The 55875-nt window shown below is 62.7% G+C and carries 58 protein-coding genes and 1 tRNA gene (1 of these 59 running past the window's edge); 23 read left to right on the top strand and 36 right to left on the bottom strand.

From position 1 onward, the window contains the following. From RX328_RS23410 to RX328_RS23385, 6 genes are all read right to left on the bottom strand, one after another. Positions 1-168: the beginning of a hypothetical protein gene (locus RX328_RS23410; protein WP_213251964.1), read on the bottom strand. Its footprint begins 321 nt before the window's first position; 168 of the gene's 489 nt are visible here — the first part of the coding sequence; the start codon lies at positions 166-168; its stop codon lies off the left edge, out of view. A gap of 7 nt (positions 169-175) precedes the next feature. Next, positions 176-532: a DUF6152 family protein gene (locus tag RX328_RS23405; RefSeq protein ID WP_213251965.1), complete on the bottom strand. Its 357-nt coding sequence runs from the start codon at positions 530-532 to the stop codon at positions 176-178. Between the two features lie 118 nt (positions 533-650). Continuing rightward, positions 651-872 (bottom strand): hypothetical protein, encoded by a 222-nt coding sequence (locus RX328_RS23400; protein WP_065729053.1) that lies wholly within the window; start codon positions 870-872, stop codon positions 651-653. Between the two features lie 34 nt (positions 873-906). Then, positions 907-1131 (bottom strand): hypothetical protein, encoded by a 225-nt coding sequence (locus RX328_RS23395; protein ID WP_213252067.1) that lies wholly within the window; start codon positions 1129-1131, stop codon positions 907-909. A gap of 349 nt (positions 1132-1480) precedes the next feature. After that, positions 1481-1996 carry a transcriptional regulator LdtR gene (gene ldtR / locus RX328_RS23390; RefSeq protein WP_028345688.1) on the bottom strand — a complete coding sequence of 172 codons (516 nt, stop codon included), beginning with the start codon at positions 1994-1996 and terminating at the stop codon, positions 1481-1483. A gap of 586 nt (positions 1997-2582) precedes the next feature. Then, on the bottom strand, positions 2583-3068 hold the full coding sequence (locus RX328_RS23385; protein ID WP_213251966.1) for a DUF6163 family protein: 486 nt from the start codon (positions 3066-3068) through the stop codon (positions 2583-2585). 211 nt (positions 3069-3279) lie between these two features. Between RX328_RS23385 and hemB the strand changes: the two genes are divergently transcribed. The 3 genes from hemB (at position 3280) to RX328_RS23370 (ending at position 6128) form a co-directional block, all read left to right on the top strand. Further along, on the top strand, positions 3280-4341 hold the full coding sequence (gene hemB, locus RX328_RS23380) for a porphobilinogen synthase (RefSeq protein WP_213251967.1): 1062 nt from the start codon (positions 3280-3282) through the stop codon (positions 4339-4341). Between the two features lie 217 nt (positions 4342-4558). Further along, positions 4559-5167, top strand: coding sequence for an RDD family protein (locus tag RX328_RS23375; RefSeq protein ID WP_213251968.1), 609 nt, complete (start codon positions 4559-4561; stop codon positions 5165-5167). A 184-nt stretch (positions 5168-5351) separates the two neighbouring features. Beyond that, positions 5352-6128 (top strand): arginyltransferase, encoded by a 777-nt coding sequence (locus RX328_RS23370; protein ID WP_213251969.1) that lies wholly within the window; start codon positions 5352-5354, stop codon positions 6126-6128. A 171-nt stretch (positions 6129-6299) separates the two neighbouring features. Here the strand turns inward: RX328_RS23370 and RX328_RS23365 are convergent, their stop codons facing one another. Then, positions 6300-7688 (bottom strand): Nramp family divalent metal transporter, encoded by a 1389-nt coding sequence (locus RX328_RS23365; protein ID WP_213251970.1) that lies wholly within the window; start codon positions 7686-7688, stop codon positions 6300-6302. 121 nt (positions 7689-7809) lie between these two features. Here RX328_RS23365 and RX328_RS23360 point away from each other — a divergent pair, with 121 nt between their 5' ends. The 6 genes from RX328_RS23360 to RX328_RS23335 all read left to right on the top strand — a co-directional run bounded on the left by RX328_RS23360 (position 7810) and on the right by RX328_RS23335 (position 16510). Beyond that, positions 7810-8940, top strand: a complete 1131-nt coding sequence (locus RX328_RS23360) for a PspA/IM30 family protein (RefSeq protein WP_213251971.1) — start codon at positions 7810-7812, stop codon at positions 8938-8940. Continuing rightward, the gene (locus RX328_RS23355; protein WP_213251972.1) at positions 8937-9596 is read left to right on the top strand and encodes an OB-fold-containig protein; all 660 of its coding nucleotides are present in this window, start codon (positions 8937-8939) and stop codon (positions 9594-9596) included. The genes RX328_RS23360 and RX328_RS23355 overlap by 4 nt, the downstream gene beginning before the upstream one ends. Positions 9597-9598: 2 nt before the next feature. Then, entirely contained in the window at positions 9599-11368 is a 1770-nt protein-coding gene (locus RX328_RS23350) for a flotillin family protein (RefSeq protein WP_213251973.1), read from the top strand. 195 nt (positions 11369-11563) lie between these two features. Beyond that, positions 11564-13585, top strand: a complete 2022-nt coding sequence (locus RX328_RS23345) for a peroxidase family protein (protein WP_213251974.1) — start codon at positions 11564-11566, stop codon at positions 13583-13585. A 171-nt stretch (positions 13586-13756) separates the two neighbouring features. Next, positions 13757-14998 carry an MFS transporter gene (locus RX328_RS23340; protein WP_213251975.1) on the top strand — a complete coding sequence of 414 codons (1242 nt, stop codon included), beginning with the start codon at positions 13757-13759 and terminating at the stop codon, positions 14996-14998. A 279-nt stretch (positions 14999-15277) separates the two neighbouring features. After that, the gene (locus tag RX328_RS23335) at positions 15278-16510 is read left to right on the top strand and encodes a multidrug effflux MFS transporter (RefSeq protein WP_213251976.1); all 1233 of its coding nucleotides are present in this window, start codon (positions 15278-15280) and stop codon (positions 16508-16510) included. Here RX328_RS23335 and RX328_RS23330 read toward each other — a convergent pair. From RX328_RS23330 to RX328_RS23300, 7 genes are all read right to left on the bottom strand, one after another. Beyond that, a complete protein-coding gene (locus RX328_RS23330; protein WP_249726445.1) occupies positions 16507-17610 on the bottom strand; it encodes a serine hydrolase domain-containing protein in 1104 nt (367 codons plus the stop codon). The two genes, RX328_RS23335 and RX328_RS23330, sit on opposite strands and share 4 nt — an antisense overlap. A gap of 20 nt (positions 17611-17630) precedes the next feature. Then, a complete protein-coding gene (locus tag RX328_RS23325; RefSeq protein WP_249726446.1) occupies positions 17631-18059 on the bottom strand; it encodes a beta-lactamase family protein in 429 nt (142 codons plus the stop codon). Positions 18060-18082: 23 nt separating this feature from the next. Beyond that, on the bottom strand, positions 18083-19342 hold the full coding sequence (locus RX328_RS23320; RefSeq protein ID WP_213251977.1) for an adenylate/guanylate cyclase domain-containing protein: 1260 nt from the start codon (positions 19340-19342) through the stop codon (positions 18083-18085). Positions 19343-19550: 208 nt separating this feature from the next. Beyond that, positions 19551-19958 carry an arsenate reductase (glutaredoxin) gene (arsC, locus tag RX328_RS23315; RefSeq protein WP_213251978.1) on the bottom strand — a complete coding sequence of 136 codons (408 nt, stop codon included), beginning with the start codon at positions 19956-19958 and terminating at the stop codon, positions 19551-19553. Continuing rightward, positions 19955-20653, bottom strand: coding sequence for an aquaporin (locus tag RX328_RS23310; protein ID WP_213251979.1), 699 nt, complete (start codon positions 20651-20653; stop codon positions 19955-19957). Before RX328_RS23310 ends, arsC begins: the two co-directional genes overlap by 4 nt. Continuing rightward, complete coding sequence (locus RX328_RS23305; RefSeq protein ID WP_213251980.1) at positions 20653-21180, bottom strand: arsenate reductase ArsC; 528 nt, start codon at positions 21178-21180, stop codon at positions 20653-20655. The genes RX328_RS23310 and RX328_RS23305 overlap by 1 nt, the downstream gene beginning before the upstream one ends. Beyond that, positions 21173-21535, bottom strand: a complete 363-nt coding sequence (locus RX328_RS23300; RefSeq protein WP_213251981.1) for an ArsR/SmtB family transcription factor — start codon at positions 21533-21535, stop codon at positions 21173-21175. The genes RX328_RS23305 and RX328_RS23300 overlap by 8 nt, the downstream gene beginning before the upstream one ends. A gap of 124 nt (positions 21536-21659) precedes the next feature. On the opposite strand from RX328_RS23300, the gene RX328_RS23295 reads away from it, so the two are divergent. The 3 genes from RX328_RS23295 to RX328_RS23285 all read left to right on the top strand — a co-directional run bounded on the left by RX328_RS23295 (position 21660) and on the right by RX328_RS23285 (position 24679). After that, positions 21660-21977 (top strand): ArsR/SmtB family transcription factor, encoded by a 318-nt coding sequence (locus tag RX328_RS23295; RefSeq protein WP_065754777.1) that lies wholly within the window; start codon positions 21660-21662, stop codon positions 21975-21977. Between the two features lie 53 nt (positions 21978-22030). Next, positions 22031-23395 carry an FAD-dependent oxidoreductase gene (locus RX328_RS23290; RefSeq protein ID WP_213251982.1) on the top strand — a complete coding sequence of 455 codons (1365 nt, stop codon included), beginning with the start codon at positions 22031-22033 and terminating at the stop codon, positions 23393-23395. 120 nt (positions 23396-23515) lie between these two features. After that, positions 23516-24679, top strand: a complete 1164-nt coding sequence (locus tag RX328_RS23285) for an MFS transporter (protein ID WP_213251983.1) — start codon at positions 23516-23518, stop codon at positions 24677-24679. Between the two features lie 2 nt (positions 24680-24681). Here RX328_RS23285 and RX328_RS23280 read toward each other — a convergent pair whose 3' ends face one another. Further along, positions 24682-25560, bottom strand: a complete 879-nt coding sequence (locus tag RX328_RS23280) for a DMT family transporter (protein ID WP_213251984.1) — start codon at positions 25558-25560, stop codon at positions 24682-24684. 263 nt (positions 25561-25823) lie between these two features. Here RX328_RS23280 and RX328_RS23275 point away from each other — a divergent pair, with 263 nt between their 5' ends. Together RX328_RS23275 and RX328_RS23270 are read left to right on the top strand one after the other, a co-directional pair. After that, positions 25824-26555, top strand: coding sequence for a sulfite exporter TauE/SafE family protein (locus RX328_RS23275; protein WP_213251985.1), 732 nt, complete (start codon positions 25824-25826; stop codon positions 26553-26555). 164 nt (positions 26556-26719) lie between these two features. Further along, entirely contained in the window at positions 26720-26974 is a 255-nt protein-coding gene (locus RX328_RS23270) for a hypothetical protein (RefSeq protein WP_213251986.1), read from the top strand. A 48-nt stretch (positions 26975-27022) separates the two neighbouring features. Here the strand turns inward: RX328_RS23270 and RX328_RS23265 are convergent, their stop codons facing one another. Further along, positions 27023-28252 (bottom strand): MFS transporter, encoded by a 1230-nt coding sequence (locus RX328_RS23265; RefSeq protein WP_213251987.1) that lies wholly within the window; start codon positions 28250-28252, stop codon positions 27023-27025. A 10-nt stretch (positions 28253-28262) separates the two neighbouring features. Beyond that, the gene (locus tag RX328_RS23260) at positions 28263-28817 is read right to left on the bottom strand and encodes a hypothetical protein (RefSeq protein ID WP_213251988.1); all 555 of its coding nucleotides are present in this window, start codon (positions 28815-28817) and stop codon (positions 28263-28265) included. A gap of 381 nt (positions 28818-29198) precedes the next feature. Between RX328_RS23260 and RX328_RS23255 the strand changes: the two genes are divergently transcribed. Both RX328_RS23255 and chrA read left to right on the top strand, forming a co-directional pair. After that, complete coding sequence (locus tag RX328_RS23255; RefSeq protein WP_213251989.1) at positions 29199-30017, top strand: chromate resistance protein ChrB domain-containing protein; 819 nt, start codon at positions 29199-29201, stop codon at positions 30015-30017. Continuing rightward, the gene (gene chrA, locus RX328_RS23250; protein WP_409410807.1) at positions 30017-31420 is read left to right on the top strand and encodes a chromate efflux transporter; all 1404 of its coding nucleotides are present in this window, start codon (positions 30017-30019) and stop codon (positions 31418-31420) included. The genes RX328_RS23255 and chrA overlap by 1 nt, the downstream gene beginning before the upstream one ends. 100 nt (positions 31421-31520) lie before the next feature. On the opposite strand, the gene RX328_RS23245 is transcribed toward chrA, so the two are convergent. The 12 genes from RX328_RS23245 to rpoZ all read right to left on the bottom strand — a co-directional run bounded on the left by RX328_RS23245 (position 31521) and on the right by rpoZ (position 43821). Continuing rightward, positions 31521-32468, bottom strand: coding sequence for a cation diffusion facilitator family transporter (locus RX328_RS23245; protein ID WP_213251990.1), 948 nt, complete (start codon positions 32466-32468; stop codon positions 31521-31523). A gap of 198 nt (positions 32469-32666) precedes the next feature. Continuing rightward, the gene (gene parC / locus RX328_RS23240) at positions 32667-34922 is read right to left on the bottom strand and encodes a DNA topoisomerase IV subunit A (RefSeq protein WP_213251991.1); all 2256 of its coding nucleotides are present in this window, start codon (positions 34920-34922) and stop codon (positions 32667-32669) included. A gap of 67 nt (positions 34923-34989) precedes the next feature. Continuing rightward, positions 34990-35139, bottom strand: a complete 150-nt coding sequence (locus RX328_RS23235; protein WP_213251992.1) for a hypothetical protein — start codon at positions 35137-35139, stop codon at positions 34990-34992. Positions 35140-35220: 81 nt separating this feature from the next. After that, entirely contained in the window at positions 35221-35970 is a 750-nt protein-coding gene (recO, locus tag RX328_RS23230; protein WP_213251993.1) for a DNA repair protein RecO, read from the bottom strand. 207 nt (positions 35971-36177) lie between these two features. Further along, positions 36178-36558 (bottom strand): hypothetical protein, encoded by a 381-nt coding sequence (locus tag RX328_RS23225; RefSeq protein ID WP_213251994.1) that lies wholly within the window; start codon positions 36556-36558, stop codon positions 36178-36180. Positions 36559-36707: 149 nt separating this feature from the next. Further along, positions 36708-37634, bottom strand: coding sequence for a GTPase Era (gene era / locus RX328_RS23220; protein WP_213251995.1), 927 nt, complete (start codon positions 37632-37634; stop codon positions 36708-36710). Beyond that, positions 37624-38436, bottom strand: coding sequence for a ribonuclease III (gene rnc, locus RX328_RS23215; RefSeq protein WP_213251996.1), 813 nt, complete (start codon positions 38434-38436; stop codon positions 37624-37626). Before rnc ends, era begins: the two co-directional genes overlap by 11 nt. Continuing rightward, entirely contained in the window at positions 38433-39191 is a 759-nt protein-coding gene (gene lepB / locus RX328_RS23210; RefSeq protein WP_171582013.1) for a signal peptidase I, read from the bottom strand. Before lepB ends, rnc begins: the two co-directional genes overlap by 4 nt. Positions 39192-39473: 282 nt before the next feature. Continuing rightward, positions 39474-39893: a holo-ACP synthase gene (acpS, locus tag RX328_RS23205; protein ID WP_213251997.1), complete on the bottom strand. Its 420-nt coding sequence runs from the start codon at positions 39891-39893 to the stop codon at positions 39474-39476. After that, positions 39890-40654 carry a pyridoxine 5'-phosphate synthase gene (locus tag RX328_RS23200; RefSeq protein ID WP_213251998.1) on the bottom strand — a complete coding sequence of 255 codons (765 nt, stop codon included), beginning with the start codon at positions 40652-40654 and terminating at the stop codon, positions 39890-39892. Before RX328_RS23200 ends, acpS begins: the two co-directional genes overlap by 4 nt. A gap of 190 nt (positions 40655-40844) precedes the next feature. Then, positions 40845-43136, bottom strand: coding sequence for a RelA/SpoT family protein (locus RX328_RS23195; protein WP_213251999.1), 2292 nt, complete (start codon positions 43134-43136; stop codon positions 40845-40847). Between the two features lie 292 nt (positions 43137-43428). Next, positions 43429-43821, bottom strand: coding sequence for a DNA-directed RNA polymerase subunit omega (rpoZ, locus tag RX328_RS23190; protein WP_024512695.1), 393 nt, complete (start codon positions 43819-43821; stop codon positions 43429-43431). A gap of 354 nt (positions 43822-44175) precedes the next feature. Here rpoZ and RX328_RS23185 point away from each other — a divergent pair, with 354 nt between their 5' ends. Beyond that, positions 44176-44805 carry an NYN domain-containing protein gene (locus tag RX328_RS23185; protein WP_028345653.1) on the top strand — a complete coding sequence of 210 codons (630 nt, stop codon included), beginning with the start codon at positions 44176-44178 and terminating at the stop codon, positions 44803-44805. A gap of 145 nt (positions 44806-44950) precedes the next feature. Further along, on the top strand, positions 44951-45604 hold the full coding sequence (locus RX328_RS23180; protein WP_213252000.1) for a uracil-DNA glycosylase: 654 nt from the start codon (positions 44951-44953) through the stop codon (positions 45602-45604). A 277-nt stretch (positions 45605-45881) separates the two neighbouring features. Here the strand turns inward: RX328_RS23180 and RX328_RS23175 are convergent, their stop codons facing one another. The 4 genes from RX328_RS23175 to dapA all read right to left on the bottom strand — a co-directional run bounded on the left by RX328_RS23175 (position 45882) and on the right by dapA (position 48403). Further along, positions 45882-46457 carry a peroxiredoxin gene (locus tag RX328_RS23175; protein ID WP_213252001.1) on the bottom strand — a complete coding sequence of 192 codons (576 nt, stop codon included), beginning with the start codon at positions 46455-46457 and terminating at the stop codon, positions 45882-45884. A 124-nt stretch (positions 46458-46581) separates the two neighbouring features. Beyond that, positions 46582-47055, bottom strand: a complete 474-nt coding sequence (smpB, locus tag RX328_RS23170; protein ID WP_057845702.1) for an SsrA-binding protein SmpB — start codon at positions 47053-47055, stop codon at positions 46582-46584. Between the two features lies 1 nt (position 47056). Next, positions 47057-47470: a large conductance mechanosensitive channel protein MscL gene (mscL, locus tag RX328_RS23165; RefSeq protein ID WP_213252002.1), complete on the bottom strand. Its 414-nt coding sequence runs from the start codon at positions 47468-47470 to the stop codon at positions 47057-47059. Between the two features lie 42 nt (positions 47471-47512). Then, positions 47513-48403, bottom strand: coding sequence for a 4-hydroxy-tetrahydrodipicolinate synthase (gene dapA / locus RX328_RS23160; RefSeq protein ID WP_213252003.1), 891 nt, complete (start codon positions 48401-48403; stop codon positions 47513-47515). Positions 48404-48693: 290 nt separating this feature from the next. Here dapA and RX328_RS23155 point away from each other — a divergent pair, with 290 nt between their 5' ends. Continuing rightward, positions 48694-50922 (top strand): lytic transglycosylase domain-containing protein, encoded by a 2229-nt coding sequence (locus RX328_RS23155; protein WP_409410804.1) that lies wholly within the window; start codon positions 48694-48696, stop codon positions 50920-50922. 193 nt (positions 50923-51115) lie between these two features. Here RX328_RS23155 and RX328_RS23150 read toward each other — a convergent pair whose 3' ends face one another. Then, complete coding sequence (locus RX328_RS23150) at positions 51116-52645, bottom strand: porin (RefSeq protein WP_213252004.1); 1530 nt, start codon at positions 52643-52645, stop codon at positions 51116-51118. Between the two features lie 643 nt (positions 52646-53288). Next, positions 53289-53522 carry a hypothetical protein gene (locus tag RX328_RS23145; RefSeq protein WP_213252005.1) on the bottom strand — a complete coding sequence of 78 codons (234 nt, stop codon included), beginning with the start codon at positions 53520-53522 and terminating at the stop codon, positions 53289-53291. Between the two features lie 12 nt (positions 53523-53534). Here RX328_RS23145 and RX328_RS23140 point away from each other — a divergent pair. From RX328_RS23140 to RX328_RS23125, 4 genes are all read left to right on the top strand, one after another. Beyond that, positions 53535-53628, top strand: a tRNA-Ser gene (locus tag RX328_RS23140). Between the two features lie 343 nt (positions 53629-53971). Further along, complete coding sequence (locus RX328_RS23135; protein WP_213252006.1) at positions 53972-54184, top strand: hypothetical protein; 213 nt, start codon at positions 53972-53974, stop codon at positions 54182-54184. Next, positions 54132-54845, top strand: a complete 714-nt coding sequence (locus RX328_RS23130; protein WP_213252007.1) for a DUF1186 domain-containing protein — start codon at positions 54132-54134, stop codon at positions 54843-54845. The genes RX328_RS23135 and RX328_RS23130 overlap by 53 nt, the downstream gene beginning before the upstream one ends. Next, positions 54826-54930 carry an SEC-C metal-binding domain-containing protein gene (locus RX328_RS23125; RefSeq protein ID WP_312018026.1) on the top strand — a complete coding sequence of 35 codons (105 nt, stop codon included), beginning with the start codon at positions 54826-54828 and terminating at the stop codon, positions 54928-54930. The genes RX328_RS23130 and RX328_RS23125 overlap by 20 nt, the downstream gene beginning before the upstream one ends. Positions 54931-54948: 18 nt before the next feature. On the opposite strand, the gene RX328_RS23120 is transcribed toward RX328_RS23125, so the two are convergent. Beyond that, positions 54949-55215: a hypothetical protein gene (locus RX328_RS23120; protein ID WP_213252008.1), complete on the bottom strand. Its 267-nt coding sequence runs from the start codon at positions 55213-55215 to the stop codon at positions 54949-54951. Between the last annotated feature and the right edge of the window lie 660 nt (positions 55216-55875).

The following is a 55875-nucleotide window of genomic DNA, read 5'->3' as shown; positions in this document are numbered from 1 at the left end:
CCCCAGCAGCCTCAAATCGAGCGCCAGGATCGATCCGACCAGGATGACGAAGCCGATAATGTGCAGAATCTCGACCGCGGGATAGAGCGCAGGCGAAGAGCGCATCGCATGGCCCAGCGCGCTTTCCTGTAAGCCCAGGAATATCGATGCGGCCGGCTGGTGTTCCACTTGCGGCTTACCGCAATTCGATGCGCTTGCCGTCGAGCACGATGTATTCGATCCGCGCCTCGTCCGGCTTGCTGGTGTGCGGATAGCCGAACACGGTGCAGGTCTTGCCGGCTGCGATCAGCTCACGCGTCGCGCCGCGCGCCAGCATGCGCGACGGCGGCGCCAGGATGAAGTGCCAATGCTTGCCGTCGACCACCATCTCGATCTCGCAATGCGGATTCTCGAAGGTCGATTTCAGGATCTTGCCGGTGACGGTGAACGATTTTGAGGTGTCGTAGCCGCCCCAGCCGTGATGAGCGATGGCGGAAGCCGGCACAAGGCTGGCTGCCAGCGACAGAAACAAACGACGCGTGAGTGAGGTCATGGCGAGCCTCCGTCGATTGGAGCAGCAAATCTATGACGGCGCGCGCGAGGCAGCAAGACTTCCTTCGGCGGCGCTGGTCTGCGCTCGTGTCAAGCCGCGGCAGCAAGGCGTCCTTTCGTTACAATCCCGTATACCCCGCCTTCACCGGATCGTTGCTGCCATCGAGCTGGCGTAGGTAGGTGAGCCCGCACACCGTTAGCCGATGCGGATCCTTCTCACCCGCCTCAACGAGCGTGGTGAGATAGGCCGTTACCTTGGCCCGCGCCTCGTCGCTGGCAGCCGCGCTGCAGTTCAGAAGCAGGTCATAGGTCTGCATGATCCGTTCGATCGCGGCTTCCATGGATTTCTCCTGAGTTGCGTGATGCGGGTGATCGTCAGGCCAATACGCCTGCTTCGAATCTGGCGATCGCCTTATTGGCGAGCCTGAGCCTGTTGAATTCGCCCTGCTGGAACAGCTTCAGGATGATTTCAAACAACCGCTCATCGGTGACGAGGGTGTCGGCAATGGCGCCGCTCTTGCGAAGGTAGTTTGAGGCGATTGCGTAGGCATCGCCCACCACCTCAAAATTCAGGACCTGAATTCCGCGCTCGACCAGCATGCCCTCACCTGTTTCGTGGCCGGGGCGATAATTCGCAGGTGCGAAGATGGTTCCAACGCCAGAAATCGCAATTTCTGTCGGAAATAGCGTCGGTTGGCGGAAAACGGAGGATTTCCCTTCAGAAACAAAACGCACCGGAACCGGAAGACCGGCGCCGATGCGCTTTGAGCAGGGCCTTACTGCCTTGCCAGTTCATTTGTCCGCTTGTTGGCTGCCGGTCTTCTAGGTGGCCGGCTTGGCCGTAAGGCAGATGAGACTCATGTGTTCTGACGCGTTTTCGCGGCGAGAACGTCTCCACCCCGGGACCGAAGTCCGAAGACATGCTTCGCGCGAAAACGCTTACGAATTCTCAGAGCCGATACAGGATCTGGTCGGTCCAGAACCGCTCGAGCCGGTGCAGCGACTTGTTCAGCGTCGCGAACTCCTCGTTCGAGATGCCACCGACCTGCTCCACGGTCTTGACGTGCTTCTGGTAAAGCGCATCGACGATCTTGCGGATCTCCTGGCCCTGCGCGGTGAGGCGAATGCGGACCGAGCGACGATCGACGCGCGAGCGCTGATGATCGAGGAAGCCGAGCTCGACGAGCTTCTTCAGGTTATAGGAGACGTTGGAGCCGAGATAGTAACCGCGCGTGCGCAGCTCGCCCGCGGTCAGTTCCTTGTCGCCGATGTTATAGAGCAGCAGAGCCTGCACCGAATTGATGTCGGCGCGGCCGCGGCGATCGAATTCGTCCTTGATGACGTCGAGCAGCCGACGGTGCAGCCGCTCCACCAAAGTCAACGCTTCCAGATAGAGCGGCTGCACCGGAGTTTGACCGGCAGAGCGTTCAGCGGTTTCCACCGCCGTTGCAACGGCTTTGATCATGACACTTCCCCTGTCGTCGTTTTTCGACTTATTTCGACGAAACTTCTGTCCCGCCTGATAGCTTCAACTTAAGGGGGCGGTTTGAAGATCCGCTTAAATAAGACAATAAAGAGATCATGAATTTAACAGAGTGAATTGTGGATTAAGCCCCATGGATCAAGGCTTTTTGCAACATTTCATTGACGCTGCGAGCGCCCTGTTCACGCTTCGTCTGCAAGCCCTGTCGCATTCGGAAACAGGTGCGTCTGAAATCGAAACGCTCGCGTAAGATGTGTGGTGGAACCCTTTACGGCCTTTAACGGTGACCAAATCGTTACGAAAAAACTTTTTTGAAAATTGTACGGGATCCCGTCGCGGATTCTGCACGCGGATGGACTATGGCGGAAAACTGACAGAGTTGAAGGATGCTGCTGCGCTGCTCCCTCGCCCCGCTCTTCGCGGGGAGAGGGTTGGGGTGAGGGGCTGCATCCACGAACTGAACTCGTGGATGCAGCCCCTCACCCGGATTGCACCGGACGATGCTTCGCATCGCCGAGGCAATCCGACCTCTCCCCGCGAAGAGCGGGGCGAGGTTGAGACAGACGTCCTACGGCGGACGCTCACGCGCGGCCATCCAGGCGAGCGCGAGATAGGCGGCCAGCATCACCGCCTCAAACCCCACGACCGTCAGGCTGCCGCCGTAGATGCCTGGAAACATCAGCTCGATCACCGCCATCGACACCACCGTGGTGAGCCACACCACCGCGCCCCAAGGCGTCGCGAGCCACAAGCCGACGGCGCCGACGAGTTCGATGACGGCGAAATAGACGGTCGCGGTCTGCCAGGCCATCGACTGGTTTTCGAACGCCTCTTCCTCGCCGCCGATGAAACCCGTGACCTGCGCCCAGTGGTACAGGCCCTTCATGATCGACACGACCGCCATGATGCGCAGGAACAGCACCAGCCGACGCGTCCACACATTGTCGTCGGGCTCGATCCGCTCCGACGACATCGCCGCCATGGACATCGCACCGTCCCTGGCATTGTCCCTCGCCTTGTCCCGGCCCTGATCGCGCGCCGAAACGTCAGACATGGAAGCCGACCCGGAAGCTGATCTGGGGGCTGGCTTCGCAACCGGGGCGCAACGCGTGCTGGAATCTGCTCATGGCCTGATGTCTTGGCCCGGCGGGACGGCAAAATCAATTGCTGATGAGATAGATCAAGGCTCGGTGACGCGGCAGCGGCAAGGTGCTAGAATTGGAACAAATCAAAACCTTCCCTCCGCCTCAAGGAGTACCGTTCACATGGCGATCAAGTTCGGGCGTCCGATCGAAATGCGCGACGCGCCGCGGCGGCAGACCGCCCTCGCCTCCACCCCGCTCGACCTGACCATCCGCCCCCGCCGCAACCGCAAGGCGGAATGGGCGCGGCGGCTGGTGCGCGAAAACGTGCTGACCACGGACGATCTGATCTGGCCGATGTTCGTGGTCGACGGCCACAACACGCGCACGCCGGTGGCCTCGATGCCCGGCGTCGACCGCCTCACCGTCGATCAGGCGGTGCGCGACGCCGAGCGCGCGGCAAAGCTGAGCATCCCCTGCATCGCGCTGTTTCCCTATACCGAGCCGTCGCTCCGCGACGAGCACGGCTCCGAGGCGCTGAACCCGAACAATCTGGTCTGCCAGTCAGTGCGCGCGATCAAGAAGGAATTCCCCGAGATCGGCGTGCTGTGCGACGTCGCGCTCGATCCCTTCACCAGCCACGGCCATGACGGGCTGATCGAGGACGGCAAAATCCTCAACGACGAGACGGTGGCGGTGCTGGTGAAACAGGCGCTCGTGCAGGCGGAGGCCGGCTGCGACGTGATTGCGCCATCGGACATGATGGACGGCCGCGTCGGCGCGATCCGGGAGGCGCTGGACGCGGCAGGTTTTCTCGACGTGCAGATCATGTCCTACGCGGCGAAATACGCCTCCGCCTTCTACGGCCCGTTCCGCGACGCCATCGGCTCCGCCAAAACGCTGACCGGCGACAAGCGCACCTACCAGATGGACAGCGCCAATTCCGACGAAGCGCTGCGCGAGGTCGAGCTCGACATCGTCGAAGGCGCCGACATGGTTATGGTGAAGCCCGGCATGCCCTATCTCGATATTGTCCGGCGGGTGAAGGACACCTTTGCGATGCCGACCTTCGTCTACCAGGTGTCCGGCGAATACGCGATGATCGCGGGAGCCGCGGCCAATGGCTGGATCGACGGCGACCGTGCAATGATGGAAAGCCTGCTCGGCTTCAAGCGCGCCGGTGCGGATGGCATTTTGACGTACTTTGCACCAAAGGCGGCGGAGAAATTGAAGGCCGAAGGCTGATTCCCGCGCTCTCTCCACGTCATTGCAAGCGAAGCAATCCATAGCGCCGCAGACCGCATAGATGGATTGCTTCGTCGCTTTGCTCCTCGCAATGACGGGGTAAGAGCGGACGTCCCTCCCGCCGAATATTGCGCGCTGTTAATGGTCGCAGCCCCCTTGGCGCAGGCCCCGCCGGTTCCCATGTCATGGTCTGGAATATCGGCCTGGAGGACGGACCATGTCTTATAGCGGTTCTGGCAACACCGGCGGCGGCCCTTCAAATGCCGGCGGCTATTCAAACGCTGGCGGCCCTTCAAATGCTGGCGGCGCCTGGCGGAACGATGGCGGGGTGCCGCCGCATGCGTTCGATCCCTATTCGCAGCCGGAACTGTTTCGCGGCGTGCTGACGCGGCGGGTATTTGCGTTCCTGATCGACCTCGTGGTGCTGTCGGTGCCCGTCATCCTCGGCTACATCTTCATCTTCCTGTTCGGCATCGTTACGCTGACATTGGGCTGGATGCTGTTCTGGCTGGCGTGGCCCGCCACCATCGTGTGGGCGATCGTCTATTACGGTACCTCGATCGGCGGCCCGCATTCGGCGACGCTCGGCATGCGCGCGATGGATCTGGAGCTGCGCACCTGGTACGGCGCGCCGGGCTATTTCGTGCTCGGTGCCTGCCATGCCGTGCTGTACTGGCTCTCGATCTCGTTCCTGACGCCGCTGGTGCTACTGGTCGGCCTGTTCAACAGCCGCCGCCGGTTGCTGCACGACATGACCCTGGGAACCGTGGTCATCAACAGCTCGGTTCGTACCCAGGTAGTTCCCTCGGCACGCAGCAGCTATTGAGCGAGCAGCAAACTATTTGACCGCCCGCCTTCCGGGCGCGATGTTAGAGCCGGTCGGGCCCCACGATGAAATCGGGGCCGGGCCGGCGCTTTTTTCGTTCTGACGCGTTTTCTTAACGGGAACTGGTGTCTACTTCGTTCGAAAGCGCTATGGTTGATTTGTTTCGGAGGCGTGACGACCCGACGTGACCCAACACTCGCGTGATACCCCGCAATTCTACCTGACGGCGCCCTCGCCCTGCCCCTATCTGCCGGGCCGGCACGAGCGCAAGGTGTTCACGCATCTGGTTGGCGACAAGGCCGGCGACCTCAACGACCTCCTGACCCATGGCGGTTTCCGCCGCAGCCAATCGATCGCCTACCGTCCGGCCTGCGACCAGTGCCGGGCCTGCGTCTCCGTGCGCGTTATCGCCAACGAATTCCGCCCCTCGCGCAACTTCAAGAAAGTTTTGGCGCGCAACGCCGACATCGTCGGCGAGCAGCGCAGCGCAGTGCCGACGTCGGAGCAATACTCGGTGTTCCGCGCCTACCTCGACAAGCGCCACCGCCATGGCGGCATGGCCGACATGACCGTGCTCGACTACGCGATGATGGTGGAAGACAGCCATGTCGAGACCCGCATCATCGAATACCGCAAGCGCGGCGTCGATACCGGCATCACCGGGCGCGGCGAGGAGCTGGTCGCGGTGGCGCTGACCGATGTGCTCAGCGACGGGCTGTCGATGGTGTACTCGTTCTTCGAGCCGTCGCAGCACAGCCGCTCGCTTGGCACCTTCATGATCCTCGACCACATCACCCGCGCCCGCCGGCTCGGCCTGCCTTACGTCTATCTCGGCTACTGGATCGAGGGCTCCAAGAAGATGGACTACAAGGGCCGCTTCCTGCCGCAGCAGCGGCTGGCGCCGTCAGGCTGGCTGCGGGTAGATGCGACGGGCGAAATGCTGTCCGAGCCGCAGGATTAGCGCAAGGCCCGCGACTACCCAACCACTTGTCGTCACCCGCCACTTGTCCGCCGTAGCTCAAAGAGCGAAGGCGGAAGGCGGGTGACCCAGTATTCCAGAGACAGCAGCGATAAACTCGAGAGGCCGCGGCGTACTGGATCGCCCGATCAAGTCGGGCGATGAGGGCGGCGGTTACCCGAAGAACGTCTCGAACAGCAGCTTCACATTCAGCGCCACGATGATTCCGGCGACGATCCACGCCACGGCAGCTACTGTGCGCGGAATGACGAACTGGCCCATCTTGCGGCGGTCGGAAACGAACTTCACCAGCGGGATCACCGCGAACGGCAATTGCATCGACAGCACCACCTGGCTGAACACCAACAATTGGCCGGTGCCGCGCTCGCCATAGAGCGCGGTGACGATCACGACCGGAACGATGGCGACGCCGCGGGTGAGTAGCCGCCGGGCCCAACTCGGCAGCCGCAGGTGCAGAAAGCCTTCCATCACGATCTGGCCGGCCAGCGTCGCGGTGACGGTCGAGTTCAGACCAGAGGCAAGCAGCGCCACTGCGAACAGGGTCGAGGCAATGCCGAGGCCGAGCAGCGGCGATAGCAGTTCATATGCCTGGCCGATTTCGGCGACTTCCGTGCGGCCGGTCGCATGGAAGGTGGAGGCGGCGACGATCAGGATCGCGGCGTTGATGAACAGCGCGAGCATCAGGGCGATGGTCGAGTCCGTCGTCGCCCATTTGATCGCCTCGCGGCGGCCCTTGTCGTTCCGCTCATAGGCGCGGGTCTGCACGATCGAGGAGTGCAGGTAAAGATTATGCGGCATCACGGTGGCACCGATGATGCCGATGGCGATGTAGAGCATCTCCGGATTGGTGATGATCTCGGGCGACGGCACAAACCCCTTCAGGACGGCAGCCACCGGCGGCGCCGCAGCCACGATCTGAATCGAAAAGCAGATCGCGATCACAATCAGCAGCGAAATGACGAAGGCTTCGAGGAAGCGAAAACCCTTGTTCATCAGGAGGAGCAGCAGGAAGGCATCGAGCGCAGTTATCAGCGCGCCCCAGATCAGGGGAATGCCGAACAACAGGTTGAGCGCGATCGCGGTGCCGATCACCTCGGCAAGATCGCAGGCGATGATGGCCGCTTCGCAGACCACCCAGAGCAGGAAGTTCACGGGCCGCGAGAAGCTAGCGCGGCAGGCCTGCGCCAGATCGCGGTCGGTGACGATGCCAAGCCGCGCGGCGAGCGCCTGCAACAGGATCGCCATCAGGTTCGACAGCAGGATGACCGCGAGCAGCGTGTAGCCGAACTTCGACCCGCCAGCGAGATCGGTGGCCCAGTTGCCGGGGTCCATGTAACCGACCGAAACCAGATAGCCGGGACCAAGGAAGGCCAGCAGCCGGCGCGACCAATGCCCGCCAAAGGGCACCGAGATCGTGGAATTGACCTCGGGCAGGCTCCGCCGGGCGCCGGCGGCGGCATCAGCGCGCCAACCGGCGGCGGTCGTATCGGCCATCAGCAGACCCTTGGCTTCGGGGGCCAAATCGGGCGTTCGCGCATCCATTTTAGCAAGATGGCTGAACTTCGCCCTTATTGCAACTCATTTGCAACTGCATCTGCCGATCACGAAAATGATATCCGCCCACCAACTTGTAAAGCACTGAGGAAGTACTTTATGCTACCGCATGATAAAGGTTCCGATCGAAACCCCGACGGCGACGCTGCGATACGCCCTCGCCCCCGACGAAGCCGGCATCGCCGCCATCGAAGCAACCTTTGCCGCCTATGACCGGATGATGGCGATTCTCGCCGAGGTTGCCCCGGTCGGCGCCAACCTAGTCGCCCTCCACGCCCAGGCCTATGAGCGGATCCGCACCGAGACAGGATTGCCGGCGCGCCTGGTGACGCTCGGCCTGCGCGACCGCGCCAGTTACGTAGCCGGCTCGGCAACGCGCAAAATCCCGCTCGACGACAAGTTGTTTGCGATCAAGGGACCAACTTCACTGACCATTAGCACTGTCTACGGACGTGTCTTGGTGCCGTTTGAAATCCCCGGCTATCTTGCCGGCTGGGATAGTCCTTTCCCGGCTCATTTGGTTTCGGACGGCCGCGCTTACGAAATCCACATCGCCGTGAAATCGAAATCACCACAGCCGGAGGAGAAGACCATGGTTCACGAGGGTATTCTTGCACGTATGGGTAGACTTCTTGCCGCCATTGCCAGCGAGACGATCGACAATGCCGAGAACAGCAACAAGGTCGCGCTGGTCAAGCAGGCGATCCGCGAAATCGACGCTGGCGCCGATGAAGCGCGCCACGCGCTTGGCAAGTCGCGCGCCGAGGAGTTTCGCCTCAAGCGCCGGCGCGAGGAGCTCGACGCCGAGATTGCCGCGCTGACGGACAAGATTCGTCTTGCGGTTGCAGAAAACCGCGAAGACCTCGCGCGCGCCGGGGTTGCACGGCAAATTGATCTGGAATCGCAGGGTACCGCGCTGGAGCGCGCGATGGATTTCATCGAACTCGAAATCGACGAGCAGACCAAGGCCTTACAGGCGATGCTTGGCGCACGGCGTGAAGCCGAGACCCGCCTCGCCGATCTCGAGGCGAGCCTCGAGAAGCACGCGCCGCACGAAACCGGACGTGTCGCTGGTGCGACTAAAACAGTGAGTCCCGATCGGGCGATGGCGGCCATCGCACGCGTCACCGGCGTGCCGGCTGCAAGCGTGCCCGGCGACAAGGAGCTCGACGAACTCGACCGGTTGCATCGCGAAAAGGAAATCGCGGCGCGGCTTGAAAGGATCAAATCGCAGCAATGAGTGCCGTGTCCGACCTCCTGCTGGCGCCCGACGTCCGTCCCTTCGCAATTGCCGCCGCAATCATGCTGGCGCTCGCCGGCATCGAACTGCTGGCGACGCTGGTCGGCTTCTCGATCAGCGAACTGCTCGGCAAGGAAGTCACCGTCGAGGCCGATCACGCCAATGGCCTCGGCGGCCTGTTCCTCTGGATCAATGCGGGGCGTCTACCGCTTTTGATCCTGATCATTCTCGCGCTCGGCATGTTCTCGATCGCGGGATTCTTCCTGCAAGCGTTGGCGCACGGCGTGGGGATCTCGGTCCCCGTCTCGATCGCGGCGCTCGCCGCGGCGGCCTGCAGCATTCCGGCCGTCCGCGTCACCAGCCGCGGCATCGCCAAGATCATCCCGCGCGACGAAACCTATGCGGTGGACGAGGCCGATTTCATCGGCCATGTCGCCGAGGTTTCGATCGGGCCGCTCGACCAGGGACTACCCGGCCGCGTCCGTCTCAAGGATGTCTTCGGCAACTGGCACTCTCTGGTGGCGCGCGCCAGTCCCGAATCCGTACCCCTCCCGGTCGGCGCCAGCGTGCTGCTGGTCGACCGTGATGCCAAGAGCTTTATCGCCATTTCCGCACCAGCCGACCTCATTGCGCAACAACGTTCAGACAGGGCTTAAATATGTGGGAACTTGCAATACCCGTCACGATTGGTGTTATCGTCGTTCTTGTTATTGGTTTACTGCTTGCCAAACTGTACCGCCGCTCGACCCGCGATGAAGCCTATGTCCGTACCGGACTGGGCGGCCAGAAGGTCGTGCTCGACGGCGGCTCGATCGTCCTTCCGGTTTTCCACTCGGTCGCTGCGGTCAATCTGAAGACGCTGCGGCTGGAGGTCGCCCGCGGCGGCCCGGACTCGCTGATCACCAAGGACCGCATGCGCGTCGATATCGGCGCCGAGTTCTATCTGCGCGTCAAACCCGACACTTCCTCGATCGCGCTTGCCGCGCAGACGCTCGGCAGCCGCACCCAGAATGCAGGCGAGTTGCGCGAACTGATCGAGGCCAAATTCGTCGACGGCCTGCGTTCGGTCGCCGCCACCATGAACCTAGAAGAGCTGCAGGAGCAGCGCGCGACGTTCGTGAAATCGGTGCAGGACGCCGTCGGCGCCGACATCCAGAACAACGGCCTTGAGCTCGAATCGGTGTCGTTGACCCGTCTCGACCAGAGCGACATCAAGCATTTCAACCCGAGCAACTTCTTCGACGCCCACGGTTTGACGACGCTGACAAAGATCACGCGCGAGCGCGAACAGGAGCGCAACCAGATTGTCCGCACCACCGAGGTCAATATCGCGCAGCAGGACCTCGTCGCCCGCCAGACCACGCTGACGATCGAGGCCACCAAGCGCGAGGCGGAACTGGCGCAGCAGCGCGACATCGCCAACAAGACCGCTGCGATGCGCGCGCAGACTGCGCAGGTCGAGCAGACCGCGCTGCAGAACGAGGCCGAGTACCGCATCCAGCAGGAGCTGGCGGTCGCCAACAAGCAGACCGAAGCCAACCAGCTCCGCGACACCAGAAAGATCGAGGCCGATCTGGCGGTGAAGCGCCGCAACACTGAAATGGAGCGCGACCTGCAGATCGTGGCGCAGGAAAGCGCGATCGCGATCGCCGCCAAGAGCAAGGAACAGTCTGAGGCGCAGACCATCGCCGAGACCGCGCGTGCGCTCGCAATTGCGGCCGAGGAAAAGGTCACCACCGCCAAAGCCGTCGAAATCGCCGAACGCGACAAGATCATCAACGTGATCGCAGCGCGCAAGGCCGCCGAGACCGAGGCGATGCCGATCACCGTGATGGCGGAAGCCGAGAACCAGGCCGCGAACAACAAGGCGGAAGCCATCACCATGCTGGCCAGGGCCGACGCCGAGGCGGCGACAACCCGCGCGGCCGGCGTCAAATCGCTCGGCCAGGCCGAGGCCGAGGTGGCGGCGTTGAAGGCGGAAGCGCGAAACAAGCTCTCGCAGGAGATGGTCGACTACGATCTCACCATGGCGCGCATCAACATCATCCCGAACGCGCTGGCCGAAGCGGTCAAGCCGATCGAGAAGATCTCGGACATCCGGATCTTCGACACCGGCGGCATGCTTGGCCGCGGCGGCGGCAATGGCGCGATGAACGGCCACAGCAACTGGCTTGGTCTGGGTGATGGCCTTGCTGCGCAGTTGCTGTCGGTCTCCGCGTTCAAGCCGATCATCGATAAGATCCTCGCCGAGGGCGGCTTCGCCGCCGGTCCGGACGCGCTGACCACTTTGACCAACGCGCTGGCCGCGCAGCAGCTCGCCAGTCCGGCCGAATTGCCGGCCGTGATTGATACAGATGACCATGCAGTCGCCACACCGCCCGCGACCATCTCCGGGCCGGGCAAGGCGACGCTCGGGCCGAAAACGTAACCAAGCGGCCGAAACGGCCATTCAACTCAATTCAAACGATGCCCGCCGCGGTAACGCGGCGGGCCTTTTTCCTGCGCCGATCCTTGCCGGGGAACAGATGGTGACCTGCTGGGTGGACAATTCCCTTGTTGCAAATGCCTCTCATTAGTGATCAATTGCAAATAATTCGCAATTGCAACTGAGGAGACGGCAGAAATGCGTCAGTTCAAGCGAAGTTGGGACGGAGACCACGACTTTCACCTCGGCGATTTTCCCGGCCACTTGCCGCACCGCCCGCATGGCTCTCATGGCCCGCATGAGTCTCACGGCTCACATGGGCCTCACGGCCCCCACGGCCCGCCCTGCTATCCGGACCCCAAGCCGGCAAAAATCGAATACCGCAGTTTCGACGGTTCGCAGAACAACCAATCCGATTCCACCCTCAACGCCGCCGGTACCGAATTCGCACGGATCGGCGAGCCACATTTTGCCGATGGCATTTCCGTCCCGCTCGGCGGCAACAATCCGCGCACCATCAGCAATCTTGTCGTGGGCGCCGGCGACCCGGACGTGGCAAACCCGGAAGGCGTCTCCGCGTTCATGTACGCCTGGGGTCAATTCATCGATCATGACATGACGCTGACCCGGACCGACGGCGTCAACGACATCAGCGTTGTCGTTCCCGCTGATGATCCCGTGCTTCCCGACGGCACCATCATCCCGATCACCCGCGCAGTCATCGATCCCACGACGGGTGCGGGCACGTCCAATCCCGCGATGGCGCTCAACTCCAATACCGCCTGGCTGGATGCCTCGATGGTCTATGGATCCAATGCCGCCACCGCCGCCAGCCTGCGCACCGCCGACGGTCACATGTTGACGTCGGCCGGCAACAACCTGCCGATCGTTGACGGCATGGTCGTCGCCGGCGATGTCCGCGCCGCAGAAAATCCGGCGCTGACCGCCCTGCACACGCTGTTCGTGCGCGAACACAATTATTGGGTCGACAGACTGCACCTTGAGCACCCGAAATGGAGTGGCGACCAACTCTACAATCACGCCCGCGCCATCGTGACGGCGGAAATCGCCAACATCACCTACTCGGAGTTCCTGCCCAACCTCCTCGGCAAGAATGCGCTGACGCTCTACGACGGCTATGACCCCAGTGTCGATCCCCACCTGACGCTGGAATTCGTCGCCGCGGCGTTCCGCTTCGGACATTCGATCGTGTCGGGCGAAACCGAAGGCCTTGACGAAAGCGGAGAAGTCATCGCCGGCTCCGAGGAAGACCTGAAGGACGTATTCTTCCAGCCGGCGGCAAACTTCATTGACGATGGCGGCGCCGACGGACAATTGCGCCACCTGGCCGCCGATCCATCACAAGCACTCGACGCGCGCATCGTCGACGACTTGCGTAATTTTCTTTTCGATCCGCCGGTATCTCTCGATCTCGCCGCGATCAACATCCAGCGCGCGCGCGATCTTGGCCTCGGCACGCTCAACCAGACCCGTGAAGCACTCGGCCTCGAGCCCTACACGGATTTCAGCCAGATCACGAGCGACCCGGAAACGCTGGCCGGACTGAAAGCAGCATACGGCAATGTCAACAATGTCGGCCTGTGGACTGGTGGCCTGTCGGAAAATCATGTGCCTGGCGCGCTCGTCGGCGAAACGTTCCAGGCCATCATCGCGAGGCAGTTCGAGGCCTTGCGCGATGGCGACAGGTTCTGGTTCGAGAATCAGGGGTTTGATTCCAAGACCTTGTCCGAAATCAGAGGCACGACGCTGGCAGATATCATTCTGCGCAACACCGACACCGAGCATATCCAGGACGATGTCTTCGTCACCTATGCGCGGCACACCGGCCTTGCCGGCGGCGTGGAGTCCGAAGATCCCGAAGCGCGCCAGATCGTCATCGGCTCCAATGGCAACGACACGTTGATCGGCGGTCCACAGGGCGACTATCTGTTCGCCGGAACCGGCAAGCAGACCATGACGGGGGACGGCGGCGCCGATCGCTTCGTTTTCGATTTCGGATCCACCAAAGCTGAGATCACCGACTTCGATCCTGGTATCGACATGTTGGCGTTTGAGAATGCCGGTCGGCTGGATTTTCGCGATGTGACAATCTGGGGCGACCACGGGAACACGGTGGTCCAGGTCGGCGACGACCGGATCGAACTGACCAGCGTGCGGCCCCATGAACTCACAAAGCACGATTTCCTGTTCGACGTTTGATCCCTCTGCTTGCCGGGCATTCACGCTCTGCCAGCACGCCCGACGGAAGTTGAAACCTCCACACGTTCGCGTGTGGAGGTTTTTGTTGCAGGGACTTGTCGGGAAACGGGTGGGTTCGACCGTCCTTGGGCCGGACAATGCGGTCAGATCGAGTCATCAGGGAATTTCGTCATGTCCACCGCTACGCCCCCTAACCTGCCCACGACCTTCAACCGTCTGGCCTGGTCGAACCTCGCCGCCCAGTCAGCCGAGCAGATCGCGCTGGCCGCAGCGCCCATCGTCGCGGTGCTCATGCTCGGCGTCGGCGAAGGCCAGACCGGATTGTTGCAGACCGCGTTGACATTGCCCTTCATCCTGTTCGCGATCCCCGCCGGTCTCCTTGCCGACCGCATCTCGCGGCGCTGGGTCATGGCGGCCTCTGAAGCGCTGCGAGCGGCCGCGCTTGCGGCGACGCTGCTGCTGATCTGGCTCGGCACAATAACCCTGCCGATGCTCTCGCTGCTCGGCTTCATCGCAGTATGCGGCACCGTCGCCTACAGCGTCGCTGCGCCCGCGTTGGTGCCATCGCTGGTCAATTCGGCGCAATTGCCCGCGGCGAACGCACGGATCGAACTGGCGCGCACAGTCGCGTTTGCCAGCGGTCCGGCGCTCGGCGGCGTGCTGGTCGGATGGGTCGGGGCCGCGCCTGCCTTCGGCTTTGCCGCTGCCTTGTCCGTGATCGCCGTCGTGCTGCTGTCGGGCATCCATGAACCGGCGCACGCCCCTGCCCCGCGCCGCCATCCGCTGCAGGAGATCAAGGAGGGTGCCGCGTTCGTGTTGCATCACGCGCTGCTGCGGCCCGTGTTCATCACGCAGTTCATCTTCAACACGGCGTCGTTCCTGCTGCTGGCCGTGTTCGTGCCCTACGCCGTTCGCCATCTCGGGCTATCGGCCACCGGCGTCGGCCTGACGCTTGGCATGTACGGCGTCGGCATGGTGGTCGGCGCACTCGCGGCCACGCGGGTGATGCAGCGGCTCGCCTTCGGCACCGTGATCGGACTCGGACCCGTCACCGGTTTTGTCGCCGCCGCCGTGATGGCGCTGACCACGGTCGTGCCGACGCCGTGGCTCGCGGGGCTGAGCTTCTTCCTGCTCGGCGCCGGCCCTATCCTCTGGGTGATCTCGACCACCACGCTGCGCCAATCGGTGACCCCGCCGTCGCTGCTCGGGCGCGTCTCCGCCATCAACATCATGAGCTATGGCGCTCGCCCCCTCGGCTCGGCGTTGGGCGCCATCGTCGGCGGGCTCTATGGCGCGGAAGCCTGCCTCTATCTGGCAGCCGCGATCTTCGCGGCGCAGGCGCTGGTGATCCTGCTATCGCCCGCAGTCTCGCTGACGCGACAGCCGGAAATGGTTGGCGAGCCGGCATGTTAGCCGGCTGATTCATGTGCGAACCGAGGGCGTCATTGCGAGGAGCGAAAGCGACGAAGCAATCCATTCTCTCCGCGGAGCGATGGATTGCTTCCGCCTTCGCGCTAAAGCGCTTCGGCGGACTGAAGCCCTGCGAAGCTGCGCAGCAAGCGTAGAAGGGTCGTTTCGTTCGCAATGATGGTCTTTGCGAGCATGTTCTTCTAATTCCACCTGAGGCCCATTGCCGCTTCCCAATTTTTCTTTATATGATATACATAATTTCATATCAAAGCGGGAACCCTCATGGCCGATCAAACCGTCATAGTCGACGCCAGCTCCCGCCCCAAAGCCTCATCCACCGTCCTGCAGATCGCGGTGCTCGCGGGCCTTGCAGCCACAGGCACGCTCGCCACCAACATCCTGCTGCCGTCGCTGCCGCAGATGGCTATTTCGCTGAAGGTTTCGAGCGCGGCGGTCACCGCAGCGATCACGGTCTTCCTCGCGGTGTTCGCAGTCGGGCAGCTCGTGGTCGGCCCGATCTCGGACCGCTATGGCCGTCGTTGGCCGGTTTTGACCGGATTTGCAATCTTCTTCGCCGGCAGCATCTGGTGCGGCCTCGCCAGTGATTTGCCGAGCCTGCTGATTGGCCGTGTCATCCAGGCGGCCGGCGCCTGCGCCACCTCGGTGCTGTCCCGCGCCATTGCCCGCGACCTGTTCTCTGGCGCGGCCCTCGCCCGGGCGATGGCGCTGATCATGATCGCGATGGCGGCAGCGCCGGGCTTTTCGCCGCTGCTCGGCGGTGGGCTCGATCACATTTTCGGCTGGCGCTCCGAATTCGCATTCCTCGCAGCTTTCGCCGGGCTCGGCGCCCTCGCCTACGCCGTGGTGTTCGGCGAGACCCACCTCGCGACACGCACCCCGCTCGATCCGTGGGCCATCGCAAAGACGTACCTCGCCCTGCTCCGCGACCGCCGCTTCGTGGTGCCGGCAGCAACCGTCAGCCTGATCCTGGGCGCGCTGTTCTCGATTTTCTCGGCCGCGCCCCGCGTACTGATCGAAGCGATGCATTTTACGCCGATTCAACTCGGCCTGTTCTTTGCGGGCACGGTGCTGATCGTGTTCGCCGCCGGTATGCTCGCGACCCGGTTGGCGCCACGCTATGGGCTCGATCGTTCGATCCGGGGCGGACTGTTCACCGCCGCCGCCGGCAGCCTCGCGATGCTGCTGGTCTCGCTATACAACCCCTCCTTCCTGCCCTTTCTTGCGGCCATGAGCGTATTCCTGCTCGGCATGGGCATCGTCAGCCCGTTAGGCACGGCGCAGGCGCTGTCCCCGTTCGGCGACAAAGCGGGCGCGGCATCGGCGCTCATCGGCTTCTCGCAGATGATGACGGCCGCAATCGGCGTCTGGCTCGCGGCGACGATCTCCCATGACGCGCTGTTCGCGCTCGGCGCGGTACTGACGGTGTTTTCACTGCTGGCCGTTGGGCTCTACACGATGCGAGCGAAGGCCGGCCAGGACATCTTGCGCGCCTAATCGCCCGACTCTCCGACGATCGAAACTTCAAGGCCGCCCCTGTCATTGCCACGAAGATTGACCGTCTCGCCGTCGAACCTCAGGGTCCATTTTTGTAACGGGGCGTCCGCACCCAACATCCGGCGTTCGATCACGAATGTTTGGCCATCCAGCCACCTTCCCTTGGTCGCAGCGACTCCGAAGGCCGTCGGGTCGCTTTTACGAAACAGCCCGTCTAACCCGATCGGGCCAGTAAACTTGAGTGATGGCCTTGCTGGATCCCGGTTATTTAGCTCCAGTTCATAGTGCGGATTCGGACCGGTAAGGGTCAACGAAAGCGACCGCACATTCAGAGCGTTGCCAAGGAACTTGTATGTCTTTCCGGAGATGAAAGACGCGATCTCCGGCGTTGCGCCGACCTCGGTCGGTTTCTCGGTTGATATCTCGTGGATCACGCCGGCAAGCAGATTTGTGCCGGCCGGGTCCGGCGGCAGCGCCGTCTCGGATTTCACGGCGCCGGAAATATCATCAGCCATTTTGCTGAACGGACAAAAGTCTCTGGCCGTCGTCACCGCAACGATATCCAGCTTGGGAAACACCATGATGACCTGGCAATGGTATCCGACCGCCATGTAAACCTGCTTCTTGGGTAGCGCCCAGAAGAAGTTGGAATATCTTAGCTCCGGCTCCCGCTTCGAATTCATGTTTACCGTGGCGTCGCCTGTCCTTTCGACCCAGCCTTGTGGAATAAGCAGTTTACCTTCCCATTCGCCATGCCGCAGATATAGATAGCCAATCTTCGCCATGTCGCGAGGCAGCAAGGCCAGACCGTATCCTCCGGTTGAGATACCCTGCGGGTCGCGCCGCCAATTCCACGTGCTGATTCCAAGCGGACCGAAAAGCCTGGCCTTGGCGTAATCCGACGCACTCAACCCTGTCAGCTTGGTAATGATAGCGGAAAGCAAATGCGAATTGCCGCTATTGTAGTTGAAGATGTCTCCAGGTGCGCTCGACATCTGACGATCGAGAATGAACTTGATCCAGTCCGGGCTACGCTCCATCGCGATCATCGAAACCGGCCGCCCGCTCAACGGCTCTTCCCAGTCTATTCCGGACGTCATGTCCAGCAGGCTCTGAACCGTTATTGCTTTTTTCTTTCATCCACATTCGCAACGCTTCGGTCTGCAAAAAAGTCCAGCAGCCGATGGTCCGCGCTATCCAGCAGCCCGTCTTTGGAAGCGATCCCCATCAAACTGCCGATGACAGCTTTGGTGGCAGAGTTGGTGATGTGGGGAATATCCGCCGTATACGGCGCGTAATAGGCATCGAGAACAATTTTGCCATGCCGGACGATCAGCAAACTGTCGAAGCTGCGGCTTGTTCCGAACTCGACCAGTTTGGCAAGCGCCGCCGGGTCCATGCCCTGCTCTTCCGGCGTGGATGTTGGCCATTGCCTGGTCGGCCAGACAGACTCCGCTGCGCCTTGGGCGTATCCGGCAGCGCTGCAGATCGAAACCAGCATGATCGCACCGAGAAAAATCCCGGAGACGGCAAACCTTTGATTTTGCATCAGCGCCCCGTTTCGTTTGCGAGCTAACCCGCCAGATATCGCTCGTACTTCCCCGCGACCACCTCGTCCGCGGCAATATCCGGATCGAGCGTATAAAGATCCTGCGCGCGGCCGATGCCGCGCAGCGCGTAGCGGCCGGTGGAAACCAGATAGTTTCGCCCCGCGGCATCGAGACCGCCCCGGAACGCCGAGGACATCAGCAGTTCGCGGTCGACCGAGCGGCACATTGAGGCGATGCGGCTGACCTCGTTGACGGCAGGTCCCACCACCGTGAAGTCGAGCCGGTCATCGCTGCCGATATTGCCGTAAAACACCTCGCCGACATGCAGGCCGACATGGGCTGATGTGACCGGGCGGTTCTCGGCTGTGCGGCGGGCGTTGAGCGTCCTCATGTTGCGGCGGAAGCGATGTTCGGCGCGCAGCGCCGCGCGATTTGCTTTCGCCATGTTCTCGTGGGTGAACATCGCCAGCACACCGTCGCCGATCAGCTTCAGCACCTCGCCGCCGGCATCATGGATGGCGTCGATCGAGGCCTGCGCATAATCGTTGAGGAACGGGATGATCTCGCCGGGATCGATGTTTTCGCTGATCGCGGTCGAGCCGCGCAGGTCGGAGAACCACAGCACCGTATTGATGCGCTCGGTGACGCCGCGCGTGATGCGGCCGCGCAGCACCTGCTCGGCGGTGTCGCGACCGAGATAGACCCGGCCCAGCGTCTTCGTGATGTCAGCCTGCGCCGCAGATTTGATCGCTAATCCCAGCGTCGGCACGAGCTCGCGGAGCGCCGCGAGCCCCTGCGCGCCAAATCCCTCGTCGCGCCGTGTCACCCAATAGGAATAGACGCAGTCCATCTGCCCCATGGTGCCGGCCTCGCCGAACTGGTGCACATAGGCGACCAGATGCTTGTGACCTTTCTCGGCGAGCTCGCCCATGAATTTGAAGTTGTGGGAGGTGCGATTGGCAAGGTCGAGCGGCAGCTCTTCATGGCCGTTTTGGAGCATGTAGTAGAAGATCGAACTCCGCCACGCCTCCGCGGCTTCGCCCTCGTTGGTCGATCCGTATTCGAACACGTCGCTTTCGTTGGTCTCGGCGTCGTTCCAGCGAAAGCCGCGGCCCTCGAAAATCGGGTGCAGCGTATCGATGAAAACCATGCCACGCGACAAGCCAAGTCCCTCGGCACAGCAGCGTTCGCAGAAACCGCGGATCAGGTCGTTTTGAGGCAAGCCGGTGAGGCCTTGGCCGACCAGCCAGTTCATCAGGCGCAGACGGGGTGTGAGTTCCATGCATGCTATTATGGCGTGCAATGGTGACAGACGGAAGGTGCGTGCCTCCTGCGTTCCCCGAATGCTGAGCAGCGCGCTGCGCATGCGGCGTGGTGCGCTGCTGATCCGGGGTCCACGCTCTGCGGCTTGGGTCCCGGCTCTGCGGAGCAGCGTTACCGGACGATGCTTCGCATCGCCTAGGCTGCGCCGCGTCCGGGACACGCGTGCCTTACTGTTTCGCGCGCGTCACCGCTTCGCCGTCTTCCTTCACGAAGGATTGGACCGGCTTGTCGAGCAAATCGAGCACCAGCTCCGAGGGCCGGCATAAGCGCACGCCCTTTGGCGTCACCACGATCGGCCGATTGATCAGGATCGGATGCGCCAACATGAAGTCGATCAGCTCGTCGTCGCTCCATTTCGGATCGGCCAAGCCAAGCTCGGCATAGGGCGTGCCCTTTTCGCGCAACAACTCGCGCGGCGAGATGCCCAGCGCCTTGATTAGTTCGACCAGCCGCACGCGGCTCGGCGGCGTCTTCAGGTACTCGATCACCTCGGGCTCTTCGCCGCTCTGCCGGATCATCGCCAGCGTGTTGCGCGAGGTGCCGCAGGCGGGATTGTGATAGATCGTGACGCTCATGGCTGAGCCTCCTTCAACACTGCGTGCGCCTTGTCGCTTTCACGAAGCAGCCAGCCCATGAAGATCAACGCGATGATGGCGCCGCAGGTTTCCGCCGCGATGAAGCCCGGAAGATCTGCGGGGCGAATGCCCGAAAACGTATTGGTCAGCGAGCGTGCAATGGCAACGGCGGGATTGGCAAACGACGTCGATGCGGTGAACCAGTAGGCTGCGGTGATGTAGAGGCCGACCAGCCACGGCACCGCGGCGCGATTAAACCGGATACCGGCCAGAATGGTGGCAACCAGGCCGAACGCGGCGACGGCTTCGGCGAGCCATTGCGCGCCGCCGGTTCGCATTTTCAGCGATGCATCGAGCAGCGGCAGCGCGAACATCGCATGCGCCAGCATGGTTCCGGCAATCCCGCCGGCGATTTGCGTAGCGATGTAGAGCAGCGCCTCGCGCGGCGTCAGCTCGCGCCTGAGGGCAAAAATCAGCGATACCGCCGGATTGAAATGGGCCCCGGAAATGGGACCGAGAATGGTGATGAGGACGACCAGGATGGCACCGGTTGGCAACGTATTGCCGAGCAACGCGAGTGCGACGTCCTTGGTCAAGGTCTCGGCCATGATCCCGGAACCGACCACGGTGGCGACCAGCAATGCGGTCCCGAGCGCTTCGGCAGCGAGCCGGCGCGGCAGATCGAATTCGGACATTAGCTGGCTTTCTCCTGGCCGGACGTGGCGCCATCGCTGCGGCCGATGTCGCGCAATTTAGTCCCGAGCGACAGGCGGTCGATACTTTCCAGCGGCAGGCTCGTAAAGGCGGCAATTCTGTTTTTCAGATAACGAAATGCGGCGACGAATGCCGCTTCCTTCTCGATATCGGTGCCTTCAACAGCCGCGGGGTCCTCGATGCCCCAATGTGCCGTCATCGGTTGCCCAGGCCAGATCGGGCAGGATTCGCCGGCGGCGTTGTCGCAGACCGTGAAGACGAAATCCATGACGGGGGCGTCGGCACGCGCGAACTCTTCCCAACTCTTCGAACGCAATTCGTCGGTGGGGTATTCGAGACGGTTGAGAACCTTGATCGCAAACGGATTGACCGTCCCCTTCGGCTGGCTGCCGGCGGAGAAGGCGCGAAAATTGCGGCGGCCGTCCCTGCGCAGGATCGATTCCGCCAGGATCGAACGGGCCGTGTTCCCGGTGCACAGGAAAAGAACGTTGTAGATGCGCTCAGACATTGGCTTTCCTCCTTTGCTTGGGCGGACAGCACGGCTTCAGGCTCTCAACCACCGGTACGCAGATTTCAGGCCGGCCGTCGCAACAATCCCTGAGCATGAACAGCACCACGGACTGAAAGGACTGGAGATCGGCGCGATAGACGATCGAGCGGCCGGACCGCCGCGCCTTGACAAGCCCCGCACGCGACAGGATCGCCAGATGCGAGGACATCGTGTTCTGCGGTACCGTCAGCGCATTGGCGATGTCACCGGCGGCCAACCCCTCCGGTTCGTGCTTCGCCAACAGCCGAAACACGTCGAGTCGGGTCGATTGGGCGAGCGCCGCCAGCGCCAGAATGGCCTGTTCAGATTCCATATATCCAGATTTATCGATACATTTCAGTATGTCAATCTGAACTCTCAACGAACTGCATCTTGGTATTTCGATAATTCTGGAAATACCGTTGACGGGTTGGCGATCTGCATGCCATGATGCCCGCATGAAACTCGATGACGCCGCCGCCCATCTCGAAGCGCTGGGTAATCCGACCCGGCTCAAGATCTATCGTGCCCTGATCCGCGCCGGCGGCGCTGGGCTTGCCGTCGGTCGCCTGCAGGAGAAATTGAAAATCGCGCCCTCGACCCTCTCCCACCATATCAAGGCCCTGGTGGTGGTCGGTCTGGTGACGCAGGTGCGCGATGCCACCACGCTGATCTGCCACGCCAACTATGAAGTGATGCGGGAGCTGGTAGGTTTTCTGGTTGCCGAATGCTGCACAGAAAGCGCCGAAACCAAGGATGCCAAGACCGCGGCTTAGCTGCCGCTCTTTTGAGCGCTATTTCGGTATTTCTAGTTTTATGGGAGAACGCCATGAGCGAAGCCAAGAAGGTAGCCATCATCGGAGCCGGGCCGGTCGGCCTTGCCGCTGCCGCCCATATGCTGGAGCGCGGGCTGCAGCCGATCGTGCTGGAAGCCGGCGACAAGGTCGGCCACGCCATGCAGCAATGGGGCCACGTCCAACTGTTCTCGCCCTGGGAATACAATGTCGACAAGGCGGCGGCGCGGCTGCTGGCGCAGGCGGGCTGGAATTCTCCCGAACCGGATCAGTATCCGACCGGCATGGAGATGGTGGAGCACTATCTCGAGCCGCTTGCAGCCAACACGGCGCTCAAGCCTCATATCCAGACGTCGAGCCGCGTCACCGCGATCAGCCGGGCCGGCTTCGACAAGATGAAGACCAAGGGCCGCGAAAAGGCGCCGTTCGAAATTCGCTATCAGAACGGACAAGGTCCGAAAGTCGTCAAGGCCGATGCGATCATCGACGCCTCCGGAACCTGGCATTCGCCGAACCCGGCAGGCGCCAATGGCCTTTCCGCTATCGGCGAGTCTGATATCTCCGACCGCATCGCCTACGGGATGCCGGATGTCTTGGGTAAGGAACGCGCGCGCTATGCCGGCAAGACCGTCGCGGTGCTGGGCGCGGGACATTCGGCGATCGGCACGCTGATCGATCTGGCAAAACTTGCCGAACAGGCGCCGGGCACCCGGCCGATCTGGCTGCTGCGCGGCAGCGATCCGGCCAAGGCTTTCGGCGGCGGTGCGAACGACAAGCTGGTAGCTCGCGGTGAATTGGGCGCGGCATTTGCCGGGTTGGTGACGGCAGGCCGTATCAAAGTCGAAAGCGAATTTCGTGTTTCGCATCTGATCGCCGACGGTCCAGACCTCGTCGTCGGCGCCCTGTCCGGCTGCGGCGCCCGGCAGGCCGTGGTCGATGAACTGATCGTCGCGACGGGTTTCCGCCCCGACCTCGATTTCGTGCGCGAGTTACGCATCCGGCTCGATCCTGCGATCGAATGTCCGGTCGCGCTGGCGCCGCTGATCGATCCGAACGAGCATAGCTGCGGCACGGTGCGGCCGCACGGCGCTCGCGAATTGGCGCAGGACGAGCCAGGCTTCTATTTCGCCGGCATGAAAGCTTACGGCCGCGCGCCGACCTTCCTGATGCTCACCGGGTATGAACAGGTGCGCTCGATAGCGGCCGACATCGCCGGCGACCGAGCTGCCGCAGAGCGGGTCGAACTGGTGCTGCCCGAGACCGGCGTCTGCAGCCGCTCGCTCGCGCCAGATGCCGGCAATTGCTGTGGCGGCCCTGCATTATCGGATGTTGACGCATGTTGCGTCGCGGACGAAAAAGCAAAGCAGCAAGGCAAGACGGGATGCGGTTGCGCGTCCTGATCAACAGGGAGTGAGCGGAATCTCGCAAGGCCGATCCGTCATCGTTGCGATGTGCGTGGGGCAGCTCGGCAGCCTGCTCGGGCCGTTTGCGCTGCTGTGGTCAAGAAGAGAAACGGTCCAGTGAGTCAGCTTCCGATCATCCTCGCTCTCGGCACGACACAGACCCTGGCCTGGGCTTCGAGCTACTATCTGCCGGCGATTCTCGCTGACCCAATCGCGCGCGATCTCGGAATATCCTCGACCTGGATATTTGCCGCGTTTTCCGCCTCGCTGGTGATTTCGGCCCTGATAGGCCCGCGTGTCGGACGGCAGATTGACCTGGTCGGTGGCCGGTCCGTGCTGTCGCTATCCAATCTGGTGCTGGCTGCCGGGCTGGCGCTGCTCGGCTTCACGTCATCCATCTCCATGCTCGTCATCGCCTGGCTGCTGCTCGGCGTCGGCATGGGCGCGGGCCTTTACGATGCCGCCTTCGCCGCGCTCGGCCGCATCTATGGCGACGCGGCGCGACGCTCGATCACCGGCATCACGCTGCTCGCCGGATTTGCTTCGACCGTGGGATGGCCGCTGTCCGCGTGGGGGCTGGAAACCATCGGATGGCGCAACACCTGCTTTGCCTGGGCAGCGGCACATATCTTGATCGGCCTGCCGCTCAATCTCTTGATGCTGCCGGCCGTGAAAGGGGCGAAGGCAGTCGTGGCTTCGGCCGTCAAGCCGCATATTCCGATCGACCGCACGATGATCGTGCTCGCCTTCGCGTTCGCCGCGGCCTGGACTGTCACCGGCGCGATGGCGGCGCATCTGCCGCGCATCATGGAAGAAGCGGGCGCGACCACCGCGCAGGCCGTGTTTGCCGGCGCGCTGATCGGCCCGGCGCAGGTGGCCGGGCGGATCTTCGAGGCGGGCTTTCTCAGCCGCTATCATCCGCTGGTCTCGACCAGACTTGCCTGCATCACGCATCCGATCGGCGCGGCCATCCTCGGCTTGGCCGGCGGCGGCACGGCCAGCGTGTTCGCGCTGTTCCACGGCTCCGGTAATGGCATCCTGACGATTGCGCGCGGCACGCTGCCGCTCGCGATTTTCGGCCCGGAGAATTACGGCTATCGCCTCGGCATCATCGGCGCCCCGGCACGGATGGCGCAGGCCGCAGCCCCACTGCTGTTCGGGCTGCTGATCGAGGCCATGGGCGCGCGGGTTCTGATCGTGTCGTCGGCGCTCAGCATCTCCGCGCTGCTGGCGCTGTTCCTGCTGCGCAAGGGACCGCCGAAGCCGCTAGTTGATACGTGAGCCTATGGCTTCGCGGTCTCCGATGTCGCGATCCATATGCCCGCAAACACGGCGATCAGCCCGACCACGAGGTTGAGCGTGATCGGCTCACCGACGAGCTGAGTGGCGAGCAGGCCGGCAGCAACCGGATTGATGGTCATGGTGTTGGCCACGCGCGTCGGCGACGCCCGCTCTAGCGCCAGCACCCACAGGATGAACGCGAGCGCCCCGCCCGCGACGCCGAGATAGAGCCCGGCGATCCATTGCGGTGTTCCGAACTGGCCGAGCGATGCGACACTGCCGGTCAACGATCCGACCAGGATCAGGGCCGCCGCGCCGGTGCCCATGCCCACGGTCAGGAAACCGAGCGCGCTGGATCGCTGGATGAACGGCCGGGACCAGACATTGTAGAATGCCATGCACAGAACGGCGCCGGTCATGATCAGTTCACCGCGCCACGCGCCCGCCGGCGCGGCCGACAATCCCGTTGCGAGCGCGGCAGCGACACCCAAGACTGCGATGCAGACCCCGATCGACTTTCGTTTCGTCAGCGGCTCGATGCCGAGCAACGCGCCGACCACCATGGTGTGCAGCGGCAGCGTCGCCAGCGCGAGCGAGGCCCGCGCCGCCGTCGTGAACGTCATGGCAATATTGTAGAGAACGAAAAACACGCCGAAGAAGCAAAAGCCGAGTGCCGCGACGGCGGGCCAGTCCGCACGCTTCGGCCACCGCGCCTTCATTAGCAGCGCCGCCGGCAGCACGCAGCAGAAGCCGATCCCCCATCGCAGAATCGCGAGCGTGATCGGATCGGTATTACCGGCGAGATAGCGCGTGATCGCCGCGGCGCTGCCGCCGAGGCTGCTCGAGACCAGCGCGATTGCTACCCCGATCCATTCACCCAACGCCGCCCCCTATGGCCGCCTCTATCGCGCGGATCATATGGTGCGGGAAATCGCGCACGCGAGTCTCGACGGCGCTCGGATGATCTTTCTGTTTTGTGCTGCGCGATACAACGCAAATGGCAGCAACTGTCAGCAGCCTATGTCGATCTCTAGTCTTGCGCGCGATACCATGACGGGCCTAGCCTGCAACCGGGGAAGTCGCAGCCTCCCCGTTAAATGGCGATCCCATTCAAGCGCTGCTCGCTTTTGTATGGAGCGGGCACATGGATGGAACGACGCTCGAACTGCCGCTGTTTTTTCTCGCGACCTTCGTCGGCGCGCTGGTCGCAGGTCTCTCCGGCTTCGCCTTCGGTCTCGTCGTCTCCGCGATCTGGCTCTACATCCTCACTCCGCTGCAAACGGCGACGCTGATCATCGCTTTCGGGCTGCTCGTGCAGGGCTATTCGGTGTGGAAGCTGCGCGGCGCGCTCGACTGGCGAAGGCTCTGGCCGTTCGTGGCGGGTGCTGCACTCGGCGTTCCCGTCGGCGTCGGCGTCCTGACCTGGGCGAACCCTGCCCATGTGCGCGCGGGCGTTGGCGCCTTCCTGGTCCTCTACAGCCTCTACGCGCTGCTGCGACCGGCTGTCCCTGCGGTGGAAGCAGGCGGCGCTGTGGCCGACGCCGCCGTCGGTTTCCTCAACGGCGTACTCGGCGGCATCACCGGGCTTGCCGGAATTTTGGTGACGATCTGGTGCGGCCTGCGCGGCTGGCCCAAGGACGTGCAACGCACGGTGTTTCAGCCGGTAGCCGTTGCGATCTTCGCCATGAGCGCGGTGTGGATCGGCGCCAAAGGCGCGATCACGCAGGACACTATCAAGTTGTTCCTGATCGGATTGCCGGCGTTGTTTGCCGGCACCTGGGTCGGGCTCACGCTGTACGGCTGGCTGGATGAGGCTTCGTTCAGGAAGGTTGTGCTCGTGCTGTTGCTGGTCTCGGGAGCGGTGCTGATGACTTGATCCGCTAACTATCGGTTCAATCCATCCCTAAATTTCAATCAATTGCGTCGAACTGGCATAGCCTCCCGTCAAGAAGTTTTTGTCATGAGAAGCTGACCGGAGCCCCGGTTTCCGGTGGTTTCGAGGCTCCGGCAGGTTGGAGCCTCCAAGCTCTGAGATTGGCTATGAAGGAAGCGAACCGCTTACGCGAACTGGAAGCCGAGTGCCGTCAACGCGCGCTGAGCGAACCCGACAAGAAATGGTATTGGCTGGCCCAAGCCGCCAAATACCAGGTGCAGGCAAGCCAGCAACTCGCGTTTAACTCGGAAGGGGGCAACACGCCCGACACGCCGGAGATCAAGCTGGCGCAATGGTCGCATGTGCGCGACGAGCGGCGCGTGATGGACCCCCTCCCCGACGGACGGCGATCGCTCTGGTAGTCCCGCGAACCGCGTGACGAGCCGGTCTCCGCAGGGTGCGAGAACGCGCTACCGCCCCTGCTCCTCCGGCGGCTTGATATGGCGGAACGAGAACAGCAAGGCGAGGTCGTAGGCGATCTTGAGCGTGCCGCAAACCACCAGCGGCAGCCCCGTAAACGACGTCATCAAGAGCGCGCCCGCGATCGCCGGGCTGACGGCAGATGCGAGGCTGCGCGGCACGGCGGTGACGCTTGCAGCGGCCGGCCGCTCGGCCGGCGTCACCACGGCCATGACATAGGAGGTGCGGGTCGGCACGTCCATTTGCGACAGCGCCGAGCGCAACAGCAGGAAGCCGAGCGCCACATAAAGATTCGGCGAAAACGCCGCCAGGATCAGGAAGATGCTGGAGGGAATGTGGGTGAACACCATGGTGTTGACAAGGCCGATGCGCTTGGCGATCCAGGCGGCGACCGGATAGGAAAAGGCGCTGAGCGTGCTCGACCAGAAGAAAAACAATCCGGCCGCAGACAATGACAGATCGAAACGCTCGAACAGCCACAGCACCAGCAAGGATTGCGCGACGAAGCCGCCGGCAAAGGAATCGATGCTGAACAGCGCCGCGAGCTTGTAGACGGTGCCTCTCGACGGCCCGAGCGGCGTCTGCGGCGCTCTCTCCTCGCCGCGCTGATGCGGCACGTGGCGATAGAGCACCGCGCAGACGATGCCGAGTGCGGCATAGGCATAGAACATCAGGCGGAATGCGGCGAGTTGCGTGCTGCCGCCCGCCACGAGCAAATCCGGCAGCGATGCCGCAAGCGACCCCGCCGCGGTACAGAGCGCGCCGATCAGGCTGTAGCGCGCGAACACCTGGGTGCGGCGCTCATCGGTTGCGCTATGGGCCAGCACCGCGTGCTCGAGCGGCACCAGCACGCCGAGATCGCCGCCGGAGGCATTGATGGTGCCGATGAACGCGACGAGCGCGATCAGAACAAAATGCTCGACCGCGGGAAAGGCGATGCCGGTCGCCGCCATCAGGCAGGCGCCCGATATCAGCAACGGCCGCAGGTCATGGCGCGGCGCGATCCAGCCGGTGATCAGCGTCAGCAGCGCCGTTCCCAACAGCGACGCCGTCGCGACGATGCCGACGGCAATAGCATCGTATCCCAGCGCGGTCATATAGGCTGGCAGGATGATGACGGCAAAACCGTCGCCGAAGCCGCGCAGGCCACGCGCGACATAGAGTAGCCGGATCAGCGCGTTTCCGATCGAAGCCTTCGGCTCGGTCGCAATGCTCGTCATTCCGGCGTCCTCACGGCAAAGCGGTGATCGTCACCTGATCGAAGCGCGTCACACTGTCGGCTTTGGTCCACAGTGCAACACCACCGGGATCTCTAAACGTATCGTCCTTCGCCTCGAACAGCGTCGCTCCGTCATAGCTCACGATGAACCGCTCGCCTTCGGCCCGCAGCGTGAGGGTGTGCCATTCATTCGATGTCACGCGAATGTTTGAGGTGCCTAGCTGCTGCCGACGGCCGGCCACGACCCGGTAGAAGCGGACATTGTGCTCGAGCGCGTTGGCGCGGGCGACGTAGTAATTCTCGGGGTCAGTAAGCCGCACGACAATGCCGCCGGCCTGGTCGATCCTGCCCGCAACGGCTTTAAAGCGGATCTGCATGATGAGATTCTTAGCCGAGAAGCTCTCATGTATAGCGAGCGGAAAGCGGTAGTCAGTGCGGTCGGCGCTCTGCTGCTCGATAGCGCGGCCTGTTTTGGCGGTCGGATCGGCAACGACATTCCATTTACCCTCGGCCCCCTGGCCGGTTCGCGCAAACGAGAATCCAGCCGGAGGGGAACCTATAGTCATGCGGTCGATGGCAATCGTGACGGCGTCTCCTGCCGTGAAGGCAGGCAGTCCAGTGCATACCAAGGCTACCGCAGAGAGCCCGACGCGCAGTACTGATCTGATGGGACAAAAAATTATCGGCCCTGACCTATCCATGTGCGCTTCTCCCGACACTTCGGGTCTGCGCAGAGCTTGGACGATGGGACCGTCTGACGGGGAGCCTGCTTGTCCCCGGTGAGGGTAGATTAGGCCCGATTGCGTACGGGCGCAAGCACGAGCCGCGAGACCCCGTTGACAGCCGGAGCGGCGCGCGCTTAATTCCGCACATGGGGATGTTGCGATCTCCCCACGAGGCGACATGCCCAAGTATCGCGTCCCGTTTCTTTTGACGAGGGCGCAGCCATGTCATCCTACACCACGATATCATCAGACAAGCTTTCAAAATTGATCGGCACGGCGAACACGCCTGCCCTGATCGACGTTCGTACCGACGAGGATTTCGCCGCCGATCAGCGGCTGATTCCCGGCGCCGTCAGGCGCAACCACGAGGAAGCCGCCGATTGGGGCGAGGAGTTTTCCGGCCGCCCGGCCATCGTCGTCTGCCTGCGCGGCCAGAAGCTGGCGCAGGGCACCGCTGCCTGGCTGCGGCATCTGCACGTCGAAGCTGAAGCGCTGGAAGGGGGCTTCGAAGGCTGGAAGGCTGCCAAACTGCCGCTGGTGCCGGCGGCAAAGCTCCCCGCGCGCGATGCGCAGGGCCGCACCGTCTGGGTCACCCGCGCGCGGCCGAAGATCGACCGCATCGCCTGCCCGTGGCTGATCCGCCGGTTCGTCGATCCGAACGCGGTGTTTCTGTTCGTGACGCCGGCTGAAGTGCTAGGGGTCAGCGAGCGCTTCAATGCCGCGCCATTCGATGTCGAGAACGTGTTCTGGAGCCACCGCGGCGAACTCTGCACGTTTGACGTCATGATCGAGGAATTCGGTCTCGCGATGCCGCCCCTGCTGCGGCTGGCGGCGATGGTGCGTGGCGCCGACACCGGGCGGCTCGATTTGTCGCCGGAAGCGCCGGGCCTGCTCGCGGCCTCGCTCGGCCTGTCGCGGATGTTCGATGACGATCTCGAGCAATTGGAGGCCGGCATGACGCTGTACGACGCGTTCTACCGATGGTGCCGGGACGCGACTGACGAGACCCACAATTGGCCGACCAACAAGGCGAAATCGTAATGGGCGCGACGATGAACAAAGTGGCCGAAGCCGATGCCGTCAGGGAAATTGGTCACGGCATCAGCTTCGGTGAAGCCTTTCGCGTCTGGCTGCGGGTCGCCGTGCTCAGTTTCGGCGGCCCAGCCGGGCAGATCGCGGTGATGCACCGCATCCTGGTCGAGGAGAAGAACTGGATCTCCGAGAGCCGGTTTCTGCATGCGCTGAACTACTGCATGCTATTGCCGGGACCAGAGGCGCAGCAGCTCGCAACCTACATCGGCTGGCTGTTGCACCGGACCGCCGGAGGCATCATGGCCGGTGGCCTGTTCATCCTGCCCGGCATCATCGCCATCATGGGGTTGAGCTATATCTACGCAGCCTACGGCAACGTCGGCTTCGTCGAGGCGGTGTTCTTCGGGCTGAAGGCTGCGGTGCTCGCGATCGTGGTCCATGCGGTCGTCCGGGTCGGCAAGCGCGCGCTGCGCAACCGCGTGATGATCGCGCTCGCTGCGATCGCGTTTGTCGCGATTTTCTTTTTCGATGTCCCGTTCCCGATCATCATTATCGCGGCCGGCGTGATCGGCTATTTCGGCGCGCGCAGCGGCCGGCCGGAATTCGCCGCGATCGAACACGGTGGCGGCGGCAACAAGGCGGCAGCGGTCGACAGCCTGCTCGGCGAGGAATTGCCCGACCATGTCCGCCCCAGCGTGGGAAGCGCGCTGCGCGTAAGCTCGGTGTGGCTGTTGCTATGGGCGGCGCCGGTCGCAGCGCTGCTGATCGGGCTTGGCCAGGCCAACGTGTTCAGCCAGATTGCGCTGTTCTTCTCCAAGATGGCGATGGTGACGTTCGGTGGCGCCTATGCGGTGCTGGCCTATGTCGCGCAGCAGGCGGTCGAGCATTACCACTGGCTGCAGCCGCGCGAGATGCTCGACGGCCTCGGCATGGCCGAGACCACGCCGGGCCCGCTCATCATGGTGCTGCAGTTCGTCGGCTTCATGGCGGCCTACCGCGATCCCGGCACGCTGTCGCCGATGATTGCAGCGACGCTCGGCGGATTGCTGGCGACCTGCGTGACCTTCATTCCCTGCTTTCTCTGGATCTTCCTCGGCGCGCCCTACATCGAGACGCTGCGTGGCAACAAAGGGCTTGCGGGCGCGCTCTCCGCGATCACCGCCGCCGTGGTCGGCGTGATTCTGAACCTCTCGATCTGGTTCGGATTGCACACGCTGTTCCGGCAAACCACGCCGGTCCGCTCGCTCGGGCTGTCGTTCGACATGCCGGTGTGGGGAAGCCTGGATGTCGCGGCTTTCGTGCTAGCGGCCGCCGCGGCGACGGCGATCTTCCGGCTTAACGTCGGCATGCTCTGGGTGCTGGCCGGATCGTGCGTGGCGGGCGTGGCGCTAAGGTTTGCGGGGGTGGCATAGCGCGGCCATCGTCGTAGGATGGGTGGCGCGCAAGCGATACCCATCAATCGCATGTTGAGCTGATGATGGGTATCGCTCCGCTCCACCCATCCTACACGCGCTACACTCGTTCCGCCGGCGCCAGCTTGCAGACGGCGGCATCGACCTCGATCTGCAGCGTGCTGTGATGGATGTTGAAACGGTGCGACAGCTCCTCGCACACTTGATGCAGGAAGGCATCGTCGCTGCCGCCGGGGCGCACCAGATGCGCGGTCAACGCGGTTTCGTTGGTGCTCATGGCCCAGACGTGGAGGTCGTGTACCTCGACGACGCCTTCCAGCCCGCCGAGATAATCTTTCACATCGGAGAGCTCGATGCCGCGTGGCACGCCGTCAAGCGCGAGGTTGACGCTGTCGCGCGCCAGACCCCAGCCGCTCCAGAACACCACGGCCGCAATGACAAGGCTGATCGCGGGATCGAGCCACAGCCATCCCGTCAGCATGATGATGAGCGCCGCAATCACCACCCCGAGCGAGACGCCGGCGTCCGCGGCCATATGCAGGTAAGCACCGCGAATGTTGAGGTCGCCATGGCGGCCGCGCATGAATAAGAGCGCGGTGCCGCCGTTGATGACGACGCCAAGCGCAGCGACCAGGATGACGGTCATGCCCGCGACCGGCGCTGGGGCATAAAGCCGGTTGACCGCCTCAACGACGATGCCGCCGACCGCAACCAGCAGCAGGCCGGCATTGAACAGCGCCGCCAGAATCGAGGCGCGGCGATATCCGTAAGTGTGCCGCTGCGTCGGCTGCTTCTGCGCGAGCCACGCGGCACCCCATGCCAGCAGCAGCGCGATGACGTCGGAGAGATTGTGGACGGCGTCAGAGATCAGCGCCAGCGAGTTGGCGGCGTAGCCGAAAATCAGCTCGGCGATGACGAAGGCGGTGTTGAGCGTGGCGCCGATGGCGAATGCCCAGCCAAAACTATCCGGCGCATGGCTGTGGCCAGCGTGACCATGAGAATGATCATGCGCGTGGGAGTGATTGTGGTGATGATGATCGTGCGCCATTCCGCCTCGTTCGGTTCGACGGCGACTTATATAGCGCGTGGAATTGGGAATACTATTACGGGCAGAATCGTAGGATGGGCAAAGCGACTTGTCCGCCGTAGCTCGACGAGCGAAGGCGGAAGCGCGCCCACCATTCTCAATGAACATGCCGATAGATGGAGGGCACGGCGCTGGTGCGCCTTTGCCCACTTACCTTCTCTACTCCACTCCGCGCAAAAACTTGTTCGACTTCGGCAGGCCGTGTGCGAGGCGGCCAGCGTCGGCGCGGTTGCCGCGCCAGTCGGCCAGTTCCTTGGCGCTCATGCTCTGCTCGCGGCCGGCGGAATCCTTCCAGGTCAGGCCGGCCTTGAACTCGAACACGGCAACGTCTGAGAGCTTGGCGCTGGAATATTTCTGCAAGCGCACGCCGCGGCCACGCGCCATCTCGGGCACCTGTTCCAGCGGGAACAGCACCATCTTGTGGTTGGTGCCGATCGCTGCGACCGTGTCGCCCTGCACGGTCGCAATCGCGCAGGCCTCGTTTGGCATGGTGACGTTGAGCACCTGCTTGCCCTTGCGGGTGTTGCTGACGCAATCCTCTTCCTTGACGACAAAGCCCTGCCCCTCACTGCTCGCGATCAGGAACTTTCGCTCGCCCTTGTTGACGAACAGCGAGACGATCGCGGCGTCCTGCTCCAGATCGATGAACATGCGAATGGGCTCGCCATGGCCGCGCCCGCCGGGAAGCTTCGCCACGTCGAGCGAATAGAATTTGCCGTTGGTGGCGAACAGCAACAGTTTTGAGGTGGTTTCCGCAAAGAAGGCGTGGTCGAGCTTGTCGTCGGTCTTGAAGGCGAGCCCCGAAATATCCTCGACATGACCCTTCAGCGTGCGCACCCAGCCCTTCTCAGAGATCACCACTGTGACCGGCTCGCGCTCGACAAAGGCTTCCTCGATCGCGGCGAGATCATGCTCGGGCGCGTCGGCGAATTGCGTGCGGCGCTTGCCGAGCGGCGTCTTCGGCCCGAAGATGTCGCGAACCTTGCGGACCTGCTCGCCGACCTTGGACCATTGCTCGGCTTCGGAGCCGAGCAATGACTTGATGCCCTTCAATTCGTTGCGGAGGTTCTTGTCCTCGGTGCGGATTTCAAATTCCTCGAGCTTGCGCAAGGAGCGCAGCCGCATATTGAGGATAGCGTCGGCCTGGACTTCCGTCAGCTTGAACGCCTTGATCAGCGCCGGCTTCGGCTCATCCTCGGTGCGGATGATCTTGATCACCTTGTCGATGTTCAGATAGGCGATCAGGTAACCGCCGAGAATTTCGAGACGGTTCTCGATCTGGGTCTTACGGTAGTTGGAGCGGCGCACCAGCACGTCGCGCAGATGGTCGAGCCATTCGCGCAAGCACTCGGCGAGCCCCACCACCTTGGGGATCTTGCCCTTGATCAGCACATTGAGGTTCAGCGAAATCTTGCTCTCGAGCTCGGTGAGCCGGAACAGCGATTCCATCATTAGCGCCGGATCGACCGCGCGGGATTTCGGCTCGATCACAAGACGAACGTCTTCCGCCGACTCGTCCCTGACGTCGCCGACCAGCGGCAGCTTCTTCTCGTTGAGCAGCTCGGCGATCTTCTCGACCAGCCGGGATTTCTGCACCAGCCACGGGATCTCGGTGATCACCACGACCCAGGTGCCGCGCGCGCCCTCTTCCTGAATCCATTTGGCGCGGGTGCGGAACGAGCCGCGCCCGGTCACGTAGGCTTCGGCAATGCTTTCCTTGGAATCGACGATGATCCCGCCGGTCGGGAAGTCCGGGCCCTTGACCCATTTCATCAGCGACTTCGACTTCGCCTCAGGCTTGTCGATCAGGTGCAGCGCCGCGTCGCAGAGCTCGGCGACGTTGTGCGGCGGGATCGAGGTCGCCATGCCGACGGCAATGCCCTGCGCGCCGTTGGCGAGCAGGTTCGGGAAGCCGCCGGGCAGTACCACCGGTTCCTTGCTCTGGCCATCGTAATTGGCGCGGAACTCGACGCCGTCCTCGTCGATGCCGTCGAGCAGCAGCCGCGCGACCTCGGTCATGCGCGCTTCGGTGTAGCGGTAGGCGGCCGGGTTATCGCCGTCGATATTGCCGAAATTACCCTGGCCGTCGACCAGCGGGTAGCGTGAGGCGAAATCCTGGGCGAGACGCACCATGGCGTCGTAGATCGCCTGGTCGCCATGCGGATGGAACGAGCCCATCACGTCGCCGACGATTTTTGCCGATTTCTTGAACGGGGTGCCGGGGTCGAGCCTGAGCAGGCGCATGCCGTAGAGGATGCGCCGGTGCACCGGCTTCAGCCCGTCGCGGGCGTCCGGCAAGGCGCGGTGCATGATGGTCGAGAGCGCGTAGGCGAGATAGCGCTCTTCCAGCGCATCGCGCAGCATGACCTCGTGGATTTCGGCCGGTTCTTCAGGCGGTAGCTGTCGTTTTCCCATGTGGAGGCGTTAAACTTTTGCGGTGAATCGGGCAAGACGCGAACAGGGTAGTTCCACCAACAATTGCTCAGTGCCGGCCGAATATGGCCATCAGCAGGCCTATGCCGCCGAAAAAGGCAATCGGCAGCCAGAACATGATTCGACGGATCAGCGCCCCCTGACGCGCGATCTGCTGCATGCGATACTTCTTCTGCTCCCGCTTGACCGGATCCGTCATGAAGCCTCTAGGCAACGCCTGTGAGAAATGTGCGGCCGAGTCGCAACCACTGCCATTCGCAACTCTGGGGGCGCCTGGCGGTCACGGAAGCGCCGCTCTGGCGCGCCGCTTCGTCACCGCGTTGATAAACCCGTCCCTAGCATCGGAATGGCCCTGCCCGCGCGGCTCCAGCACGTGGCGGAGCAGGAACAGACCGGTCAGGCGAAAACCGTCCTGCAGGTCCTGGTCGGACCAGCCGTTCGCCCGGCCCTCGCCTTCGCGCAGGAAGGCCGGCAGCCGCAGCAGGCGATCCCGATAGGGCTCGCCGGCCTCCCGCGAGACGGCGCCGCCGGATTTCGGCGAGACGTAGATCAGGTCGGAGGTCGCGCCGGTCGCGGCGCAGTTTTCCAGATCGAGGCCGAAGCCGAGCTCGGCGAGCATCGCGAGCTCGAACCGGATCAGGTGCGCCGCCGCGCCGCCGGCCTCGTCAAAGTCGTTCAGCGTGCGGTCGAGCATTTCGTAGATGTCCTCATGCGGGTCGCGCTCCGGCAACAACCGCGCCAGCGCGGCCAGATGGGTAACGCCATAGACCGCATGCGAGGACGCCAGCAGCGTTGCTGCGCGCAACCGCGTGCCCTCGATGGCGTACGTGCCGAGATGTTCGTCGAGCCGCGCCCGCCATACGGCGGTGACGCTGTTACCGGGCTGCAGCAGCGGCCGCATGCGCGAGGAGGCACCGCCGCGCACCAGGCCGAGATGCCGGCCATGGCCGCGCGTCAGCAGTTCTGCGATGGCGGAGGATTCGCCATGCCGCCGTACGCCCAGCACAATGCCTTCGTCGGTCCATTCCATGGGCGGGAGTTTACAGGATTTGGGTGGGGAGCGCAGCTTTCGCCCGCGCGTTCCCCGGACGCGATGCAGCACCGCAAGCGCGTTTACGCGCGTCTTCGACGCGCTATGGTGCTGCTTCGCTGAGCCGGGGTCCACTCCCAGCCTCATGCGTCCCGGCTCTGCGGCGCACCGCGTCGCGGTGCACCGCGTCCAGGACACGCGAGAACATCACGCGTTGAACCAGCCCACCGCGTCGCCTGTGAACGAAAAATACAATCCGGCCGCGGTCAGGGCGCAGGAGATCACCTCGATGCCGCTATGGAACTGAATGCCCTTCTCGCCGATGATCTGCACCAGCGAAATCACCGACAGTACCAGGGCTCCCGCCAGCACCCAGCGCGGCCAGTTCTTGCGGTGCTCGGCGGCGAGCCGGACGAAATAGACCAACAGCAGGATCAAGCCGGCCGCCATTAGCGTTCCGGTGCTGATCATCTGCTCCGTCATTTTCGGGGTTGGCGTACGGTCCTGGAACGCTAGCGACACCGCATCCAGGGTCAGCGACAGATACAGCAAAACCTCAAACCGCAGCACGTTCCTTGGTACGGTCATCGGGCCTGCTCTTGGTATTTGTTGGGTCATGTTCTTGGCCCGTCATTGCCTGCGACAAACGCAAAGCATTTGTGTAAGGGAGCAAAGCGACGAAGCAATCCATCTTTCTTGCTGCGGCTGGATGCTTCGCCCCCAAAGACATTCCTCGATCATTCCTTGGGAAATTCCAGCCCCATTTCCCTGTAGCGGTCGGGGTCGTCGCCCCAGTTCTCGCGCACCTTGACGAACAGGAACAGGTGCACCGGCACGCCCAAAATCTCCGCGATCTCCTTCCGCGACTCCGCGCCGATCGACTTGATGGTGGCGCCGCCCTTGCCGAGCACGATCTTGCGCTGGCTCTCGCGCTCGACAAAGATCGTCTGTTCGATCCGGACCGACTTGTCCTTGCGCTCGGTCCAGGTGTCGGTCTCAACGGTCGATTGATACGGCAGTTCCTGGTGGAGTTGGCGGTAAATCTTTTCCCGGGTGATTTCCGCCGCCAGGTGCCGCAGCGGCGCATCCGACATCTGGTCCTCGGGATAATGAAACGGCCCCGGCGGCACGCTCTTCGCCAGCGTCTTGCGCAGATCGGCGACACCGTCGCCCGACAGTGCCGAGATCATGAAGGTATGCTCAAATTTCATCCGCTCGTTGGCGGCCTGTGCCAGCGCCAGCAGTTTTTCGCGCGGGATCAGGTCGATCTTGTTCAGCACCAGGATTTTCGGGTGGGCAACCGTCGCGAGCTTTTTCAGGATCGCGTCGGCCTCCTCATCGATTCCGGCCTTGGCGTCGAGCAACACGCAAACGAGGTCGGCATCGTGGGCCCCGCTCCAGGCGGTCGACACCATGGCCCGGTCCAGTCGCCGCTTCGGCAGGAAGATGCCGGGCGTGTCGACCAGGATGATCTGCGCATTGTCCTCGATCACGATACCGCGGATCAGCGCGCGGGTCGTCTGCACCTTGCGCGAGACGATGGTGACCTTGGAGCCGACCAGCGCATTGACAAGGGTGGACTTGCCGACGTTGGGGGCGCCGATCAGCGCGACGAAACCGCAGCGGGTCTCGCCAGACGCGCCGGGTGCGGGTTCAACTGTCATTGCTGCCGACGCCTTCGCGTTCGATCATCACGGAGGCTGCGACCTTCTCGGCTGCGCGCTTGGAGCCGCCGACGCCTTCGGCGGGCGCCAGTCCCGGCAAGTCGACAGCGACGCGGAACTGCGGGTCGTGGTGCGGCCCGGTGCGCTCGATCTCGCGATAGACCGGCGTCGGCAAGCCCTTGCTCTGGGCCCATTCCTGCAGCACCGTCTTGGGATCGCGCAGCGGCCGGCGCGGTTTGCGCATCCGCTCCAGCCAGTTGCGCTCGACGAATTGCGACGCCGCCGCATAGCCGCCGTCGAGATAGATCGCCCCAATCACCGCCTCGCAGATATCGCCGAGAACGGATTTGCGCAGGCGCGCGCCCGCCCCTGCGCCCACCGCGCCGAGCTTGATGTCGTCGAGCAAGCCCAGCGACTTGGCGACATCGGCACAGCTTTCTTTGCGCACGAGGTCAGCGAGACGTTTGGACAATTCGCCTTCGTCCGCCCTCGGATAGGCGCGATACAACATGTCGGAGATAATCAGCCCGAGCACGTGGTCGCCGAGGAATTCCAGCCGCTGATAACTGTCGGCGCGATGGCGTGTCGCGGGCTTCAGGGCCGAGACATGGGTAAAGGCTGTCGTCAGCAGCGCCGGATCGGAAAATTTGTAGCCGATGCGCCCCTCGATCGCGGCAGCCGCAGCCTTTGCACCGGCCTTGCCGCGCTTCTTCTTCGGCGCAGCTACGCTCGGCGCATCTGCCTGCTGGCCCGGCTCGCCCGAGGCCGATGTGTCGGGAATGGTCGCTGTCTCGTCGTTCATCGCACGATTGTGAATAGGCGATTCCAGCGCACCGCAGTCGGCCAGCGCCAAAACATCCAGGCGTGTTCGCCCTCGGCAATGGAGAAGAAGATCATCTGCGCCCGGCCGACGATGTTCTCGAACGGCACGTAGCCCACCGCCGACAGCACGCGGCTATCGGTGGAGTTGTCGCGGTTGTCGCCCATCATGAAGAAGTGGCCGGGGGGCACGGTGTAGACGTTGGTGTTGTCGTAGAAACCGTTGTCGACGCAATCGAGCGATTCATAGCTGACGCCGTTCGGCAGCGTTTCCTTCCACCGCTTGACGCGCGCGGTGGCGTCGGAGCCGCAGGGGTCCTCGCCTATGAAGTCGGAAAGCCGTTCGCGCTTGACCGGCTTGTCGTTGATGTAGAGCAGCCCTTCCCGCATCTGGATGCGGTCGCCCGGCAAGCCGATCACGCGCTTGATGTAATCGGTGGAGTCGTCCTTCGGCAGGCGGAACACGACGATATCGCCGCGGTTCGGCTCTGAGCCGAAGATACGGCCCGAGAACAGTGGCGGCGACAGTGGAATGGAATAGTGGCTGTAGCCGTAGGAATATTTCGAGACGAACAGGTAATCGCCGACCAAAAGCGTCGCCTTCATCGATCCCGAGGGGATGTTGAAAGGCTGGAACAGGAAGGTGCGGATCACGAGCGCGATCAGGAGAGCATGGATGACGACGCGGATGGTTTCACCCAAGCCGCTTTCAGATTTTGTGCCGGATGTCACGCTCATCGCTTTCCCAATTCCCGCGAGCCCGAGCCCGCACGGTGGCAGAACGTTTTCCGCACGCGAATCGCCCGATGCGTTCGCGTCAGGAAAATGGTCTAGATAACTGATATTGAGAGCCAATTCTGGCGCTAACCGGAATCGGCCCTGGCTCGAACTCGTCGCTGCCGCGTTTTAGACGGTTGTTCGTGGACGCGCAATCAAGCGCCTTGTCAAAACTTCATAATCCATTGATAAATCAATGATTTTTAGTTTTGGCCGCTTCCCCGGCGCAAACGCGTGCGCGGCTCATGATTTGCCGGGTGCGACCGCCGAAATTATGACGAAGGCCTGCGCCAGCGGCCAGTCGTCGGTGATCGACAGATCGATTCGCGCCTCGAAGCCCTCCGGCGTCAGCGCTTCGAGCCGGGCCAGCGCGCCGCCGGTGAGTTTCATGGTCGGCCGTCCCCCCGGCATGTTCACCACCCCCATGTCCCGCCACCAGACGCCACGCCGGATGCCGGTGCCGAGCGCCTTGGAACAGGCCTCCTTGGCCGCGAATCGCTTGGCATAGGTCGCGACCACCATTTTGTCGCTGTTGGCGCGGCGCGCCGCCTTGGCGCGCTCGGTGTCGGTGAAGATGCGGTCGAGGAAGCGGTCGCCATGGCGCTCGATCACCTTGGCGACCCTTGTGATGTCGACCAGGTCGGAGCCGATGCCGATGATCATGGCCGACCCGCGATTTTCTGGCGGCCGCGGTCCATTGCGGAGCGCATCTGCCGCACCGTCTCGCCAAGGCCGACGAACAAGGCCTCCCCCATCATGAAATAGCCGATGTTGAGTTCGGCGACCTCGGGCAGCGCTGAAATCGTCTCCGCGGTCTGGTAGTCGAGGCCGTGGCCGGCATGGACCTCCAGCCCCGCGGCGCGCGCCAATGCGGCACCCTCAACGATTCGCCACCATTCCGCCTCGGCCTTGTCAGCGTGGCCATCGACCACGGCGTCGCACCAGCCGCCGGTGTGGATCTCGATCACCGGCGCGCGCAATTTGGCCGCCATCTCGATCTGCGGCGGATCGGCGGCGATAAACAGCGACACCCGGATGCCGGCATCGTTGAGCCGCGCGATGAACGGGGCCAACGCATTGTGCTGGCCGACGACGTCCAATCCGCCCTCCGTGGTGAGTTCCTCGCGGCGCTCCGGCACCAGGCACACGGCGTGGGGTTTTGTCGCTAGCGAGATCCGCAGCATGTCTTCCGTTGCCGCCATCTCGAAATTCAGCGGTTTTGATATTTCGGCCTTCAGCCGAGCCATGTCGCTGTCGCGGATGTGGCGGCGGTCCTCACGCAAATGCGCGGTAATACCGTCGGCGCCAGCCTCGATCGCCAACAGCGCCGCGCGCACCGGATCCGGCCGCTCGCCGCCCCGCGCGTTGCGCAAGGTGGCGACGTGATCGACATTGACGCCGAGGCGGAGCGGAGGAACGGGCATGTTGGGACTCGCGGGGATTCTCTGGTGGACGATCCCTCATCCTGAGGCGCGGCGTCTTCGCCGCGTCTCGAAGGATGCGGGCCCTTCTGTGGCCTCATGGTTCGAGACGGCGGCGCAGTCAAGTATACGCAGACTGCGTAAACTTGTCTGCGTGCGCCTCCTCACCATGAGGGCAACGGCGTGTGAAAGGCTACCCATTGACGCGCTCGACCTTGGCGACGACGGCCTTGGCACGCAATTGAGCGATAATTGCACTGAGATGCTTGAGATCATAGACCTCGAGGTCGATGGTCAGCTCGGTGAAATCGGGCGAGCGGCGCGACATGCTGATATTGTCGATATTGCCGTCGTGCTCGGCGATCACGGTGGCGACCTGGGCGAGGCTGCCGGGCTCGTTGACGTTGTGCACCAGGATCCGCGCCGGGAAACGCTGCGGCATGGTCTCGTCGATATCCCAGCGCACGTCGAGCCAGCGCTCGGGCTCCTCCTCGAAATCCTTCAGCGCCGGCGACTGGATCGGATAGATCGTGATCCCCTCGCCCGGCGTTACGATGCCGACGATGCGGTCGCCCGGAACCGCGCCGCCGTTCGGCGCAAATTTCACCGGCAAATCGGAATTGATCCCGCGCACCGGGATCACCGAGGCGCTCCGCGCCGGATGCGGCGGCGACTTCAGCTTCAATTTCACCGCGAGGCTCTTCTTGGCCCCGTATTTCACCAACCGCTCTTCCTTGTAGTCCGGGTACATCGCGCGGGCGACATCGGAGGCCTTCAGTTCACCACGTCCGACAGAGGCCATCACGTCCTCGATCGAGGCGCGCGCCAGGCGCGGCAACGCACCCTTCAGCTTGTCGTCGGCATATTCGATCTTGGCGCGGGCAAACAGGCGATCGACGATGCGGCGGCCAAGTCCCGCATATTGATCGCGCACCGCGGTACGCGTGGCGCGGCGGATCGCGGCGCGGGCCTTGCCGGTGACCGCAAGCGATTCCCAGGCCGAGGGCGGCGCCGACTGCGCTTGCGAGGTCAAAACCTCGACTTCGTCGCCGTTCTGCAATTCGGACGAAAGCGGCGCGAACTTGCCATTGATCTTGCAGCCGACTGCCGAGTTGCCGACATCGGTATGCACGGCATAGGCGAAGTCGATCACATTGGCTTGCCGCGGCAGGGCGATCAGTTTGCCCTTCGGGGTGAAGCAGAACACCTGGTCGTGAAACAATTCGAGCTTGGTGTGCTCCAGAAACTCTTCCGGATTGGCACTGTCGGAGAGAATGCCGATAGTATGGCGCAGCCAGGCAAAGGCGTTCGACTCGTGCTTGAGCCGCTCGGTCGGCGAGCCCATGCCTTCCTTGTAGAAGGCATGCGCGGCGATGCCGAACTCGGCAACCTGGTTCATTTCCTCGGTACGGATCTGCAGCTCGACGCGCTGGTTGCCGGGGCCGATCACGGTGGTGTGGAGCGAACGGTAGTCGTTCTGCTTTGGCGTCGAAATGTAGTCCTTGAAGCGTCCGGGCACCACCGGCCAGGTGGTGTGCACCACGCCCAGCGCGCGGTAGCAGGCCTCGAGGTCGCTCAGGATAATACGGAAGCCGTAGATGTCGGACAGTTGCTCGAAGCCGACCGACTTGCGCTCCATTTTGGTCCAGATCGAGAACGGCTGCTTGCGGCGGCCATAGACGCGCGCAGTGATCCCGTTTTTCTGCAGGTTCTTGGAGAGCTGGCTCTCAATCTCGCCGATTAGATTGCGGTTGCGGTCGGCAAGCGCGTCGAGCCGCTGCTTCACCACCACATAGGCTTCGGGATCGAGCACGTGGAAGGATAGATCTTCCAGTTCCTCGCGCATCTCATGCATACCCATGCGGCCAGCGAGCGGCGCATAGATGTCCAGCGTCTCCTCGGCAATGCGGCGGCGCGAGGCGTGCGGCACGAATTCCAGCGTGCGCATGTTGTGCAGGCGATCGGCGAACTTGATCAGGAGCACGCGAACGTCGTCGGCGATCGCGAGCAAGAGCTTGCGCAGATTCTCGGCCTGCTTGGCTTCGCGCGAGACCAGCTCCAGCCGCTTCAGCTTGGTGAGCCCTTCGACCAGCGCGCCGATCTCATGGCCGAAGATATTGTCGATCTCGGCGCGCGTCGCCTCGGTGTCCTCGATGGTGTCGTGCAGCAGAGCGGCGACAATGGTGGCGTCATCGAGCTTGAGGTTTGTCAGGATCGCCGCGACCTCGAGCGGATGCGAGAAATACGGATCGCCGGACGCGCGCGTCTGCGTGCCATGCGCCTTCATGGCATAGACATAGGCGCGATTGAGCAGGTCTTCGTTGGTATCCGGATTGTACGAGCGGACGCGCTCGACCAAGTCGTATTGCCGCATCATGCGCGAGCGCGGCGATTTCGGCTTCTCCGCCACAGGCGACCCCGGCGCAACCGCGACCTGGCCGGTCGCGGCCTGCATTTGCCGGGAGCTGCGGCGCCAATACGCCATCACATCACTACCTTCTTCCACCAGACCCGGACGGGTCCCGCCGTTATGTATCTAATGCGTTTTCGAACGGCGATGCACGCCGCGCGGGCCGCGATACGGTTCAATTTCGCTTGGGCCTGCGGCCATCCAACGCCCAACCCGCTGGCCTATCGGCCCGGCGAGTCAGCCGTTTTCGGCCGCGCCGGCCAAGGACGCATTGTAACCGCAAAAATGTCAACAAAAGCAAAGGCCCGGACTGACGTCCGGGCCTTTGGCAGATCGGGGATTTCGGGACGGACCGGAAGGTTCCGGCCTACTCGTCCTCTTCAGGCTGCTCTTCCGGCGGTGCCAGGCCTTCCAGCCCCTTGAGGAGCTCTTCCTCGGTCATGCGCTCGACCGCGACCTCGGTATCGTCGGCATCCACGCTGGCGCCGGCCGAGCCGATCAAAGGCACGGTATCGGGCTCAGGCTCGTCGACCTCGACGAATTTCTGCAGGGAATGAACCAGTTCCTCGCGGAGGTCTTCCGGGGAAATAGTGGAATCGGCGATTTCCCGCAGCGAAACGACCGGGTTCTTATCGTTATCGCGATCAACCGTCAGTTGCGAACCGGACGAAATCATACGGGCGCGATGCGCCGCCAGCAGGACCAGGTCGAACCGGTTGTCGACCTTGTCAATGCAATCTTCCACGGTGACGCGCGCCATAGACTGTCGCTCCGTTAAATGGGGCCAAATATGTCGGTTATGGGCGCTAGTTATAGTGGTAGGGGGCGTTTCGCAAGACCAAATTTGTGATTTGCCTTCCCAATGGGCTCTGATACGCCAAACCCCGGGGCCAGAAGGCCGGAGCGTCCAAGCGCGGCGGGGTTGCCGTGCGGCACAAGCAAATCTCTTGATTGCACTGTCAAAAGTATAGGTTTTTCGCCCTCGCCTCACCATAATTGCAGTGGTGACTGTCGTGGGGCACGATTCACCGAACTTTAGGCAACAGACCTAGAAAGTGCGCGCGGTCATTGGCCGCTGCGCTAGAAAAGCTAACAACAACGTGAGAACCATTTGATGTCACCAGCTTCCAACAAGATTGCGCTCTTCATCGATGGCGCCAACCTTTACGCAACGGCCAAGACGCTCGGCTTCGACATCGATTACAAGCGCCTTCTTAAGGAATTCCAGAGCCGAGGGACGCTGTTGCGTGCGTTCTACTACACGGCGATCATCGAAGATCAGGAATACTCCTCGATCCGTCCACTGATCGACTGGCTCGACTACAACGGCTACACCGTTGTCACCAAGGCAACGAAGGAATTCATCGACGCATCCGGCCGCCGCAAGGTGAAAGGCAACATGGATATCGAGCTTGCCGTCGATGCCATGGAGCTCGCCGAGCATGTTGATCAGATCGTATTGTTTTCGGGCGACGGCGATTTCCGCTCGCTGGTGGAAGCGGTGCAGCGTCGCGGCGTTCGCGTTACGGTCGTTTCGACCATTTCAAGCCAGCCGCCGATGATCGCCGACGAACTGCGCCGCCAGGCCGACGTCTTCACCGACCTTGTCGAGCTGCAATCAAAGCTGGGCCGCGATCCCTCCGAGCGTCCTGCCCCGCGCGAGCCGCGCCACCACTCGCCGCAATTCCTGCAGCGCGCGACCACCGTGGCGCCACGAGCCGGCGACGACGATTTCGACGATTGAGCATGAGCCAGTACACTGCTAGAGCCTCGGTTCTGATTGAAAACAGAACCGGGGCTTTTTGTTTTGGCACGCGCATCTGACGCGAACCGGTATCGATCCCGGACCAGATCCGTGACTGAAGTTCACTCGAAAACGCTTTGGATAGATGGCTAATCTCCCCGCCCCTGCTGCTGCCGAACCCGACCGCAATTGCCCGCTCTGCCCGAGGCTCGCCGAATTCCGCGCGCAGGCACGTGCCCGCGAGCCGGGTTGGCACAACGCGCCGGTTGCTTCGTTTGGCGATGCCTCCGCGCAACTGTTGATTGTCGGGCTGGCGCCGGGCCTGCAGGGAGCCAACCGGACCGGACGCCCGTTCACCGGCGACTACGCCGGCGATCTCCTGTACGCGACCTTGCTGGAATACGGCTTTGCGAAGGGCGTCTATCAGGCGCGACCGGACGACGGACTGAAGCTCGTCGACTGCCGGATCAGCAACGCGGTGCGTTGTGTGCCACCACAAAACAAGCCATTGCCGGTCGAGATCAACACCTGCCGGCAATTTCTCAGCGCGACCATTGGCACGATGCCCAGACTTCGCGCCATCGTCGCGCTCGGCCGGATCGCCCATGAATCGACATTGAAGGCACTCAGCCTGCGCAATGGCGCCGCCCCCTTTGCGCATGGCGCCGTGCATGAAGCCGGCGCCATCAAGCTCTACGACAGCTATCATTGCTCGCGCTACAACACCAATACCGGGGTGCTGACGCCGAAAATGTTTCGCGAGGTGTTTGCGAAGGTGCGGAAGGATTTGGGGGCATAGATACCATTCAACCCTTATGGTGAGGAGGCGCCAACGAGTCCGCGCGAAGCGCGGCCCGATGACAGGCTCCGCGCCGTCTCGAACCACGAGGCCCCGCCGGTGCCATTCATCCTTCGAGACGCCGCTGCGCGGCTCCTCAGGATGAGGTCAAACAGAAATGTAGGGTGGGCAAAGCGCAGCGTGCCCACCCTTGGCGTCGGTGATCTGGATGGTGGGCACGCGGAGCCTGTCATCGGGCGCGCACTGCGCGACCCGTTGGCTTTGCCCGCCCTACAATTTAACCAGGATTTTCCTTCAGCCATGCCAGTACGTCGGCGGCTTTCCGGTCGGGCGGGAAAACCGGATAGAACACGTGGGCAATGCGCCCGTCGTCGACGATCAGCGCCAGCCGCTTGATCAACGTCAGTCCCGCTACCTCCATCGTCGGCAAGTTCAGGGCGCGGGTGAGCTTAAGCTTTTCATCCGACAGAACCGGAAACGGCAAATGCAGCCGTGACGCCATCTCGGTCTGGTAGACGTTGTCCTGGGTCGATAGGCCGAACACCTGCCTGGTGCCGGCCGCTTTCAACTCCGCAAACAGATCGCGGAACGAGCAGGTTTGCGGCGTGCAGCCGCGCGCGCCGGGGATCATGTCCCAGTCGTCGACCAGGCTGATCTTGCCCGGCGAGCCGGTGCGGGGATAGGCGAACACCACGGTGCGGCCGGGAAGCGCCGATAGCATCACCGAACTGTCGTCGGTGACCAGCAGCGTGACTGGCGGAAGCGCCATGCCGACGAGATGCGCCGCCGCGCCGTCGTCGACCGGCGGGGGGATCTTGCTCCAGTCGACTTCGAGCAGGTTTTTCTGGTTCATTTCAGACTCTACTTCCGTCGTAGGATGGGTGGAGCGAAGTGATACCCATCAACCCAGAACTCCAATCAACGACAGTTGTGATGGGTTTCGCTGCGCTCTACCCATCCTACGAAGTATTCGCCCTCTATCCTCTCGCCCGCATCAGGCGGCCTTTTTCCCGACCCCAGTCGCGCTTCTTTTCGCTCTCGCGCTTGTCGTGCAGCTTCTTGCCCTTGGCGATCGCCAGCAACAACTTGGCGCGACCGCGCTCGTTGAAATAGAGTTTTAGCGGAATCAGCGTCATGCCTTCGCGATCGACCGCGCCCATCAGCTTGTTGATCTGCTTTCGGTGCAGCAGCAATTTGCGCGGCCGTTTTGGCTCGTGGTTGAAGCGGTTGGCCTGCAGATATTCCGGAATGTTGGCGTTGATCAGCCAGATCTCGCCGTCCTTGGAATCCGCATAGGACTCCGCAATGGTGGTCTTGCCATTGCGGATCGACTTCACTTCGGTGCCGGTCAGCGCAATACCGGCCTCAACCGTGTCCTCGATCGCGTAATTGAATCGGGCCTTGCGGTTTTCGGCGACAACCTTGATCGGGCGCTCGTTCTTGTCTGCCACGTTAGCTCTTCTTGAGGAGATCGCGGATCTCGGTCAGCAGTTCTTCCTGGCGGGTCGGCTTCGGCGGCGCGGGTGCTGTCTCGTTCTTGCGCTTCAGCTTGTTCATGGCGCGAATGACCACGAACAGCACGAAAGCGATGATGAGGAAGTTCAGCGTCAGAGTCAGGAAATTGCCCCAAGCCAGCACCGCGCCTTGCTTTTTGGCATCCGCCAGATTGTTGGCGGTTACCGCGCTCGATAATGGCGTGAAGTAATTGGAGAAATCGAGACCACCGGTGATCGCGCCGATCACTGGCATGATAACATCGCCAACCAGCGAGGTCACGATGGCGCCGAAGGCCGCACCGATGATGACGCCGACGGCGAGGTCGACGACGTTACCCTTCATCGCGAATTCGCGGAATTCCTTCAGCACGTTGGATTCCCCTCTTCGTTCTTCAGGCGAAGCGGAACCGACCTAGTTGATCAGGCCGGCATGGACCATGGCGCTGCGCACGGCGAGGCGCGTTGGCTCGGTAACCGGCACCATCGGCAGCCGCAGCTTCTCGTCGATCTTGCCGAGCAGCGAGAGCGCGTATTTTATCGGCGCCGGATTGCTTTCGATAAAGAGGTTGTTGTGCAGCGGCATCAACTTGTCGTGCAGTTTGAGCGCGGTGGCGTGATCGCCCTTCTGCCATGCCGCGTGGAATTCCGAGCACAGCCGCGGCGCGACGTTTGATGTGACCGAGATGCAGCCATGGCCGCCATGCGCCATGTAGCCGAGGATGGTGGCGTCCTCGCCCGACAACTGGTTGAAGTCCTCGCCCATCGCGGCGCGCTGCTGCGATACCCGCACCATGCTGGCTGTCGCATCCTTCACGCCGGCGATGTTCTTCAGGGCGAACAGGCGCGTCATGGTCTCGACCGACATGTCGATCACGGAACGGCCGGGGATATTGTAGATGATAATCGGAATGCCGATGGCGTCGTTGATCGTCTTGAAGTGCTGGTACATGCCTTCCTGGGTGGGCTTGTTGTAGTACGGCGTCACGATCAGCACCGCATCTGCGCCCGCCTTCTCCGCATGCTCGGCAAGCTCGACCGCTTCCTTGGTCGAGTTGGAGCCCGCGCCTGCAATCACCGGCACCTTGCCCTTGGCCTCGTCGATGCACCATTCGACCACGAGCTTGTGCTCGTCATGGCTCAGCGTCGGGCTTTCACCGGTCGTTCCCACCGGAACCAGGCCGTGGGTACCTTCGGCGATCTGCCAGCTCACCAGCGCGCGGAAAGCGGCCTCATCGACCGAGCCGTTCTTGAATGGCGTGACCAAGGCGGTAAACGACCCCCGGAATTTTGTCTTGGCTGCCATGGACTTCCTCCAAACGCTTAAGAAACGGCACGACCGGAACTGGACTTCAATTCATATCGGGTCTGGCGATCAGGCGAAAGGGCCGTGCATAAGGCGCTAGCGCTTTGTTCCGACGCTCTTTCTCGGCTCGGGGCCGACATCTGCCGTCCTCGAAGGCCGATGGCCGCGATTTTGCCGCGGTGATGGCGCAAACAGGTCCACCGCGATGTTTTTAGCGTTTTGTCCACATCTTCAATCAAAATAGACCAAGGCTGGAGCGATTGAATGATTCGCCGCCGCAGAGGAAAGCCGTGATCCCTTCCGCCCGCGCTGCCGCGTTGCGATCGACCGCACTGGCCACAAGCCTGGCGCTGGCGATCGGACTGACTTCCTTCCCTCTGGAAAGCTGGGCCAAGCCAAAGGTTCCCCTGCCGAAGCCGCGACCGATTGCCCGCAACGTCGTTCCCAAGTCCGCGCCGACAGCGAATACCGGCACGCCGGCTCCACCGACTGCGCCGGCGCATGCAGCGCCGGCCCCGCCGCCGCCTGTTCTGGCGCCTGCGACCCGCCAGCATGCTGTCGCACCGCCTGCGCGCAGACACGCCCCAGCCGCCGTGGCCGCGACCTCCTCGACATCTCAGGCCGACAAGGACGCGCTGGAGAACGTCATCGAATTGGTCCGGAAGCAGAAGCCCGGCGATGCAACACAGGTGCAAGCCGCGATCTCGGATCCGGTCGCCCGCAAGCTTGCGGAATGGCTGATCCTGCGCAGCGATAACAACAACGCCTCGGTCGAGCGCTACCGTGCGTTTGTTTCAGCCAATCCGAGTTGGCCGTCGCAGACTTTCCTGCGCCGGCGCATCGAGGCCGCGCTGTGGGATGACCGCCGCGACGATTCGACCGTTTGGTCGTGGTTCGAGAACGAGTCGCCGATCTCGGGCAAGGGTAAGTTCGCGCTAGCGAAGGTGATGCTCGCGCGCGGCGATCGCGCCAATGCCGAACGGCTGGTCCGCGAGGCCTGGCGTCACGACGGCATGTCTGAGGATACCGAGAACGCCGCGCTCGACATGTTCGGCGCGCTGCTGACGGCGGGCGACCACAAGGCACGGATGGAGTCGCTGCTTTACGGCACTGAGCAGGAAACCGGCGGCATGCGCGCCGCCAAACGGCTCGGCTCAGGCCATGTGGCGCTTGCGAAAGCGCGGATCGCGGCCAACAAGAAGTCCTCCAACCTTAGGGCGCTGCTTGAGGCGGTGCCGCGCGAATTGCACGGCGAAACCGGCTACATCTTCGCAAAAATCCAGCTTCTTCGCCGCGAAGAGAAGTTCAATGAGGCCGCACAGCTCATGCTGAGCGCGCCGAAAGACCCGAACCGCCTGCACAATCTCAACGAATGGTGGATTGAGCGGCGCTTGCTGGCGCGCAAGATGCTTGATGTCGGCGAGCATCGCAACGCGTATCTCATCGCGCGGGATGCGGCGCTGCCGACGCGCGACATCTACAAGACCGAGCAGGAATTCACCGCCGGCTGGATTGCGCTGCGGTTCCTGAAAGATCCAGCGGTCGCAGCCCAGCACTTTGCGCGCATCGGCGTCGGCAGCGCGAATCCGACTGCATTGGCGCGCGCCGGCTATTGGCAAGGCCGCGCCGCGGAAGCGGCCGGCCGCGCGCAAGAGGCCCGCGCGGCGTACGGCCGCGCCGCCGAGCAATCGACCAGCTATTATGGTCAGCTCGCCCGCGCCAAGCTTGGCCTGCCGCAGCTTCAGTTGAATGGCGCCCCAAGCGCCCGGGGCCGCGGCGCCGAGCGATTCGAGATCGTTCGCGCGGTGCAGTTGCTGTATGACCTCGACGAGCGCGAACTCGCGATCCCGATATTCGCCGACATGGGCGAGAACGGCGATCCCGAAGCCTTGGTAGGTCTCGGCGAGCTCACCTCGCGCCACGGCGATGCCCGCGGCATGCTGCTGCTCGGCAAGGCCGCGCTCAATCGCGGCCTGCCGTTCGACGTCTACGCCTATCCCGTCATCGGCATTCCGCGGTTCAAGCAGATAGGCCCTGAGGTCGAGCCCAGCATCATCTATTCGATCGCGCGGCAGGAAAGCGCCTTCAACCCGGCCGTGGTCTCACCGGCCCAGGCCTACGGGCTGATGCAGGTGACGCCGGACGCCGGGCGCTATGTCTGCAAGCGGGCCGGCGTCAGCTTCGACCTCAATCGGATGAAGACGGACTCCGTCTATAACGCCATGCTTGGCGCCGCCGAGCTCGGCGGGCTGCTCGAGGACTATCGCGGCTCTTACATTCTGACCTTCGCCGGCTACAATGCCGGTCGCGGCAGCGTCAAAAAGTGGATCGAGCGCTACGGCGATCCGCGCGATCCCAAAGTCGACGCGGTCGATTGGGTCGAGCAAATCCCGTTCTCCGAGACGCGGAATTACGTGCAGCGGATCATGGAGAATCTGCAGGTCTATCGCGCGCGGTTCGGCGGCGGGACCAAGCTTCAGATTGAAGCCGACCTGCACCGCGGCGCCAGCGTCGAATAGCGATTTTCAGGCGACACCAAGACTTGGTCGAAATCGAACCACGCCCGCAGAACCGAGCCTGCGGCGCGGCAGCCGCCGTTCGAATTGGGCTGGAAGCGTCCGAATGGCGGCTCCACCTTGCCCATTCGACAACGAAAAGCCCCCGGCAGTTTCCTGCCGGGAGCCTTCCTAGAGAAGTGTCAGACGACTGGGATCAGAAGTTACGCTGAGCGCGAACGTTCAGGTACACCGTGTCCTGGTCCTTGAACTCGTAGACAGCGGTCGGCTTCGCTTGGTTGGCGGCGAAAAGGGCTGCCCCCGTGAACTTCTGGTCGAGGTGGAACCAGCCGACTTCAGCCGAGAACGTCAGGTTCTTGACGGGAGTCCAGCGGGTGATGAGACCGAGCTGGGCGGTGTTGAAGTCCGGATTGCAGGAATAACCCGTGCCAGCGACTGGGATGTGGCCAATCCGACCACAGATGGCAGCAGCCGAAACGTCATCATACCGAACTGCAGCGTAGCTGCCGAACAAGCTGGATGACCAATAGGGGCTCCAGTTGTGGTTGAACGCGCCGCGAACACCATAAGCTGTCGTGAGATGGATATTGCCATCGCCACCGAAAGCAGTCGGGAGGAAGGTCGAATCCGTGGTCGCACCGAAGCCAATGCTCTGATAAGCGCCGGCAAGACCGGTATCGCCGTACATCAAGAAGCTCGGCGAACCACCGCTGGTGGAGATCACCTGCTTGGTGTGACCCTTGGCCCAAGTCGCGTCCAACTTGATGTCGTCGCCGGCACCCGTCGGAAGGTTCTTGATCTGCAAGGCAGCCATCACCGAACCGCCCCACTTGGTGTCGGGGTGACCGGTAACTTCTGCGCCAGGAGTACCGCTGATCGCATTGTAGGCCGCGCGGTTCTCATGCAACGAACCTGACAGCTGGAAGAGACCCCAGGCCTGATCGACGCGGATGTTGGCGACGATATCTGGGGTGAAAACTCCGCCGTAGCCCTGGGTGCCCGCGCCGAACGCGTTCACGGTGGTCAGGTTGGCCAGCGTGGTGCGGTGGAACACGACCGGATCATCAAGACCGATGGTGGCCGACACGCCGTTGCCGAACTGCGCGGTGTACTGGATGTTGTTCACACCGGTCACAGTGTCATGACCGCCGAGCAGGAACGAGGTGTTGTTGCCCGGATAACCATGCCACGGCGTTGCGAAGGCCGAAGCAGACTTACCGAAGGTGAACCCGGCGAACTGGATGAACGCGAACTCAACCGCGACATAGCCGCCGCCAGCGCTATGAAGCTGGCTCGAGGTGAAAGCGCCGGTGGGGGAGAGGGTGGTCGGATTGGTACTGCTGCCAAATGTATCGAACGTGAAGTCGCCCTGACCGAAGGTACGGACGACGCCGTATTCGGTGGCGGTGCGGGTATCAACCGTCAGCGCCAAACGAGAACGGGTGAAGAAGTTGTGAACGTAGCGGTTGCCCTGGCCGGCGTCGCCGCTCCACTCCGGCTGACCCTGGGTGCCGGCAGCGTTGAACGTGGTGTCGACGCGCAGATAACCACCGATCTTCATGCAGGTGTCGGTGCCCGGGATATACCAGAAACCAGCACCATACAGGGAGCAGATCCTCACGTACTCGACCGCTTTGGCCTTGACGGGAAGATCGGCCGCCTGCGCCCCGCTCATGGCGATCAGACCCGCCGCTGAGCCGAGAATTAGGCTCTTAACCATCTTCATATTAAACCTCCAAGTTGCTCTGTAGGGAAGGTTCCGGATCCGCTGGGTGAATCACCCTAAGGTTGGTTCCCTTGTCCCCTGAAACCCGCTTAGTCGCTTCGCGCCTTCGGACACTCCCGCATGAACGCGAGGGACTTAAGCGAACCACCTAAAACGGGACGACCTCGGGATGCCCCCCTCCGTCGCCCGATCACAATTACCGAGGACGTCTGCACACGCAACAAAGGAACCGCTCAGAACGGCCCTACTCCGCCCCTTTTCCGAAGGGTGTTGCACAAATAACACGCGTTTGTGATCGAAGTTTTTCTGCAAGCCTTTGTTTCTGATAGATATTTTTGATTAGTTCTATTTGACACGTGAATCGTTGTGCGCGCAGCGCAGCAAGCGGCTTTCCCCCTTCTAAGCATCCCCATCGCGTCGAATCGAACGGCGGGATTCGCCGCATCCATCGAACAAAACGCATAAGAGAAGGCGACGCGGCAGCCGGTTTGGGCGAGAGTCACGACAGCGATGACGAGTATAGATGACAAGTATATAAGTCTGAGGCTGGCGCCCTCGCCGTCATTGGCCCGTTTCGGCCGGCGATCCCCAGGGAACCAGCACGCGAGGAAATGCAAAAGCCCCAGGATCGAGATGCATTTCGCTACGGAGCGAAGGTGACGCTTTGTATCTGAATTTGAAGCGCCTGCTTCCCAAGCCACTTAGTCAAGGCTGCATGCCGACGCCGAATCGAATGCGAAGCCTTGAAAAAGACCGGCGTCACCTGCTCCGCGGGATGCGGGATCGACACGGCAGGAACGCTGGCGGCGGCACCGCCACCAAATGGCCCCGGCGTAACCTGAATCTGCCGCTTGCGGCCCGCCCTCGCGTCGGGCATATCCGCCCTCATGGAGCTGTGGCCGAGTGGCTGAAGGCGGCGGTTTGCTAAACCGTTATAGGGTTGTAAAGCCCTATCGAGGGTTCGAATCCCTCCGGCTCCGCCACCCGCCTTCGCTTGCGCTTCGGCGTGGCATGCCGCGGTGAAGCGCAAATGGCGGCGGGTGCCGCGCCAAAGCCGCGAAGCAGCGACGGCGGGCCGCACGCCCTCGCGGGCTTCGGCCACCCGAAGGCCGACAGGGTGTCTCCCGAAGCTCCACAGGAGCGCGGGGGAGACTGTAACCACGTGTGGAGTGTCGGCGCTGATCGCGAAGCAAGCGACCGCGGGGCTGCCCTTCCCTTCCTCCTCCCTCTGCCATAACCATCGCGCTATTTGCGGCGATGTTCGAGCGTCTCTTGCCGTTGGGAGAGCATTCTATCTGCAGCATCCTCGGCACGGTGGAGCACAGCATGAAGAAGGAAGAGCTCGAAGCCCTCCTTGGCGACGGCGAAAACACGCCCAATCTCGGTCCGATCGAAGAACACCTTCATGCTGTCGCGACGGAGTCGGAGCTGCCCGATTTCGCGGTCGGCATGTGCGTGGCGAGAATCGAAGAAATCCGCGCCGAGCTTGCGCGCCGTCCTGCTGCGGGCCGCGGATGGCGAAGTTCTGTCGGACGATGAGAGCCTGCTACTGTTCCGCGGGCTTCACATCCTGCGCGGAGCACGTGACCGGGAAGCCTGCCAGCGGCTCCTGCGCCTACTGCGCCGGCCCTTTCAAGAGGTCGACGATCTCATCGGCGATACCGTCATTGAAAGCCTGGCCAATATTGTCACTGGCGTGTTCGATGATGATAGCGACGCCCTGTTCGCCCTAATCATCGATCGCTCAATCGATGGATTGATCCGTGAAGCGTTGTTCGGTGCGGCGACTTTCCTTGCATGGGAGCGCCGCATCCCGCGCGATCGCTTTCGGGACCTGCTTGTTCGGTTCTATGAAGAGCGCTCGGCCGAAGACGGCGATCAGGCGTGGGCAGGCTGGCTGCAAGCGATCGCCCTGCTTGGAATGCGCGACCTGGTGCCGCTCGTCGACAATGCCTTTCGCGAAGAGCGCATACCGAGGAATGGGTCAATCGTCCCGAGTTCGACGACGAGATTGCCGAAGCCGAACGCGCGCCCGACGACATCGACCGGTTCACGCAAAACAATCTCGGTTACATCGAGGATGTACTCGTGGCGCTGGATTGGACGCGCGGCGCCGAAGCGTCTTCGAAGATGGCGACGACGAAGCCCCGTGGGCCGAATTCGCGTATCCGAGCGAGCCGATCAGGAACCCCTGGCGTAACGTCGGCCGTAACTATCCATGTCCCTGCGGGAGCGGCAAGAAGTTCAAGAAGTGCTGCCTTGCCACAGGAGGGCCGCCGGCCTGATGCCGGCTGCACCTGGCCTCAGTGCGCCGTCATCCACGCACGCGCCTCGCGCTGTGCGGTGGCGATTTCGGCATCCGACATCATCGCGGCGACCTCGCGGCGCATGGAGATTGCATCCGCGCGTCCCTTCAGCGCGGCGAGATTGAACCATTTGTGGGCCGCGACGAGATTGACCACGCCGGAACGGCCGCTCGCCCAGTAAAGGCCGCGCTCGAACAGCACGTCCGGAATCGCGGTCGCCTCCACCGGAATTGCGGTGTCGAGATCGATCGGCCTCTGAAACATCTGTAGCTCCCCTTCTTATTGTTGCCGCCCTCCCCCGAGCGCGGCCCCTGTCCACTGTTGAAACATCCCCAACGCCGTTTTCCGGTCTGTTGTTGGGATGATCATGGCCGATCAAATTTGAAGGGCAGTTTAAGGTTTGCGATGAACGGGGTGTAAACGGGCACTTTGCGCCATCGAACGCGGAACCGCAGAAGTATCTGCGGCACAGGGAGAAGTGGCCGATCGTGAAAATCGGTTTACCCTGCGGTTTCGCGGAACGATAACCATTGCGGGCGATGTCAGTGTCATCATCACCCCGTCACCCGATTGGAGCATTGACGGTTCCAGCAGACGACCCGGCGTCGCGTAGCTCTGCGGCCATGCAGTCGTTCAAGGGCGGGTCGGCCACCGAAACGCGCCTGAACCGGCGCGACAGGCGGAACCGAACCCTCGGCGTCTATGAATGATGAAGTGAACTTGGAAAACTTCAGTGCCGAGCGCCTGATGCGCGGGCTGTCGGAGCGCTCCGGCAAGCGGGCGTTCCGGGGGGCAACTACGCCCCTGGGAACGAGGGCGTCGGCGAACACGTCAGGACCAGATTTCAAGCCGGGCTTTTGCCCCGGTGAAATTGCGAGCAGTTAAGGATACCCGCACCGAACGAAGAAAACCTGTTTCTTCTGC

This window comes from Bradyrhizobium sp. sBnM-33, from assembly GCF_032917945.1.
In the GTDB taxonomy this organism is placed as follows: domain Bacteria; phylum Pseudomonadota; class Alphaproteobacteria; order Rhizobiales; family Xanthobacteraceae; genus Bradyrhizobium.
This window is presented reverse-complemented; position numbering and strand designations above follow the sequence as displayed.

Excerpts from the sequence above, each read along its gene's own strand:
- RX328_RS23405 (WP_213251965.1), bottom strand. The coding sequence starts at position 532 with ATGACCTCACTCACGCGTCGTTTGTTTCTGTCGCTGGCAGCCAGCCTT.
- RX328_RS23400 (WP_065729053.1), bottom strand. The coding sequence starts at position 872 with ATGGAAGCCGCGATCGAACGGATCATGCAGACCTATGACCTGCTTCTG.
- RX328_RS23395 (WP_213252067.1), bottom strand. The coding sequence starts at position 1,131 with ATGCTGGTCGAGCGCGGAATTCAGGTCCTGAATTTTGAGGTGGTGGGC.
- ldtR (WP_028345688.1), bottom strand. The coding sequence starts at position 1,996 with ATGATCAAAGCCGTTGCAACGGCGGTGGAAACCGCTGAACGCTCTGCC.
- RX328_RS23385 (WP_213251966.1), bottom strand. The coding sequence starts at position 3,068 with ATGTCTGACGTTTCGGCGCGCGATCAGGGCCGGGACAAGGCGAGGGAC.
- hemB (WP_213251967.1), top strand. The coding sequence starts at position 3,280 with ATGGCGATCAAGTTCGGGCGTCCGATCGAAATGCGCGACGCGCCGCGG.
- RX328_RS23375 (WP_213251968.1), top strand. The coding sequence starts at position 4,559 with ATGTCTTATAGCGGTTCTGGCAACACCGGCGGCGGCCCTTCAAATGCC.
- RX328_RS23365 (WP_213251970.1), bottom strand. The coding sequence starts at position 7,688 with ATGGATGCGCGAACGCCCGATTTGGCCCCCGAAGCCAAGGGTCTGCTG.
- RX328_RS23360 (WP_213251971.1), top strand. The coding sequence starts at position 7,810 with ATGATAAAGGTTCCGATCGAAACCCCGACGGCGACGCTGCGATACGCC.
- RX328_RS23355 (WP_213251972.1), top strand. The coding sequence starts at position 8,937 with ATGAGTGCCGTGTCCGACCTCCTGCTGGCGCCCGACGTCCGTCCCTTC.
- RX328_RS23350 (WP_213251973.1), top strand. The coding sequence starts at position 9,599 with ATGTGGGAACTTGCAATACCCGTCACGATTGGTGTTATCGTCGTTCTT.
- RX328_RS23345 (WP_213251974.1), top strand. The coding sequence starts at position 11,564 with ATGCGTCAGTTCAAGCGAAGTTGGGACGGAGACCACGACTTTCACCTC.
- RX328_RS23340 (WP_213251975.1), top strand. The coding sequence starts at position 13,757 with ATGTCCACCGCTACGCCCCCTAACCTGCCCACGACCTTCAACCGTCTG.
- RX328_RS23335 (WP_213251976.1), top strand. The coding sequence starts at position 15,278 with ATGGCCGATCAAACCGTCATAGTCGACGCCAGCTCCCGCCCCAAAGCC.
- RX328_RS23330 (WP_249726445.1), bottom strand. The coding sequence starts at position 17,610 with ATGACGTCCGGAATAGACTGGGAAGAGCCGTTGAGCGGGCGGCCGGTT.
- RX328_RS23325 (WP_249726446.1), bottom strand. The coding sequence starts at position 18,059 with ATGCAAAATCAAAGGTTTGCCGTCTCCGGGATTTTTCTCGGTGCGATC.
- RX328_RS23320 (WP_213251977.1), bottom strand. The coding sequence starts at position 19,342 with ATGGAACTCACACCCCGTCTGCGCCTGATGAACTGGCTGGTCGGCCAA.
- arsC (WP_213251978.1), bottom strand. The coding sequence starts at position 19,958 with ATGAGCGTCACGATCTATCACAATCCCGCCTGCGGCACCTCGCGCAAC.
- RX328_RS23310 (WP_213251979.1), bottom strand. The coding sequence starts at position 20,653 with ATGTCCGAATTCGATCTGCCGCGCCGGCTCGCTGCCGAAGCGCTCGGG.
- RX328_RS23305 (WP_213251980.1), bottom strand. The coding sequence starts at position 21,180 with ATGTCTGAGCGCATCTACAACGTTCTTTTCCTGTGCACCGGGAACACG.
- RX328_RS23300 (WP_213251981.1), bottom strand. The coding sequence starts at position 21,535 with ATGGAATCTGAACAGGCCATTCTGGCGCTGGCGGCGCTCGCCCAATCG.
- RX328_RS23295 (WP_065754777.1), top strand. The coding sequence starts at position 21,660 with ATGAAACTCGATGACGCCGCCGCCCATCTCGAAGCGCTGGGTAATCCG.
- RX328_RS23290 (WP_213251982.1), top strand. The coding sequence starts at position 22,031 with ATGAGCGAAGCCAAGAAGGTAGCCATCATCGGAGCCGGGCCGGTCGGC.
- RX328_RS23275 (WP_213251985.1), top strand. The coding sequence starts at position 25,824 with ATGGATGGAACGACGCTCGAACTGCCGCTGTTTTTTCTCGCGACCTTC.
- RX328_RS23270 (WP_213251986.1), top strand. The coding sequence starts at position 26,720 with ATGAAGGAAGCGAACCGCTTACGCGAACTGGAAGCCGAGTGCCGTCAA.
- RX328_RS23265 (WP_213251987.1), bottom strand. The coding sequence starts at position 28,252 with ATGACGAGCATTGCGACCGAGCCGAAGGCTTCGATCGGAAACGCGCTG.
- RX328_RS23260 (WP_213251988.1), bottom strand. The coding sequence starts at position 28,817 with ATGACTATAGGTTCCCCTCCGGCTGGATTCTCGTTTGCGCGAACCGGC.
- RX328_RS23255 (WP_213251989.1), top strand. The coding sequence starts at position 29,199 with ATGTCATCCTACACCACGATATCATCAGACAAGCTTTCAAAATTGATC.
- chrA (WP_409410807.1), top strand. The coding sequence starts at position 30,017 with ATGGGCGCGACGATGAACAAAGTGGCCGAAGCCGATGCCGTCAGGGAA.
- RX328_RS23245 (WP_213251990.1), bottom strand. The coding sequence starts at position 32,468 with ATGGCGCACGATCATCATCACCACAATCACTCCCACGCGCATGATCAT.
- parC (WP_213251991.1), bottom strand. The coding sequence starts at position 34,922 with ATGGGAAAACGACAGCTACCGCCTGAAGAACCGGCCGAAATCCACGAG.
- RX328_RS23235 (WP_213251992.1), bottom strand. The coding sequence starts at position 35,139 with ATGACGGATCCGGTCAAGCGGGAGCAGAAGAAGTATCGCATGCAGCAG.
- recO (WP_213251993.1), bottom strand. The coding sequence starts at position 35,970 with ATGGAATGGACCGACGAAGGCATTGTGCTGGGCGTACGGCGGCATGGC.
- RX328_RS23225 (WP_213251994.1), bottom strand. The coding sequence starts at position 36,558 with ATGACCGTACCAAGGAACGTGCTGCGGTTTGAGGTTTTGCTGTATCTG.
- era (WP_213251995.1), bottom strand. The coding sequence starts at position 37,634 with ATGACAGTTGAACCCGCACCCGGCGCGTCTGGCGAGACCCGCTGCGGT.
- rnc (WP_213251996.1), bottom strand. The coding sequence starts at position 38,436 with ATGAACGACGAGACAGCGACCATTCCCGACACATCGGCCTCGGGCGAG.
- lepB (WP_171582013.1), bottom strand. The coding sequence starts at position 39,191 with ATGAGCGTGACATCCGGCACAAAATCTGAAAGCGGCTTGGGTGAAACC.
- acpS (WP_213251997.1), bottom strand. The coding sequence starts at position 39,893 with ATGATCATCGGCATCGGCTCCGACCTGGTCGACATCACAAGGGTCGCC.
- RX328_RS23200 (WP_213251998.1), bottom strand. The coding sequence starts at position 40,654 with ATGCCCGTTCCTCCGCTCCGCCTCGGCGTCAATGTCGATCACGTCGCC.
- RX328_RS23195 (WP_213251999.1), bottom strand. The coding sequence starts at position 43,136 with ATGGCGTATTGGCGCCGCAGCTCCCGGCAAATGCAGGCCGCGACCGGC.
- rpoZ (WP_024512695.1), bottom strand. The coding sequence starts at position 43,821 with ATGGCGCGCGTCACCGTGGAAGATTGCATTGACAAGGTCGACAACCGG.
- RX328_RS23185 (WP_028345653.1), top strand. The coding sequence starts at position 44,176 with ATGTCACCAGCTTCCAACAAGATTGCGCTCTTCATCGATGGCGCCAAC.
- RX328_RS23180 (WP_213252000.1), top strand. The coding sequence starts at position 44,951 with ATGGCTAATCTCCCCGCCCCTGCTGCTGCCGAACCCGACCGCAATTGC.
- RX328_RS23175 (WP_213252001.1), bottom strand. The coding sequence starts at position 46,457 with ATGAACCAGAAAAACCTGCTCGAAGTCGACTGGAGCAAGATCCCCCCG.
- dapA (WP_213252003.1), bottom strand. The coding sequence starts at position 48,403 with ATGGCAGCCAAGACAAAATTCCGGGGGTCGTTTACCGCCTTGGTCACG.
- RX328_RS23150 (WP_213252004.1), bottom strand. The coding sequence starts at position 52,645 with ATGAAGATGGTTAAGAGCCTAATTCTCGGCTCAGCGGCGGGTCTGATC.
- RX328_RS23145 (WP_213252005.1), bottom strand. The coding sequence starts at position 53,522 with ATGCCCGACGCGAGGGCGGGCCGCAAGCGGCAGATTCAGGTTACGCCG.
- RX328_RS23135 (WP_213252006.1), top strand. The coding sequence starts at position 53,972 with ATGAAGAAGGAAGAGCTCGAAGCCCTCCTTGGCGACGGCGAAAACACG.
- RX328_RS23120 (WP_213252008.1), bottom strand. The coding sequence starts at position 55,215 with ATGTTTCAGAGGCCGATCGATCTCGACACCGCAATTCCGGTGGAGGCG.